This window comes from Novosphingobium sp., assembly GCF_965229225.1.
In the GTDB taxonomy this organism is placed as follows: Bacteria; Pseudomonadota; Alphaproteobacteria; order Sphingomonadales; family Sphingomonadaceae; genus Novosphingobium.
Map to the genome: position 1 here is coordinate 2,600,426 of NZ_OZ245867.1, position 54,754 is coordinate 2,655,179.

At 63.8% G+C, this 54,754-nt stretch carries 59 protein-coding genes (2 of these 59 cut by a window edge); 34 read left to right on the forward strand and 25 right to left on the reverse strand.

Features of this window, described 5'->3' with window-relative positions:
- The 10 genes from ACO06X_RS11925 to ACO06X_RS11970 all read left to right on the forward strand — a co-directional run.
- Positions 1-324 carry the final stretch of a pyruvate, water dikinase regulatory protein gene (locus ACO06X_RS11925; protein WP_421836486.1) on the forward strand. The gene continues 519 nt to the left of window position 1, outside the view, so 324 of the gene's 843 nt are visible here — the last part of the coding sequence; its start codon lies off the left edge, out of view; its stop codon occupies positions 322-324.
- 10 nt (positions 325-334) lie between these two features.
- On the forward strand, positions 335-919 hold the full coding sequence (locus ACO06X_RS11930) for a Maf family protein (RefSeq protein ID WP_421836487.1): 585 nt from the start codon (positions 335-337) through the stop codon (positions 917-919).
- Positions 916-1,770: a shikimate dehydrogenase gene (aroE, locus tag ACO06X_RS11935; protein WP_421836488.1), complete on the forward strand. Its 855-nt coding sequence runs from the start codon at positions 916-918 to the stop codon at positions 1,768-1,770. Before ACO06X_RS11930 ends, aroE begins: the two co-directional genes overlap by 4 nt.
- Complete coding sequence (coaE, locus tag ACO06X_RS11940) at positions 1,767-2,369, forward strand: dephospho-CoA kinase (RefSeq protein ID WP_421836489.1); 603 nt, start codon at positions 1,767-1,769, stop codon at positions 2,367-2,369. The genes aroE and coaE overlap by 4 nt, the downstream gene beginning before the upstream one ends.
- A 40-nt stretch (positions 2,370-2,409) precedes the next feature.
- Complete coding sequence (dnaQ, locus tag ACO06X_RS11945; RefSeq protein WP_298169853.1) at positions 2,410-3,099, forward strand: DNA polymerase III subunit epsilon; 690 nt, start codon at positions 2,410-2,412, stop codon at positions 3,097-3,099.
- A 55-nt stretch (positions 3,100-3,154) separates the two neighbouring features.
- Positions 3,155-3,721 (forward strand): ribosome hibernation-promoting factor, HPF/YfiA family, encoded by a 567-nt coding sequence (gene hpf / locus ACO06X_RS11950; protein WP_421836490.1) that lies wholly within the window; start codon positions 3,155-3,157, stop codon positions 3,719-3,721.
- Positions 3,722-3,872: 151 nt separating this feature from the next.
- A complete protein-coding gene (locus ACO06X_RS11955; RefSeq protein ID WP_298169857.1) occupies positions 3,873-4,334 on the forward strand; it encodes a PTS sugar transporter subunit IIA in 462 nt (153 codons plus the stop codon).
- A complete protein-coding gene (locus ACO06X_RS11960) occupies positions 4,309-4,836 on the forward strand; it encodes a PaaI family thioesterase (RefSeq protein WP_421836491.1) in 528 nt (175 codons plus the stop codon). The genes ACO06X_RS11955 and ACO06X_RS11960 overlap by 26 nt, the downstream gene beginning before the upstream one ends.
- Positions 4,833-5,210 carry a DUF1491 family protein gene (locus ACO06X_RS11965; protein ID WP_421836492.1) on the forward strand — a complete coding sequence of 126 codons (378 nt, stop codon included), beginning with the start codon at positions 4,833-4,835 and terminating at the stop codon, positions 5,208-5,210. Before ACO06X_RS11960 ends, ACO06X_RS11965 begins: the two co-directional genes overlap by 4 nt.
- A gap of 201 nt (positions 5,211-5,411) precedes the next feature.
- Positions 5,412-6,062 (forward strand): cell wall hydrolase, encoded by a 651-nt coding sequence (locus ACO06X_RS11970; protein WP_421836493.1) that lies wholly within the window; start codon positions 5,412-5,414, stop codon positions 6,060-6,062.
- Between the two features lie 37 nt (positions 6,063-6,099).
- Here ACO06X_RS11970 and ACO06X_RS11975 read toward each other — a convergent pair whose 3' ends face one another.
- From ACO06X_RS11975 to rpe, 4 genes are all read right to left on the reverse strand, one after another.
- Positions 6,100-6,702, reverse strand: coding sequence for an alpha/beta fold hydrolase (locus tag ACO06X_RS11975; protein ID WP_421839896.1), 603 nt, complete (start codon positions 6,700-6,702; stop codon positions 6,100-6,102).
- 163 nt (positions 6,703-6,865) lie between these two features.
- A complete protein-coding gene (purH, locus tag ACO06X_RS11980) occupies positions 6,866-8,458 on the reverse strand; it encodes a bifunctional phosphoribosylaminoimidazolecarboxamide formyltransferase/IMP cyclohydrolase (RefSeq protein ID WP_421836494.1) in 1,593 nt (530 codons plus the stop codon).
- A 15-nt stretch (positions 8,459-8,473) separates the two neighbouring features.
- Positions 8,474-10,348 (reverse strand): heparinase II/III family protein, encoded by a 1,875-nt coding sequence (locus ACO06X_RS11985; protein WP_421836495.1) that lies wholly within the window; start codon positions 10,346-10,348, stop codon positions 8,474-8,476.
- Between the two features lie 4 nt (positions 10,349-10,352).
- Positions 10,353-11,015, reverse strand: coding sequence for a ribulose-phosphate 3-epimerase (rpe, locus tag ACO06X_RS11990; protein WP_421836496.1), 663 nt, complete (start codon positions 11,013-11,015; stop codon positions 10,353-10,355).
- Between the two features lie 294 nt (positions 11,016-11,309).
- Here rpe and ACO06X_RS11995 point away from each other — a divergent pair, with 294 nt between their 5' ends.
- A complete protein-coding gene (locus tag ACO06X_RS11995; protein ID WP_421836497.1) occupies positions 11,310-11,801 on the forward strand; it encodes a DUF2141 domain-containing protein in 492 nt (163 codons plus the stop codon).
- Positions 11,802-11,810: 9 nt separating this feature from the next.
- On the opposite strand, the gene ACO06X_RS12000 is transcribed toward ACO06X_RS11995, so the two are convergent.
- The 3 genes from ACO06X_RS12000 to ACO06X_RS12010 all read right to left on the reverse strand — a co-directional run bounded on the left by ACO06X_RS12000 (position 11,811) and on the right by ACO06X_RS12010 (position 14,990).
- Positions 11,811-12,551 (reverse strand): NTP transferase domain-containing protein, encoded by a 741-nt coding sequence (locus tag ACO06X_RS12000; protein WP_421836498.1) that lies wholly within the window; start codon positions 12,549-12,551, stop codon positions 11,811-11,813.
- A 93-nt stretch (positions 12,552-12,644) separates the two neighbouring features.
- Positions 12,645-13,745 carry an inositol-3-phosphate synthase gene (locus ACO06X_RS12005; protein ID WP_421836499.1) on the reverse strand — a complete coding sequence of 367 codons (1,101 nt, stop codon included), beginning with the start codon at positions 13,743-13,745 and terminating at the stop codon, positions 12,645-12,647.
- Positions 13,746-14,093: 348 nt separating this feature from the next.
- Entirely contained in the window at positions 14,094-14,990 is an 897-nt protein-coding gene (locus tag ACO06X_RS12010) for a DMT family transporter (RefSeq protein WP_421836500.1), read from the reverse strand.
- 255 nt (positions 14,991-15,245) lie between these two features.
- Between ACO06X_RS12010 and ACO06X_RS12015 the strand changes: the two genes are divergently transcribed.
- Both ACO06X_RS12015 and ACO06X_RS12020 read left to right on the forward strand, forming a co-directional pair.
- Positions 15,246-16,355 carry an alkene reductase gene (locus ACO06X_RS12015; protein ID WP_421836501.1) on the forward strand — a complete coding sequence of 370 codons (1,110 nt, stop codon included), beginning with the start codon at positions 15,246-15,248 and terminating at the stop codon, positions 16,353-16,355.
- A gap of 51 nt (positions 16,356-16,406) precedes the next feature.
- Positions 16,407-17,291, forward strand: a complete 885-nt coding sequence (locus tag ACO06X_RS12020) for an HpcH/HpaI aldolase/citrate lyase family protein (RefSeq protein ID WP_421836502.1) — start codon at positions 16,407-16,409, stop codon at positions 17,289-17,291.
- A 13-nt stretch (positions 17,292-17,304) separates the two neighbouring features.
- Here the strand turns inward: ACO06X_RS12020 and ACO06X_RS12025 are convergent, their stop codons facing one another.
- Both ACO06X_RS12025 and lipB read right to left on the reverse strand, forming a co-directional pair.
- Positions 17,305-17,646 carry a hypothetical protein gene (locus ACO06X_RS12025; RefSeq protein WP_421836503.1) on the reverse strand — a complete coding sequence of 114 codons (342 nt, stop codon included), beginning with the start codon at positions 17,644-17,646 and terminating at the stop codon, positions 17,305-17,307.
- Positions 17,643-18,326, reverse strand: a complete 684-nt coding sequence (gene lipB / locus ACO06X_RS12030; RefSeq protein ID WP_421836504.1) for a lipoyl(octanoyl) transferase LipB — start codon at positions 18,324-18,326, stop codon at positions 17,643-17,645. The genes ACO06X_RS12025 and lipB overlap by 4 nt, the downstream gene beginning before the upstream one ends.
- A 125-nt stretch (positions 18,327-18,451) precedes the next feature.
- On the opposite strand from lipB, the gene ACO06X_RS12035 reads away from it, so the two are divergent.
- Positions 18,452-19,252, forward strand: coding sequence for a hypothetical protein (locus ACO06X_RS12035; protein ID WP_421836505.1), 801 nt, complete (start codon positions 18,452-18,454; stop codon positions 19,250-19,252).
- A gap of 5 nt (positions 19,253-19,257) precedes the next feature.
- Complete coding sequence (locus ACO06X_RS12040; protein ID WP_421836506.1) at positions 19,258-20,595, forward strand: MFS transporter; 1,338 nt, start codon at positions 19,258-19,260, stop codon at positions 20,593-20,595.
- 5 nt (positions 20,596-20,600) lie between these two features.
- Here ACO06X_RS12040 and ACO06X_RS12045 read toward each other — a convergent pair whose 3' ends face one another.
- The 7 genes from ACO06X_RS12045 to ACO06X_RS12075 all read right to left on the reverse strand — a co-directional run bounded on the left by ACO06X_RS12045 (position 20,601) and on the right by ACO06X_RS12075 (position 25,897).
- Positions 20,601-21,521, reverse strand: coding sequence for a CDP-alcohol phosphatidyltransferase family protein (locus ACO06X_RS12045; protein WP_421836507.1), 921 nt, complete (start codon positions 21,519-21,521; stop codon positions 20,601-20,603).
- Between the two features lie 15 nt (positions 21,522-21,536).
- Positions 21,537-22,526: a quinolinate synthase NadA gene (gene nadA, locus ACO06X_RS12050; protein WP_421836508.1), complete on the reverse strand. Its 990-nt coding sequence runs from the start codon at positions 22,524-22,526 to the stop codon at positions 21,537-21,539.
- Positions 22,527-22,582: 56 nt separating this feature from the next.
- Positions 22,583-23,323 carry an adenylate cyclase gene (locus ACO06X_RS12055; protein WP_421836509.1) on the reverse strand — a complete coding sequence of 247 codons (741 nt, stop codon included), beginning with the start codon at positions 23,321-23,323 and terminating at the stop codon, positions 22,583-22,585.
- A 64-nt stretch (positions 23,324-23,387) separates the two neighbouring features.
- Positions 23,388-24,059: a DUF4230 domain-containing protein gene (locus tag ACO06X_RS12060; protein WP_421836510.1), complete on the reverse strand. Its 672-nt coding sequence runs from the start codon at positions 24,057-24,059 to the stop codon at positions 23,388-23,390.
- On the reverse strand, positions 24,041-25,000 hold the full coding sequence (locus ACO06X_RS12065; RefSeq protein WP_421836511.1) for an MBL fold metallo-hydrolase: 960 nt from the start codon (positions 24,998-25,000) through the stop codon (positions 24,041-24,043). The genes ACO06X_RS12060 and ACO06X_RS12065 overlap by 19 nt, the downstream gene beginning before the upstream one ends.
- Positions 25,001-25,066: 66 nt before the next feature.
- Positions 25,067-25,561 (reverse strand): DUF1465 family protein, encoded by a 495-nt coding sequence (locus tag ACO06X_RS12070; RefSeq protein WP_421836512.1) that lies wholly within the window; start codon positions 25,559-25,561, stop codon positions 25,067-25,069.
- A gap of 138 nt (positions 25,562-25,699) precedes the next feature.
- Entirely contained in the window at positions 25,700-25,897 is a 198-nt protein-coding gene (locus tag ACO06X_RS12075; RefSeq protein WP_054122704.1) for a YdcH family protein, read from the reverse strand.
- 298 nt (positions 25,898-26,195) lie between these two features.
- Between ACO06X_RS12075 and ACO06X_RS12080 the strand changes: the two genes are divergently transcribed.
- The 7 genes from ACO06X_RS12080 to ACO06X_RS12110 all read left to right on the forward strand — a co-directional run bounded on the left by ACO06X_RS12080 (position 26,196) and on the right by ACO06X_RS12110 (position 34,991).
- Complete coding sequence (locus ACO06X_RS12080; protein WP_421836513.1) at positions 26,196-26,363, forward strand: YdcH family protein; 168 nt, start codon at positions 26,196-26,198, stop codon at positions 26,361-26,363.
- A gap of 189 nt (positions 26,364-26,552) precedes the next feature.
- Positions 26,553-28,826 (forward strand): phosphoenolpyruvate--protein phosphotransferase, encoded by a 2,274-nt coding sequence (gene ptsP, locus ACO06X_RS12085; protein ID WP_421836514.1) that lies wholly within the window; start codon positions 26,553-26,555, stop codon positions 28,824-28,826.
- A gap of 119 nt (positions 28,827-28,945) precedes the next feature.
- The gene (locus tag ACO06X_RS12090) at positions 28,946-29,872 is read left to right on the forward strand and encodes a helix-turn-helix domain-containing protein (RefSeq protein WP_421836515.1); all 927 of its coding nucleotides are present in this window, start codon (positions 28,946-28,948) and stop codon (positions 29,870-29,872) included.
- Between the two features lie 123 nt (positions 29,873-29,995).
- Positions 29,996-30,988, forward strand: a complete 993-nt coding sequence (locus tag ACO06X_RS12095; protein ID WP_421836516.1) for a tetratricopeptide repeat protein — start codon at positions 29,996-29,998, stop codon at positions 30,986-30,988.
- Between the two features lie 4 nt (positions 30,989-30,992).
- The gene (gene tilS, locus ACO06X_RS12100) at positions 30,993-32,021 is read left to right on the forward strand and encodes a tRNA lysidine(34) synthetase TilS (protein ID WP_421836517.1); all 1,029 of its coding nucleotides are present in this window, start codon (positions 30,993-30,995) and stop codon (positions 32,019-32,021) included.
- Between the two features lie 29 nt (positions 32,022-32,050).
- Complete coding sequence (gene ftsH, locus ACO06X_RS12105) at positions 32,051-33,991, forward strand: ATP-dependent zinc metalloprotease FtsH (protein WP_421836518.1); 1,941 nt, start codon at positions 32,051-32,053, stop codon at positions 33,989-33,991.
- A gap of 19 nt (positions 33,992-34,010) precedes the next feature.
- Complete coding sequence (locus ACO06X_RS12110) at positions 34,011-34,991, forward strand: quinone oxidoreductase family protein (protein WP_421836519.1); 981 nt, start codon at positions 34,011-34,013, stop codon at positions 34,989-34,991.
- A gap of 14 nt (positions 34,992-35,005) precedes the next feature.
- On the opposite strand, the gene ACO06X_RS12115 is transcribed toward ACO06X_RS12110, so the two are convergent.
- Positions 35,006-36,037, reverse strand: coding sequence for a DUF3667 domain-containing protein (locus ACO06X_RS12115; RefSeq protein ID WP_421836520.1), 1,032 nt, complete (start codon positions 36,035-36,037; stop codon positions 35,006-35,008).
- 458 nt (positions 36,038-36,495) lie between these two features.
- On the opposite strand from ACO06X_RS12115, the gene ACO06X_RS12120 reads away from it, so the two are divergent.
- From ACO06X_RS12120 to ACO06X_RS12140, 5 genes are read left to right on the forward strand one after another with little or no spacing between them, the layout of a single operon-like run.
- Positions 36,496-37,860 (forward strand): M23 family metallopeptidase, encoded by a 1,365-nt coding sequence (locus tag ACO06X_RS12120; protein WP_421836521.1) that lies wholly within the window; start codon positions 36,496-36,498, stop codon positions 37,858-37,860.
- A gap of 53 nt (positions 37,861-37,913) precedes the next feature.
- A complete protein-coding gene (gene hemB, locus ACO06X_RS12125) occupies positions 37,914-38,909 on the forward strand; it encodes a porphobilinogen synthase (protein WP_421836522.1) in 996 nt (331 codons plus the stop codon).
- Positions 38,910-38,916: 7 nt separating this feature from the next.
- Complete coding sequence (locus tag ACO06X_RS12130; protein WP_421836523.1) at positions 38,917-39,450, forward strand: GNAT family N-acetyltransferase; 534 nt, start codon at positions 38,917-38,919, stop codon at positions 39,448-39,450.
- A gap of 10 nt (positions 39,451-39,460) precedes the next feature.
- Complete coding sequence (locus ACO06X_RS12135; RefSeq protein ID WP_421836524.1) at positions 39,461-40,030, forward strand: gamma carbonic anhydrase family protein; 570 nt, start codon at positions 39,461-39,463, stop codon at positions 40,028-40,030.
- A complete protein-coding gene (locus ACO06X_RS12140) occupies positions 40,011-40,298 on the forward strand; it encodes a DUF167 domain-containing protein (protein WP_421836525.1) in 288 nt (95 codons plus the stop codon). Before ACO06X_RS12135 ends, ACO06X_RS12140 begins: the two co-directional genes overlap by 20 nt.
- Here the strand turns inward: ACO06X_RS12140 and ACO06X_RS12145 are convergent.
- The 6 genes from ACO06X_RS12145 to ACO06X_RS12170 form a co-directional block, all read right to left on the reverse strand.
- Positions 40,276-40,914, reverse strand: a complete 639-nt coding sequence (locus ACO06X_RS12145) for a YoaK family protein (RefSeq protein WP_421836526.1) — start codon at positions 40,912-40,914, stop codon at positions 40,276-40,278. The genes ACO06X_RS12140 and ACO06X_RS12145 overlap by 23 nt on opposite strands.
- A 35-nt stretch (positions 40,915-40,949) precedes the next feature.
- Positions 40,950-41,351 carry a group II truncated hemoglobin gene (locus ACO06X_RS12150; RefSeq protein ID WP_421836527.1) on the reverse strand — a complete coding sequence of 134 codons (402 nt, stop codon included), beginning with the start codon at positions 41,349-41,351 and terminating at the stop codon, positions 40,950-40,952.
- Positions 41,352-41,425: 74 nt separating this feature from the next.
- Positions 41,426-43,021 carry a cisplatin damage response ATP-dependent DNA ligase gene (locus tag ACO06X_RS12155; protein WP_421836528.1) on the reverse strand — a complete coding sequence of 532 codons (1,596 nt, stop codon included), beginning with the start codon at positions 43,019-43,021 and terminating at the stop codon, positions 41,426-41,428.
- Positions 43,022-43,051: 30 nt separating this feature from the next.
- The gene (locus tag ACO06X_RS12160) at positions 43,052-44,056 is read right to left on the reverse strand and encodes a ligase-associated DNA damage response exonuclease (RefSeq protein ID WP_421836529.1); all 1,005 of its coding nucleotides are present in this window, start codon (positions 44,054-44,056) and stop codon (positions 43,052-43,054) included.
- A gap of 94 nt (positions 44,057-44,150) precedes the next feature.
- Positions 44,151-46,526: an ATP-dependent Clp protease ATP-binding subunit ClpA gene (gene clpA, locus ACO06X_RS12165; RefSeq protein ID WP_421836530.1), complete on the reverse strand. Its 2,376-nt coding sequence runs from the start codon at positions 46,524-46,526 to the stop codon at positions 44,151-44,153.
- A 183-nt stretch (positions 46,527-46,709) separates the two neighbouring features.
- Positions 46,710-46,928 carry a DUF1192 family protein gene (locus ACO06X_RS12170; RefSeq protein WP_421836531.1) on the reverse strand — a complete coding sequence of 73 codons (219 nt, stop codon included), beginning with the start codon at positions 46,926-46,928 and terminating at the stop codon, positions 46,710-46,712.
- 129 nt (positions 46,929-47,057) lie between these two features.
- Here ACO06X_RS12170 and ACO06X_RS12175 point away from each other — a divergent pair, with 129 nt between their 5' ends.
- On the forward strand, positions 47,058-48,062 hold the full coding sequence (locus ACO06X_RS12175) for an NAD(P)H-quinone oxidoreductase (protein ID WP_421839897.1): 1,005 nt from the start codon (positions 47,058-47,060) through the stop codon (positions 48,060-48,062).
- A gap of 162 nt (positions 48,063-48,224) precedes the next feature.
- A complete protein-coding gene (locus ACO06X_RS12180; protein WP_421839898.1) occupies positions 48,225-48,905 on the forward strand; it encodes a DUF1013 domain-containing protein in 681 nt (226 codons plus the stop codon).
- 77 nt (positions 48,906-48,982) lie between these two features.
- Here the strand turns inward: ACO06X_RS12180 and ACO06X_RS12185 are convergent, their stop codons facing one another.
- Positions 48,983-49,339 (reverse strand): bactofilin family protein, encoded by a 357-nt coding sequence (locus ACO06X_RS12185; protein ID WP_421836532.1) that lies wholly within the window; start codon positions 49,337-49,339, stop codon positions 48,983-48,985.
- Between the two features lie 4 nt (positions 49,340-49,343).
- Positions 49,344-50,375, reverse strand: coding sequence for a M23 family metallopeptidase (locus tag ACO06X_RS12190; protein ID WP_421836533.1), 1,032 nt, complete (start codon positions 50,373-50,375; stop codon positions 49,344-49,346).
- A 465-nt stretch (positions 50,376-50,840) separates the two neighbouring features.
- On the opposite strand from ACO06X_RS12190, the gene ACO06X_RS12195 reads away from it, so the two are divergent.
- From ACO06X_RS12195 to ACO06X_RS12215, 5 genes are all read left to right on the forward strand, one after another.
- Positions 50,841-52,151 (forward strand): glutamate-5-semialdehyde dehydrogenase, encoded by a 1,311-nt coding sequence (locus ACO06X_RS12195; protein WP_421836534.1) that lies wholly within the window; start codon positions 50,841-50,843, stop codon positions 52,149-52,151.
- A gap of 5 nt (positions 52,152-52,156) precedes the next feature.
- Positions 52,157-52,807, forward strand: coding sequence for a nicotinate-nucleotide adenylyltransferase (locus ACO06X_RS12200; protein ID WP_421836535.1), 651 nt, complete (start codon positions 52,157-52,159; stop codon positions 52,805-52,807).
- A 103-nt stretch (positions 52,808-52,910) separates the two neighbouring features.
- The gene (gene rsfS / locus ACO06X_RS12205; protein ID WP_421836536.1) at positions 52,911-53,318 is read left to right on the forward strand and encodes a ribosome silencing factor; all 408 of its coding nucleotides are present in this window, start codon (positions 52,911-52,913) and stop codon (positions 53,316-53,318) included.
- A 74-nt stretch (positions 53,319-53,392) separates the two neighbouring features.
- On the forward strand, positions 53,393-53,818 hold the full coding sequence (locus tag ACO06X_RS12210; protein ID WP_421836537.1) for a 23S rRNA (pseudouridine(1915)-N(3))-methyltransferase RlmH: 426 nt from the start codon (positions 53,393-53,395) through the stop codon (positions 53,816-53,818).
- 4 nt (positions 53,819-53,822) lie between these two features.
- Positions 53,823-54,754 carry the 5' portion of a murein hydrolase activator EnvC family protein gene (locus tag ACO06X_RS12215; RefSeq protein WP_421836538.1) on the forward strand. The gene runs 277 nt beyond the window's last position, so the window shows 932 of its 1,209 coding nt (coding positions 1-932); it begins with the start codon at positions 53,823-53,825; its stop codon lies off the right edge, out of view.

The following is a 54,754-nucleotide window of genomic DNA, read 5'->3' on the forward strand; positions in this document are numbered from 1 at the left end:
ATCGTGGTCGAAAGCCCGCCGCCGTCCGCGCTGTTCAGCCTGCGGCGCCCGCTTGTGGTGGGGCTGACGACCAGCCCCGAACGTCTGATTCAGGTGCGGCGCAACCGGCTGCTCTCCCTCAATCAGGCACCAGAGACGGCCTATGTCGACAGCGATCATGTGGCGCGCGAGGTGCAGTATGCGCGGCGCATGTTCGCGGATAATGGCTGGCCGGTGATTGACGTATCGCGTCGTTCCATCGAGGAAACCGCCGCCGCGATCATCAATCTCTATAACGAGCGCCGCCCTGATGGCGGAGTGGGCGGCGGCGGGCACGCGTTTTGAGGGTAAGGACATGCTGATACTGGCGTCGCAGAGCGCAAGCCGCAAAGCCATGCTGACTGCTGCCGGCGTCCCGTTCGAGGCGCGCGGTTCGGATGTTGATGAAGCCGAGATCAAGCGCGAGCTGATCGGCGTGCCGGGCAGCGAGATCGCGATGATTCTGGCCGAGGCGAAGGCGCTGTCCGTCTCGGTCGGCGTACCCGGCCGGCTTGTGCTTGGTGGCGATTCGCTGGTCGAGGTCTGCGGCCGCCTGTTCGACAAGCCAGCGAGCCGTGAGGATGCGGCGCGGCACCTGGCGTTCTTCTCCGGCCAGACCATGCACCTCCATTCTGCAGCGATCCTCGTGCGCGATGGTGCGCCCGCGTGGCGCCACTGCGAAACCGCCAAGCTGCGCGTGCGCACGCTTTCGAGCGACTTCATCGAAGGCTATCTTGCGCAGGAATGGCCGGCGGTTGGTGCCTGCGTCGGGGTATTCCGGATCGAGGCGCTTGGTGTGCAGCTCTTTGATCATATCGAAGGCAGCCACTTCACAGTCCTCGGTATGCCGCTTCTCGCGCTCCTTGGCGCGCTGCGTGCGCAGGGCGAGCTCCCCGTATGAGCCGGGCCTATGCCGAAGTGATCGGCGATCCCATCATCCAGTCAAAGTCGCCCAAGATCCATGGTTTCTGGCTGGAAGAGCTCGGAATCGATGCCGATTACCGGGCAAGTCACGTCCGGACCGATCAGCTCGCTGATTTTCTGGGTGCGCGCCGCGCCGATCCAGCCTGGCGCGGGTGCAACGTCACCATGCCGCACAAGCAAGCGGTGATGCCCTTTCTGGACCGGCTCGATCCGCTGGCGGCTGCGGTCGGGGCGGTCAACACCATCATTCCCGAGCACGGCCAGCTCGTCGGATACAATACCGATGTTCCGGGCTTCCTCGAACCCTTGCTGCCCATGCTTGGCCGCACGCACTACTTCCGCATGGCCCGCGTGATCGGCACGGGTGGGGCCGCGCGGGCGATTGTGAAAGGGCTGGCGGACGAAAAGCTGGTGATCGTGCTTGCCGGTCGCAGTCCGGAAAAGGCCCGCGCGCTTCTCGATGAACTCGATCCTGCCGGTGAGCACCATGCCATCGATCTTGCACACTTCGCGGATGCGACGGATTTCGCTTTCGATGATCGGGAGAACTGCCTCGATCTCGTCGTCAACGCCTCGTCGCTTGGAATGACCGGCCAACCGCCGCTCGTGTTTGACATGAGCCACGCCCCGCCTGGGTCTATCTTCTACGACATTGTGACAAGCCCGCTTGAAACCCCGTTCCTGAAGGCGGCGCGAGCTGCGGGATTTCGGACGATCGACGGTCTTTCAATGCTGATAGGGCAGGCCGATCATGCCTTCCGGCGCTTTTTTGGGGCCATACCCTCGCGTGCAAGGGATGCCGAACTGCGGAAGGCGCTGGGGGCATGACCCGTCCCTTCATCCTCGGCCTCACCGGATCGATCGGCATGGGCAAGTCTGCGGTTGCGCTCATGCTGCGCGAGCTGGGCGTGCCCGTGTTCGATGCCGACGCGACAGTGCACCGCCTGCAGGGACCTGGCGGCGCCTTGCTTCCGGCGATCGAGGCTGCCTTTCCCGGCACCACCGGCCCACACGGCGTCGATCGTCCCACACTTGGCGCGCAAGTCTTCGGCAATCCCGAGGCGCTCGCGCGGCTTGAAGCCATCGTTCATCCGGCCGTGGCGGAACAACGCGCACTCTTCATGCTGGAGCACGCCGGCGAGGCGATCGTCGTGTTCGATATCCCGCTGCTTTACGAAAAGGGCCATGGTGCCGGTCTCGATGCCGTCGCCGTCGTCTCCGCACCTGCCGAAATGCAGCGCAATCGCGTTCTCGCCCGGCCCGGCATGACGCCCGAAAAGTTTGCGCAGATCCTCGCACTGCAAGTGCCGGATGCCGAAAAGCGGGCGCTTGCCGACCTTGTCATCGATACAGGGGTGACACTGGCGGAAACGCGTGAACAGGTCGCCGTGCTCGTTGCAGCACTACGGCAAAAAAACCCGCGCTGAAGCCTTGCAAGCACCCTTGGTCGGGTCCAGACTGCAGCAAATGCGTGAGATCGTTTTCGATACAGAGACGACCGGCCTCGACCCGCAGAGCGGTGATCGGCTGGTAGAGATTGGCTGCATCGAGATGGTGAACCGGGTCGCCACCGGCGCGGTTTTCCATGTTTATTTCAACCCGGAACGCTCGATGCCGGCTGAGGCCGAGGCGGTGCACGGCCTTTCCAGCGCGTTCCTGGCAGACAAGCCGCGCTTTGCCGAACGAGCTGAGGAACTGCTCGCCTTTCTGGGTGATGCGCCGCTCGTTGCGCACAATGCCGGGTTCGATTTCGGCTTCCTCAATGCCGAACTTGCGATGTGCCAGCTGCCCGCCGTTGATCGGGCGCGCATGGTCGATACGGTGGCTATCGCGCGGCGCAAGCACCCCGGGGCCAAGCTCAGTCTTGATGCGCTTTGCTCGCGCTACGGGATCGATCGCAGCCACCGCGTGCGCCACGGCGCGCTGCTCGACGCCGAACTGCTGGCACAGCTCTATGTGGAGCTGATGGGAGGGCGGCAGATCGGGCTCGAACTGGCTGCCGACGTCGAGATCAAGACGGCAACCGTGGTCGCTCCGATGCTCACCGCATCCCCCCGTACGCATCGCCCCGCACGCCCCCATGCGCCAAGTGCGCAAGAAATCGCCCGGCATGCTGCGTTTGTCGAGGGGATCAAGGGAGCCATCTGGCTGCAATGAATCTGCCTTGCCCGGGCCATCCCGGACAGGTGCTTGAGCGAAGGAGAGTGGACTTATGGATATTCGCGTTTCTGGCCATCAGGTCGATACCGGCGCCGCTTTCGAAGCTCATGCTGAAGAACGCCTTACCGCGATTGTCGACAAGTACTTCTCGCGGGCGCTGACCACGCACGTGACGCTAGGCAAGGCGCCGCATGGCGGGTTTCGCTGCGATATCGTCACGCATGTCGCACAGGGCCTGATCCTGAAGGGAAGCGCGGTGGCGCAGGATGCCCACATCGCGCTCGATCAGTCGGCAGAGAAGATCGACAAGCAGCTGCGCCGCTACAAGCGCCGGATCAACGCCCGGCAGGACCAGGCCGATCATGCCCGCCGCGAGGAAGAGGCGGCCTATACCGTCTTCATGGTCGAGGAGACCGAGACCGAAGAACCTGCCGACGCGCCGCTGGTCATCGCGGAAACGCGCGTGGACGTGCCTACAGCCAGCGTTTCCGATGCGGTAATGATGCTGGATCTTCGCAACACCAACGCATTGCTGTTCAAGAACGCCGGCACGGGTGTGCATAACATGGTCTATCGCCGCGGCGATGGGTCGATCGGCTGGGTTGAACCGAGCAAGTAACCGGAACGGCAAAACCGCGCGGTGATCTGATGTCCTCTCCGGGTATCAGTGAGATGGCGGACGCGATTCGGTGCTTGCACCGCGTCGCGTTCGGGCGCATGTGCCGCTCCATATCAGGCGCGCGAGCGCATTTTCCGGCATCACTGTTTCCATGACCGCTCTCTTCTCGATCGATCTCCAGGCGGTGCGCATCGTTCGTGCCGAAACCAAAACGCAGATCCTCGGTGCGCTCGCGGATTGCTTCGGCGAGGTCTACGGGCTCGACCGCTCGGTCGTGCTCGAACGGATCGAAGAGCGCGAAACGCTTGGCAGCACCGGTTTCGGGCGCGGCGTTGCCATTCCCCACGCACGGCTGGAAGCGCTGGCCCGTCCGGTCGCCGCATTTTTCCGGTTGGAGAACCCGGTCGATTTCGCATCGTCGGATGGCATGCCGGTTGATTGCGTGTTCGGCCTTCTCTCGCCCGAGCAGGCCGGCGCCACGCACCTGCAAGCCCTTGCGGCCATCTCGCGATTGATGCGCGACGAACGCATGCACGAACGACTGATTGCCGCCCCTGATGCCGATGCGATCTACGCATTGCTCGTCAATGTCATCGACCGCGACGCGGCCTGACCTTGCGGCAAAACCTGCCGATGCTTCAGAATTGACCGAAGCCCGGCGGCACTGGCGCGCGCTGGAGGGCCTGTATGCCGCAGCGCCGATCAACCGCCAGTTCGTCTCCCGCCTCGAGATTGCGGAGGAGGGCTGCGCCCGGATTCATTTCGACGTCGGTTCCGAGCACTTTCATGCCGCAGGCGCCGCACACGGCACGCTCTATTTCAAGATGCTCGACGATGCAGCGTTCTATGCGGCCAACACATTGGTGACAGACTGCTTCTTGCTGACCACGGCGTTCAATCTGTTGTTCACCAAGCCGCTGCATGGCGGCAAGGCCATTGCGGAAGGACGCTGGGTTTCCGGTCGGCGACGCGTCATTCTGGCCGAATCGCGGATCCTTGATGCAGAGGGCAATGAGGTGGGGCGGGGCACCGGGACGTTTCAACGCTCGCGTATTCCGCTCTCTTCACTCGCCGGTTATACGGACACCGCGATGCCGGATGTGCAGATAGCATGAGCGCGGCGCGTCTTCCGGCTGCCCTGGAAGCGACAGCACTGATTCGGTTGGCCGAGGCGAACGGCGGCTTTGGCATGGTGCTCCACCGCGGCGAACCCGATAGTGGCACGATTGTGATTGTTATCCTAAATAATCAAGGATTTGGGCAGACGCTGGCACGCGCCTTCGAGCGCCTGCCGAGGGCGGACGGAACGCGCGGATGGGCGCAATCCAAGGCGCAAGATCCTGAAAATAAAGCAGAGTTTGAGGAGTACCTGAAGCGCCGCGTGGCGCAGGACCGCGACTTGTGGATTGTCGAACTGACCATCGCTGAAGGTGAACAGCTCATCCTGAATCTGGACACCAAGGAGAACAAACCCGGATTCATGGGTTGACTTGCCCGGCTCAGTTCATAATGGGCGCCACTCTACCACGCGTAGGCAGCGATGAGATGGCACCGAAGCCATCCCCGCCAGCACGCAGACGGGGGGCAGACGCCTGGGCCTTCGATAGGTTTCCGGTCTTGCAGGAACACCCTGCGATACCAGAGCCGATCGCGCCTTGTGCCGACGTCCACCGCCCAATGACGAAATTGCATGAGCCGCCAGTTCCGTGTCGCCAGTGCCGTGTGCATTGCCGCAAGTCTTGCTACTATCCTGCTGAGCACCGGGGGATCCGGCGCCAAGGCTCAGGATATCCAGATCCCGGTCGCTGAAGCACCTGGATCTTCGGCCATTACCGTCGAACCCCGCCAGAGCGTGTTCCGGCCGGCCGAACCGACCCTTCCCCAACCGGAGCGGAATGACTCCGACGATGGGGACGTCCTTCCCAGCGCCGCATCGCTTGCCGATCTGGTTGAGCGTACCCCGCTTCCCGCCTCGCTCTCCCACGAAATGGAATGCCTGGCCGGAGCCGTCTATTTCGAAGCCCGCAGCGAAACGCTGGCAGGCCAGCTTGCCGTTGGTCGGGTCATCGTGACCCGTGCTGCGTCCGGTCGCTTCCCCAGCTCATACTGCGGCGTGGTCTACCAGCCCTCGCAATTCTCGTTCGTGCACGCAAATGCGATGCCCGCTGTGAAGCATGACAGCGCCAAATGGCAGCAGGCCGTGAAGATTGCGCTGATCGCGGACAGTGGTACGTGGAAAAGCCCGGTGGAAGGCGCGATGTTTTTCCACGCAGCGCATGTCGCGCCGTCATGGGGCAAGATCCGCATGGCGCGGGTCGACAATCACGTCTTCTATCGCTGAGCGCCTGCTTTAGGGCGATTCCTGCGGACCCATGGCATCAGGCCAGCGCGGCAAGCGCTGTTCGCAGCGCCGAAAAGTGCGATTGGCCCTCGAGCATGTGAAACGCCTGCACGTTTGGCAGGAGCTGCGCCAAGGTTTCTGCCATTTCCGGCGGAGTCCAGTTGTCGCAGCTCCCCTGCCAGATGGTAACGGGGTGTTTGACTGCCGGAAGCAGCCCAGCCCAAGGCAGGACATAGGACTCGATCTCGGCCTTGTAGCTTGCGCGTCCGGCACCAAGGCAGGCCTGCAGAACATCGCGATAGGAACGGCTGAACTGCTCGTCGGCTTTCAGCAGGCTGTCTTCGCCCTGCGCCGCTGCGAACAGGAACCGCGTGAGGAGCCCGGGAAACCACTGCGCGCAGAACGACTGTGCCCATACCAATGCGGCAAACCGGTGCGGGTGCTGCATCGCCGCACCGAACACCGGACCGCCTGCCATCGCACCGAGATAGTCCCCGGTTTCCAGCGGCCCGGCGGGGGAAACGAGATGCAAGGTCAGCGGTTTTTCCGGCATTCGTGCGGCAACCTGCAGCGCGACGTATGCTCCGGCCGAGAATCCGATCAGGCGGATCGGCTCGTCGCCGCACACCTCGGCGATCATTGCGGTCAAGCGATTGATCCGCGCTTCCGGTTCGAGAGGCAGTGCGGCCCGATCTGGCGCAAACCACGATCGGACCGCATTACCTCCAAGCAGCGCCAGTTCGGCCGGCGCGCCTGGGTTGCCGTGCAAGTAAACGCTCTTCAAAGCGTCGTTCCCACTGAACTCAATGCCGGAAGTGGCGCATTCCCGTGAACACCATTGCAAGCCCGGCGGCATCTGCGGCGGCAATGACTTCATCGTCGCGGATGGAGCCTCCCGGCTGGATGACGGCGGTCGCGCCAGCCTCCACGGCGGCGAGCAGCCCATCCGCGAACGGGAAGAAGGCGTCAGAAGCCACGGCGGAGCCAACTGTGCGCGGCGCGCTCCAGCCGTGCGTTTCGGCAGCTTCCTGCGCCTTCATCGCCGCAATCCGCGCGCTGTCACGCCGGTTCATCTGACCTGCCCCGATCCCCGCCGTCACACCTTCGCGAGCGTAGACGATGGCGTTGGACTTCACATGCTTGGCCACGGTCCAGGCGAAGCGGCAATCGGCAAGCTCCTGCGCCGTCGGCTGGCGCTTGGTGACCACGTGAAGCATTTCGTCGGTCAGCGCGCCGTTGTCGCGATCCTGAACCAGCAGGCCCCCCGCGATCGGCACGGTGATCAGGCCGCTGCGATCGGCGGACGGCATTTCTTCAAGGACCAGCAGGCGCAGGTTCTTCTTGCGCGCGAAGGTTGCAAGCGCGGCATCATCGGCGCCGGGCGCGACCACGACTTCGGTGAAGATCTCGCAGATAGCTTCGGCTGTCGGGCCATCAAGCGGGGTGTTGAGCGCGACGATGCCGCCGAACGCTGAAACCGAATCGCAGGCAAGCGCCGCGCGCCATGCCTCGAGCGGCGTTGCAGCGACAGCCACGCCGCACGGGTTCGCGTGCTTGACGATGACCACAGCAGGCTGATCCGAGCTGAATTCGGCGATCAGTTCGAGTGCCGCATTGGCGTCATTGTAATTATTGTAGGACAGTTCCTTGCCTTGCAACTGCCGCGCCTGCGGAAGACCGCGCACCACGCTGCCCTGCGCCGGCACATATAGCGCGGCGCTCTGGTGCGGGTTCTCGCCATAGCGCAGGGTGGAGACCAGCTTGTGGGCGGAAAGCAAGGTCCGCGGGAAATGCTGCTGCTGGTCGGTCACGGCGAACCACTGCGCGATCGCGGCATCGTAAGCGGCGGTTGCTGCAAAGGCCTTGGCCGCCATGGCCTTGCGAAAATCAAGGCTGGTTGTGCCGCCGGTCTGGTCCAGCGCGGCGATCAGCAGTGCGTAGTCCGCTGGATCTGTCACGATGGTCACGTAGTGGTGATTCTTTGCAGCCGAACGAACCATCGAGGGGCCGCCGATGTCGATGTTCTCGATCACTTCCTCGCGGCCCGCGCCCTTCGCGACGGTCGCCGCAAAGGGGTAGAGGTTGACCACGACGAGGTCGATCGCGCCAATGGCATGTTCTGCCATCGAAGCGGCATGCGCCGGGTCGTCGCGAACCGCGAGCAGACCGCCGTGAACCTTGGGATGCAATGTCTTGACGCGGCCATCCATCATTTCGGGAAAGCCGGTAAGGTCTGAAATGTCGCGCACGGCAAGACCCGCATCGCGCAGTGCCGCAGCCGTCCCGCCGGTCGAAACCAGTTCGACACCGTGCGCGGCGAGGGCGCGGCCGAGGTCAGCAAGGCCGGTCTTGTCGGACACTGAAAGCAGCGCCCGTTTGATCGTCACGTCAGTCACAATGGAAAATCCTGTCTAGCGCATCTTCTTGAGCAGCCACGAGAAGGACTCGCCGCTGCGCGGAATCTTGGCCGAGATGACCAGTTGCCGCGTGGCAAGCGGCCGTCCCATGCCGTCGGACCACAGGCTCTCCTCCAGGGTGACCGGGTCGCGGCCGGAGCGGAACTGCCAGAGGCTGCCATCGGGCAAGGCAAGCGTGACGCCAAGACCGTCCCGCCCTTGCGCAAGCTCGATATGAGGGCCGAGGTGGAAGCGCAAGGCAACGCCGATCATGCCCCGCTTGCCGCGGCGCCCGCTAGGCACCAGCAGGTCTTCTCCGCGAAGCTCGCTGCCGTCGTCACGGATGATCAGAATGCGGCGGTGGGTGAGGCCGTAGCGGCTAACGTAGCCGTTGTGGCTCGCTTCGATCCGGGTGGCACCGGCGCCTTCGCCGCTCAGAATCCGGCGATCGACTTCGACCTCGGATACGCCGGGGCCAAGCTTGCCGTTGATGAGGACGGCGGTCGAATTGAAGTCATCGATCGCGAGTGTCGAATGCGCGGCAGTGGCGCGCAAGCCCTGTGCAAGCCGCAGCGGAATAAGCCCGCCAGCAAAAGCTGCACCGCCGCAATTGACGATCAAACGCTCCCCGCCGTGGCTGAATTCGAAAGCCAAAGTCGAGGCGCAGCCATCGCGGGCATGTCGCGCAAGTGGCGGCGGCGCGGCATCGAATTGCAGCACCGCCTTGCCTGCGTTGACCCGCTGGTAGCCCCAGTGGCGCGCGTCGCGCAGAGGGCGCGTGCGCACACCGCTCGCCTTCATGAGCGCGGCGATGCGTTCCGGAGACACGGCACCGGCACCCTGCCATGAGCCAAGTCCGCCATCGCTATGCAACAATGTAAGCAACGGGGGAACCAGCAGCTCAAGGATTGCATCGAGCTGCGGCGGCGGGGTGCTGCGCACGGCTGCATAGCACGCGCGAAGCTCGATCAGCAGTTCGACTGCCTCGATCTGACCGAGCGGGCTGCGCGAAAGCACACCGCCATCATCGCTGACAAGATTGCCCAGCGCCTTGATCAATCCACCTTCGCCAAAAAGCCTGCGGGCGCGGCCTTCGGCCAGCAAGAGGCCCGCCGCGGTAATCGCAGTCCAGCCCGCGACTTCGGCGAGGGTATCTTCTGCACGCCCAACATGGCGGTCGAGCCAGCGCGCCGTATCCTCGAATGTCGTCAGAACCCGGGCGCGCAGCTTGCGATCCTGGCTCGACAACAGGAGCGGCGCGTGGATCAGCCATGCCAGCAGACGATGTCCGGCATTGCCGACCGCCCAGGCCGGGCCTGCACCGGGCTGCGGATTGGCGGCAAGCCAGGCGGCGAAGATGCGTTCGGCAACCGGCGCGCATTGCGGCCGCGCCGCACAACCTGCGAGATCGCGGAGCCAGCCGAAGCCATGCACCATGCGCTCGAACGGTGGAGAGAGCCGGGGACCGCTGAACTCGGTGTCCGCGATCGGCAGCTTGACGCCATGGAGCAGGAAGTGCCCAGCCCTGATCGCGGTTCCGGATGCGGGGTCGCCCGCGAGCGTGCTTTCCACCGTGGCCGTCAGGCGTGGGCGGGCGCGCTTGCGGAACGGATTGAGGGTCGAGGGCGGAATGCCCAATCCGTAGGCGAGCCGGATCAACCTTTCGCCGGCGCTGACCTGCGGAGGGGAGAAGTCGGCAATGGCCAAAGCCCTGCCGGGTTCGAGCGGCGCAACATCGGCTTCAGCTTGAGCAAGCGCGAGTGGTTCGGGTGCAGGGCCAAGCGGCAATGCCAGCCGCCCCTCCCCGCCATCAACCACGGGGCCTTTCGCCGGCCCGAGGACTGCGCCCTCTTCCTGGGCCTCACGGGTTCCGGGGAACAGGCGCGCCACGGCGTCAGTCAGCGCCCTTCAGCGCGGCGATATTGGCGGCATAGCAAGTGGGGCCGCCCTTGAACGAGGCCGTGCCGGCAACCAGTACGTCTGCCCCGGCATCAGTGCACTGGCGTGCTGTTGCGGTATCGATACCGCCATCCACTTCCAGATGAATCGAGTGGCCGGCCTTGTCGATCATCTTGCGCACCGCTTCGATCTTGCGGAGCTGACTGGCGATGAAGCTCTGGCCGCCGAAGCCGGGATTGACGCTCATGATCAGGACCAGATCGATCTCGTCGATGAGGTAATCGAGCATCTTGGCGGGCGTGGCGGGATTGAGCGCGATACCGGCCTTCTTGCCCAGCGCTCGGATGGCCTGAACCGTGCGGTGGATATGGGGGCCCGCTTCGGGATGCACGGTGATGATATCCGCGCCAGCGGCGGCGAACGCCTCAAGATAGGGATCGACCGGCGCGATCATCAGGTGGACGTCGAAGGGCTTGGCGCTGTGCGGGCGCAAGGCCTTCACCACTCCGGGCCCGATCGTGATATTCGGCACGAAGTGGCCGTCCATCACGTCGACATGGATCCAGTCTGCGCCTGCAGCGTCGATCGCCCGCACCTCTTCACCTAGCCGGGCAAAATCGGCTGACAGAATCGAAGGGGAAATCAGCGGCGCGGCCATCACGAAAAACTCGCAAACAGGGTTCGGCGGCGGTTGGCGCATTCGCGCACGGCAGCGACCTTATCTCCTCTGCGATTACCGGTGGCGAATCAGCGGAACAAGCGCGAATGCCTCGCTTTTCCACACGCATTATCCCTATTCTCAGCCGATTCGGCGCAAACACCGCTGTCGGCGGCCAGCTTTGGGTAAACTTGGCCTCAAGGTTGCCCTTGCCGAACAGGGCAAAGCCCGCCTATTCCCCCGCCCTGTCCGCGCGGCCTCTTCCAGAGACCGGCGTTATCGGGAAAGAATGCCATGATCCTGCCGAAGTGGCGCACCGCCCTGGCCCTGCTGCTGGGACTGATGATCGCGCCGCAGGGAGCGCTAGTGCCACTGGCCCACGCTGCGCCGGCGTGCGTCGGGCCCGCGAGTGAAACATGGATCAACATCACTGTTGATCGGGTACGCAATAGTCGGGGCCTGATCACGGCGACCCTTTATCCGAACGATCCCAAGCGCTTCCTCGTCAAGAACGGCTCGCTCTACGTGGCGAGCACGCCCGCTGCGGCCGGGCAGACGAGGTTCTGCCTGTTCGTGCCGCACCCTGGAACGTATGCGATCGCGATCTACCACGACGAGGATTCGTCTGGCACGATCAACCGCGGTGGGCTCTTTGGCATTCCCAGTGAAGCTGTCGGCTTCTCCAACAATCCGACGATCTTCCTGGGACCTCCCTCGCTACGTTCGGTTCTCGTCAAGGTCGAGCACGCCAACCAGTCGATCGCCATCAACGTGCGGAAATTCTGATCCTATCGATCAGATTGCCGCAAATGCTGCCGTGAGGTGACGCGGGGCCAGTTGCTCCGCGAGATCATGGGCGCGCGGGTCATCGACATCCATCCACCAGGCACCGCCGATGTCGTACGTGGCGGCGCGGCCGCGGTCCGCCAGCCATTGCATGCCATCGGAAAGGCTGCCGGACTTGCCGGCGGCGATGGCTGAGGCAATCGCTTCGGCAAGGCGCTGTGTGGCGAGAAACGCCCCGCAATCAACCGCATCCCATGCGGGTATGGTCTTGCCGATGGCACTGATGAAGCCGTTCGCGTCGAGCTTGACCCATGTTGCGTCGTCGGGATCGACAAGCGGGCTTTCGGTTTGCCGGTCGATCGCCAATGTCACGTCGCGGGTCTCGCTGCCAACGCTGCGCAAGGCAGCAAGAATAGCGCTGTCGAACATGTGGTCCGCCATCATCAGCAGGTAGTCGCCCTCGCAGCGCGAAGCGCCGGCCATGACGGAAAAGCCGTTCGGCTTGCTCCAGTCGTCCACCCGTACGGTTTCGATTTCCACGGCGACGTTCTGGGATAGCCCGGCAAGGAAACCTTCGACAGCATCCGCGCGGTGGCCCGTGACCACGACCACCCGCGTCACGCCTGCAGCTGCGGCCTGGCGGATCCCGATCTCGATCAAGGGAACGCCGCAGACCGGGGTGAGCGGCTTTGATGGCGACAGCGATGCCAGCCGGCTGCCATAGCCGGCGGCGATGATCACGGCATCCATGGGGTCAGTTTCTCTCCGGGCCGGGTCTTTTAACACAGACGGCGCCGATCCTGCATCAGGACCGGCGCCGCCAGTGTTGCCTGCGTTGAAAGCTTACTCGGCAGCCAGTGCGGTTTCCGAGATGTATTCGTCAACCAGCTGGGCGGCGACATCATCATTGAACTGCTGCGGGGGGTGCTTGCAGAAATAGGCCGAGGGACCGATCAGGGCCCCGCCTTCGCCGCGCTCCAGCGCGACCTTGCAGCAGCGGATCGCGTCCATCACGCAAGCGGCAGAGTTCGGGCTGTCTTCGACCGAGAGGCGAAGCTCGAGGTTCATCGGCACGTTGCCCCACTGCGTACCTTCGAGGCGAAGGAAGCACAGCTTGTTGTCCTTCTGCCAAGGCACATAGTCCGAAGGGCCGACGTGGATGTTCTCGTCGGCGAGGCGCTGGGCCAGCATGGCCTGCACCGCCTCGGTCTTCGATTCCTTCTTGGAACCAAGACGCTGGCGATCGAGCATGTTCATGAAGTCGGTGTTGCCGCCGGTGTTGAGCTGGTAGGTCTTCTCGACCGTCACGCCGCGCGCGCCGAACAGGCTGGAAAGCACGCGGTGAACGATCGTCGCGCCGACCTGAGCCTTGATGTCGTCACCCACGATCGGAAGGCGCTTGGCGCGGAACTTGGCTTCCCATTCAGGACGGCTGGCGATGAACACCGGCATGCAGTTCACGACACCGACGCCCGCTTCGAGCGCGCATTCCATATAGAATTCGGTCGCCGTTTCCGAACCGACGGGAAGGAAGTTGATCAGCACTTCTGCACCCGATTCGCGCAGCGCCGCCACGATCGATTCGCGGGTGGCTTCGGGCGCATCGGCCAGGATGAAGCCGCGCTCGCCCATGCCGGTCATGTGATCGGCGACGCCATCGAGGATCTTGCCCATGATGACCTTGGCACCGCTTGCGGGCACGGTCGGCTGGAACACGGCGGTGCAGTTCGGCGCAGCGAAAATCGCTTCCGAGATGTCCTTGCCGACCTTGCGGGCATCGACGTCCACACCCATCACGAACTCGACGTCGCCAGCGCCATAGCCGCCAATGCGCTCATGGATCAGGCCCGCGGAAGAGTTGGTGTTGCGGTAGAACTCTACACCCTGCACCAGCGAGCTTGCGCAGTTGCCCACGCCGATCACTGCGACCTTGATTGGCTTCATTGTAACCCGATCCCCTTGGACAAACGGAATACCGTTGTAACTAAACTGCCTCACTCCACACAAAAGCTACAGATTGCAAGGATATTTCCGCGACGTCACGCAAGCGGGAACAATGTGGTAGCGGGTGGGCTACCCTCCGGCATTGTTGCATCTGCGAAGAAAACGTCTGCGCGCGCGAGCGATGGCCATAAAAACCCCCTGTTTTCCCAGAAAACAAAGTGTCATTGCGATTAAGTACGAGTACGCTGATCCATTGTGCAACGCAGCATAAAACGTCCCGTGGACCCTCTCTGACACGGCATTGCCCCTAGTGGCAGCGCCTCCGGAAGGCTGTGCGCTGGTCACGAATCAACGGGATTCACTCTCGCTGAGCCTGCCCAGCAGGAGGGCGGCGGCGATGAGCCCCATGCCCAATGCATCCAGCGCGCCCATGGTCTCTCCAAAGGCCAGCCATCCGACGAGGATCGAGACGGCGGGCTGGGTGAGCAGCACGACGCCGATGATCAGGGCGGAGAAATGACGCAGCGCGAAGACGATGAGGCCTTGCCCCACGACCTGGCTGCAGAAGGCCAGCGCCACCAATGGCCACCAAACGTGCGGCCAGATCGGCTCGCCCAGCCAGATCGCGATTCCCAGCATCACCGGGGCACTGGCGATGGTGGAGGCGCAAAGCAGTTCCCAGCTTTCGAACCGGCCGCGCGCACCTTGTAGCAGGAGGATATAGAAGAAGTAGAACACCCCGGCGAGGATGCAGAACAGATCGCCTATCAGGGTGGCATGGTCGATCTCCAGCGATCGCCCGAGCAGAATGGCTGCGCCGCAGACGGCCGCGACGATTGCTGCAATTTCCACCCGCCGGGGCAGGCGGCGCGCCGCGATGAGACCCCAGGCCATCAGGATGAGGCTGCCGGAGTTCCCGAACAGCGAAGCATTGCCCAGACGCGTATAGGCGATCCCGATATGCCAGCTCGCCAGATCGAGAGCAAAGAACACCCCCGCCGTGGCAACCACCAGCCAGCCTGTGAGCGGGATGGCCGGCCTGCCTGGCACACGTTGGCGCAGGGCGAGGAAGGCAAGGAGCGGCAACGGCAGGAAAAGCCGCCAGAAGCCGGCGGAAACCGGACCCGAATCGGCAAGGCGCACGAACCATGGCCCCAGCGCGAGGGCAAAGTTGCCACCGAGCAGCGCGACGAAGTGCCAGGGGTTTGGGCGCGTTTCCTCCCGCCCGTCATCGATGCTCGTCATGATCCGCTGGTCAACTCGCGCTTGTCATGCGGACACCGGCATCCTAGCTGGGTTGCAAATGGAAACCCTGTCGGGCGCGACGGGGTCAGGCTATCAGGTTTGGGGGGCTGACGCCGACAAGGCGATGTCCCACTGTCCATCATGGCCATAGAGCGCCCGCTCAGGTTTCCCAAGCCCCTCTTCCGCAAGTCTTGTGTGCGCAGCACGCTCCGTTGATCTGTTTCAGCACCCCTATTCCGAGAAGGACCCCAGTCGATGCACGAATCGCTTTTCCGGCCGATCCAGCTTGGCGCGATTGCAGCGCCGAACCGTATCCTGATGGCACCGCTGACGCGTGGCCGCGCCGGACCCGATGCCGTTCCGACCGAGATCATGCAGACCTACTATCGCCAGCGTGCGGACGCGGGCCTCATCATCAGCGAGGCAACCGGGATCAGCCGCGAAGGTTCCGGCTGGCCGAGCGCGCCGGGCATCTGGTCCGATGCGCAAGTGGAGGCGTGGAAGCCGGTAACCGAGGCCGTGCACGAGGCGGGCGGCCGGATCATCCTGCAACTGTGGCACATGGGGCGGGTCGTTCACCCTTACTTCCTGGACGGTGAGCCGCCGGTCTCCGCCTCGGCAACGCAGGCTCCGGGGCATGCCCACACGCCTGAAGGCCGCAAGGAGAACGCCGTAGCGCGCCCGCTCCGGCTCGATGAGATGCCGCGCATCGTCGATGACTATGGCCATGCAGCCGAGAACGCGAAGCGGGCCGGGTTCGATGGCATTCAGCTCCACGGCGCAAACGGCTATTTGATCGACCAGTTCCTGCGCAATTCCTCGAACCTCCGCGATGACGATTACGGCGGCAGCCCGGAAAACCGCGTGCGGCTCATGCGCGAGGTGATGGAGCGCCTCGTTGCGATCTGGGGTGCCGATCGCGTGTCGATCCGGCTTTCACCCAATGGCGAAAGCCAGGGCGTTGACGATAGCGATCCCGCCACCCTTTTCGCCGAGGCCGCCCGGGTGCTAGAAGCGCTCAAGGTCTCGTTTATCGAACTGCGCCAGCCTGGGCCGGACGGTACCTTCGGCGCGACGACAGTGCCGCCGCAGGATCATGTTTTCCGTGCGCATTATTCGGGGCCGCTGGTGCTTAACAGCGACTATACGCCGGAAGGCGCAGCGGCCGATGTCGCCTCCGGGCGGGCAGACGCCGTCAGCTTTGGCCGGCCCTACATCTCGAATCCCGATCTGGTGGAGCGCATTCGTCTGGGCGCGGAGCTCGCGCCGAATGTCGGCGTGCCGCAGACATGGTATTTCCCCGGTGAGGCTGGATACATCGACTATCCGACGCTCGCAGAGGAAAAGGCAAGCGCCACCGCGTAGGCGTGTGGTGCGGCACGATAGACACGACCGGTAAGGCCATAGGAGCAAGACATGCGCACGATTCCGCGATCCTGGCTGTTTGTGCCCGGCGATAGCGAGAAGAAGCTGCTCAAGACCCCGGAGACGGGTGCGCATGCGCTCATCGTTGATCTGGAAGATGCGGTGGCGGTCTCCGCCAAGCCGGCTGCGCGGCGCTTGACGCGCGACTGGCTGGAGGCGCACCGGCGGCAGATCACGATGCGCAAGCAGGCGCGGTGGGTGCGGATCAACGCCGTCGAAACCGGCCTGTGGCGCGAGGATCTGGCGGCCGTCATGCCTGGCGCGCCGGAGGGGATCATGCTGCCCAAGGCGGAAGGGCCGGAGCAGATCCGGCAGGTGGCAGCAGAGATCTACGAGCTCGAACAGCGGCATGGCATCCCCAATGGCCAGACCCGCCTTCTGCCGCTGGTGAGCGAAACGCCGCGCGCCGCTCTGACCATCACCGCCTACATGGATGCATCCATGCCGCGCCTGGCCGGTCTGACCTGGGGGGCCGAAGACCTCTCTGCCGAGCTTGGCGCTGCGCGCAAGCGCGATGCCGATGGCCAATGGACCGATGCGTTCCGCTTCGTGCGCGCACAGACCTTGCTTGTTGCCCACGCCCGCGGCGTCTGGGCGATCGATACGCTCTATGCCGATTTCCGGGACGTCGAAGGTACGAAGCGGGCTGCGGAAGCGGCCCGCGCGGATGGCTTTGCCGGCATGCTGGCGATCCATCCCTCACAAGTGCCGCTGATCAACGCTGCCTTCACGCCCAGCGAGGAAGAACTCGCCCATGCGCGGGCCATTGTCGATGCCTTTGCGGCGAATCCCGGAGTGGGTGCGCTTCAGCTGCACGGACGGATGCTGGATCAGCCGCACCTGCGTCAGGCCAGAGCGCTGCTCGGCCTCGATTAGGAGGGGCGTTGGCTCAGGGGTTGGGCGCCTTGGGGGCTGCCGCAGTCTTGGGTGCGGCGGGAGCCGGGTCTGCAGGGGCAGTATCGGTGGTGGCTGCTGGATCGGCGGCCGCGTCCGAAGCGTCGGCAGAGGCACCGGCATCCACTTTGGCGGCGGCGCTGCGTGCTGCGGGTGCCAGAGGTGCCTGCGCTTGCGACTGGTCGGTATCGAGCATCGCGTCACTGACCGAGCCCGGCAGGATCTCACCACTCGCGGTCGAACTTGCCTGCGGAGTGGATGATGAGTTGCAGGCGCCGAGCACCAGCAGCGGCACAAGCACAACAGCGACGGAACGGGAGGGCAAGAGACGGATCATGGCAGGTCCTTGGCGGCGGCACCCCCCGCATCACGCGGTTCCAGATTGGCCAGAAAGGCTTCGCACCGCGCCAGCAATGCCCGATCCCACGCATCCGGTGCAACCGAAATGCCAAGCGCTGCCAAACTGGTGACGCCGTAGTCCTCGATGCCGCACGGCACGATACCGCCAAAATGCGTGAGGTCGGGAGCCAGATTGACCGAGAAGCCGTGCATCGTCACCCAGCGGCGGATGCGGATGCCGATCGCGCCGATCTTGGCTTCCCTGCCGTCCGCCCCGCGTGTCCAGATTCCCACGCGGCCTTCAGCCCGCCACGCTGGCACGCCGAAATCGCCCAGCGTATCGATGACCCAACCCTCGACCGCATGGACGAACCCGCGCACATCGCGCGCACGCTTGCCTAGATCGAGGACCAGATAGCCGACGCGCTGGCCCGGCCCATGATAGGTGTAGCGCCCGCCGCGTCCGGCCTCGACCACATCAAAGCGGGCATCGAGCAGTTCATCCGCAGCCGCGCTGGTCCCTGCGGTATAGACCGGCGGATGCTCCAGCAGCCAGATCAACTCGCGCGCCTTGCCTTCGTGCACGGCGGCGTTGCGGGCCATCATGTCCTCGAGGGCCTCGCGATAGGGCACCAGGTCCTGAGCCTGCCTGATCTCGATCTGATCCGGAACTTGCATAGCTCATGCGCATGAACGCCTGCCCGCCCGCTGGCAAGGGCGAGTAGGGGTTGATTGCACCGCAGCGGGGGGTGCGTATCCCGTCCGGTCCTGCTAGGGCTGCCGCCGAAAGGGACATGACTGCCGTGACGACTTTGGACAGCAGTGCGGCTTGGGCCAGCGCCACGCGGATGGTCGCCGCCAACCGCGACCTTCTCATGGCGATTGCCGGGGTCTTCTTCGTGCTTCCCGGTCTTGCCGGGGCCGTCTTTGTGCCTTCTCCGGCGATGACACCCGAGATGAGCGAGACCCAGATCCTGGCGGTAATGCAGTATTACTACGCCAGCTCCTTGCCGGTGCTGCTGCTTCTTTCGCTGTTTCCCATGGCCGGGATGCTGACAATGCTCGTTGCCATGCTCGATACGGCAAGGCCCACCGTGGCGCAGGCCATTCGCCGTAGCGTGCGCGCCCTGCCGTCGTACTTCGCAGCGCAGCTGCTGATTGCGCTTGCCATCGTTCCGCTTTCGATGGCGCTTGCGAGTGTGCTGGCCCTGATCTTGCCCGACAGGCTTGCGGTATCCGTGGCCCTCGGACTGCTGCTTTATCCCATCATGCGCACCATGCTGGTGGGGCCGGTGGTTGCCGGCGAAAACGTCCGCAATCCGGTGACCGCGATCCGGGAGAGCATCGGGCTGACCCGGCGCAACGCGGGGCGGATCCTGCTGTTCATCGGCATGGCCGGCTTCGTGTTCCTTGTCGTCTACGGGCTCATCATGATGTTTGTCGGTGTCGTGCTCGTGCTCATGTTCAAGGGGGAACCGCAGCGCTTGCTTGGTGAGGCAGTCTCGGGCGTGCTACTGGCGATAGGCTACACCTACTTTGTCGCCATGCTTGCGGCCGTCTATCGGCAACTCGCCGGCGATCCGGCTGGCACGGGCGTGCGGTGAAGCAGATGGAAGAGGCTGATGTCCAGCTGCCGCGGAGCCGCATGGCGCTGCTGTTCATGGTCATGCTCGTCACGGCTGCCGGCAATACCGCAATGCAGTCGGTCATGCCGTCGATCGGCACGCATCTCGGCATCGCCGATGTCTGGGTAAGCCTCGCCTACAGCTGGTCTGCGCTGCTCTGGATGCTGCTTGCGCCGTTCTGGGCGCGCCGCTCGGACCGCCGCGGGCGCAAGGCGATGATGGCCTTGGGCCTTGTCGGCTTCGCGATCTCGTTCGCCTTGTGCGGTGCGGCGCTCCATGCCGGATTGAGCGGTGCGATCAGCGGCCTGACCGCCATTCTGCTCTTCGCGGCGGCACGCTCGCTCTATGGTGGTTTCGGCTCGGCGGCACCGCCAGCCGTGCAGGCCTACGTCGCCAGCCGGACGAGCCGTGCGGAACGGACGCAAGCCTTGTCGATGGTCTCCTCCAGCTTTGGGCTGGGCACTGTCCTTGGTCCGGCACTTGCTCCGTTGCTGATCCTGCCGGGCGTGGGGCTGATAGGTCCGTTTGCGGCCTTCACGCTGGCGGCCGTCGTTGTGCTGGTGCTGCTGCGATTGCGGCTGCCGGACGATGATCCGCGCTTTGCCGGTCGGGGCGAGATTCTGGGCGAGCCCATGAGTGCGTCCTCAAGCCCGCGGATGGGGAAGGAAGGCGATGACTCGCATGACCAGCTCCATGGCGAGGTCGATCCGGGCCTTCATTCGATCGATTCGAAAGAAGGAAGGCTGCGCTGGGGCGATCCACGCTTGCGGGCCTGGCTCGCGGCGGGAACGCTGGGTGGGCAGGCCCAGTCGATCCTGCTTGGGGTCGTCGGCTTCCTGCTCCTTGACCGGCTCGGCCTGCGCCATCAGCCGGATGCCGCTGCGGGGCCGATCGGGCTGGTCCTGATGTGCGGCGCGGTCGCCACGCTGCTGGCGCAGTGGGGTCTGATCCCGATGATGAAGCTTGGGCCGCGCACATCGACGCTCTGGGGAATGGGCCTCGTCGCGGTTGGAACGCTCGGCATGGCCGTCGGCCGCGATCTCCACGCCATTGCGACCGGCTTTGCCATTTGCTCGCTGGGTTTTGGTCTGTTTCGTCCCGGCTTCACGTCCGGTGCGAGCCTTGCGGTAACTCCGGCGGAGCAGGGGCAGTCAGCCGGGATTGTCGCTGCGGTGAATGGCTCGGCCTACATCATATCGCCCGCGATCGGCGTCTGGCTCTACAACCATTCGAACTGGCTGGCCTGGGGTGTGGTCGAGCTGCTTGCCCTGACCGTCATCCTGATCTGCGCTTTTGGGATGCGCCGCGATCCCGCAGTCTGACGCAATCAGGGCAGATCAAGCCGGGAGACAACGCGGGCTGCGGCAGCATCATGAAGCCGCACCGACAGCATGAGCAGCAGATTGAGGCCCACGGACAGGTAGATGAAGTACCACAGCGGACTGCCTGCAATCATCGACAAGCCGAGCAGGATCGCCCGCGGGTTTGGCCCGAGGTAGCGCAGCATCACGAGCAACGGCCGCTGTTCGCGCTGAACTTCAGCACGAATGCGCGCCAGCAGGGCAGGGTCGTTTGCCATGGCCCGCGTTACGGCGGCATCGATCCGCAGGGCGTTCGGGCTCATGCCGGCCGCAAGCCGCAGGTAGCCGGCTACGACAACCCGCAGCAGCCAGCCGATACCCCCTCGGTCGCTGAACAGCGCGCGATCACTGCCGCTTGAGTTGTGCAGCCATGGCGTGCCGTAGGTCCAGTGCTGATAGAACCGCCGCTGAACCTCGACATGGTTGGCCTGCACGATATGCCCGGCACCCGCCGCCAGCGTCCAGAACCACGCCCAGCCTGAACCAAGCGTGCGCGTCAGGACAAGCGCGAGAAGCACGTAAAGGACAATGTGGCTGACATAGTCGCAGATGCCATCCACAAGCTCGCCCAACGGGCTCGTGCGTCCCGTGATGCGCGCCAGATCTCCGTCTGCACCGTCGACCACGTGCCACGACATGTGGAGCAGCATGCCCAGCATCGCCCAGAGCGGTCCGGATGTGCTCCAGTAGACCGCGCCTGCGGCGACGACCATCAGGCCACCGAAAACCGAAACCATGTTGGGCGTAATCGGCGTGGGGGCGAGCAGGCGCGCCAGCTGCCAGGCCAACGGGTGATACAGGTAATGATTGAGCGCGTCCTGCATCTCCCGCGCCCGCGCCGGCCGTTTTACGGGCGCAGGCTGTGATGCCGATGGGGAAGTGCTCATGCCGCCTGTGCTGCCTTACTTGCGCGCGCCGAGATCGCCCAGACCGACTGTCCCGCTGGCCATGGCCAGCATGGCATCAAGGCTCTTCTTCGCATCAAGCCGCAGGGTCTCCTCGATCTCGATCCGCGGAGCCAGATCACGCAGTGCGATGTAGAGCTTTTCGAGCGTGTTCAGCGCCATGTACGGGCAGATGTTGCAGTTGCAGTTTCCATCCGCTCCCGGCGCTCCGATGAATGTCTTGTCCGGAAGCGCCAGCTGCATCTGGTGGATGATGTGCGGCTCGGTCGCGACGATCAGCGTATCACCCGGGAATGTGCGCGCAAACTGAAGGATGCCGCTGGTCGATCCGACATAATCGGCGTGGTCGACGATCGTCGGCGGGCATTCCGGATGCGCTGCAACGGGCGCACCGGGATGCTGCGCCATCAGCTTGAGCAATTCGGTCTCCGAAAATGCCTCGTGCACGATGCAAACGCCGGGCCAGAGCAGCATCTCACGCCCGAACTTGCGATTGAGATAGCCGCCCAGATGACGGTCCGGACCGAAGATGATCTTCTGCTCCGGCGAGATCTGCGCGAGGATCGTTTCGGCGCTTGATGACGTCACAATGACGTCGCTGAGCGCTTTCACTTCGGTCGAGCAATTGATGTAGGTGAGCGCGATATGATCGGGATGGGCCTCGCGGAACGCACGGAACTTCTCCGGCGGGCAGGAATCCTCAAGGCTGCAACCGGCATCCATATCGGGCAGGATCACGATCTTTTCAGGGCTCAGGATCTTGGCTGTCTCGGCCATGAATTTCACGCCGCAGAAGGCGATCACTTCGGCATCGGTCGCAGCAGCCTTGCGCGAGAGTTCAAGGGAGTCGCCGACGAAATCGGCGAGGTCCTGGATCTCGGGCTTCTGGTAGTAATGCGCCAGGATCACCGCCTTGCGGTCCTTGCGCAGCCGGTCGATCTCGGCGCGCAGATCGAGACCGGAAAGATTGGCGGGCTGGGCTGTCATGGCTCGAAATCCCCTGGTCGAGAGAAGGCTGATGCCCCCACTGCTTGACGCGGCACTTAGGCACCCCCGGCGCTACGGGCAATAGCCTCTGCGTACGCCGCCACCATCGGCATTCCGGCGAGCAACTGGATCAGCGCATGCACCGCGACCACCAGGCCCATGCCGAGGAGCGTGGCCGGATGAACGCGGCCCAGCATCTTGCCGTCGTGGCGAGCCATGATCCCGAGGAAGCCGACCTGCAGGGCGGCTTCCAGCCATCCTCCACCAACCTGACCCAGCAGCGGCATGGGCAGCAGCCGTCCGAGCGCTGGTTCCATGAGGATGACGGTTGCCGCGATCATCAGCCGCCGGTGCCACTGCGTCTGCCGGCGCATGGCAATGGCGACCCCCACCGTAAGCGCGAAGACGGCCACTTCGACATGTGTAAGCGCCAGAAAGTAGGAATCCGTGAAGAACGGAGGAACCCGGTGCGCGGCCAAGGCCATGCGGCCAGCAAAGGAGCCGAGGCCCACGATGGCGAGAACGAGCGCGAGACTGGCCCAGCCCAGCCGGCGATGCAGAGCCAGGTTCCCGCTCCCGGCAAGGCGGTTTTGCGTAACGATGGTGCCGAGCCAGCCGAGCATGGCAAGGCCGTGGGTGTGGATATAGAGCGGGGTCCGGACCGGATTGACGAACCCACGCAAAGCCCATTGCAGAAAGCCGAACACGATCAGGCCGGCGAGCACTTGCGCCAGGCGCGTGAAAAACCGTTGGTCCGTAAGATACGAATCGTTCGATTGCACCGCTGCGAAGTCCATCGTCCCGCTCCCCTATTCCGCCTGCGTCTTTTGCGCCTGGGCGAACCAGTTCCTGATTGGCAGGCTATGGCTTTGCCGGCTCTCCATCAATCAAAACCGACAGTTTGACGTCGCCAAATCCGGCTACCTGCAGCGGGATGGCAAGGTTCTGCCGGATTGCGTCCTTCGCCGCAGAGCGCGCCAGCCCCAGCAGCACCGGGTTGGCTGCCTGCTCCACCGCGAGATGTTCAGCCAGCTTCGTGTTGTCACGCGTCAGCTTGTCCTGCGCGGCGCGGGTGATCCACACGCCTTCGCGCAGATATTGCGCGCGTGCTTCGTCAAGGTTTGGACGGGTGACCTCGAGCGCGGGCAGGCGCACGGTCAATGTCTGGCTCACCGCGTCCCAACGCATGCGGTCCCGGCCCACTTTCCCCAGATCGATGGCATAGTCGACCCGCGCCGGGATGACCGCGACCTGCCGCGAGGTGACAAGGCCAAACAAACGGCTGTCATCGCTGGCCACGACCGGTGCCAACTCGGCGCTGAACACCGTGAGGCGATCCTGTTTGTCGAATGCGACCAGACTGGTCGCAAGCGGATCCCCGATCGGCACCGGTTTCCACGTCTGCCACGCCAGCCAGATGGCGATGGCCGCAGCGCCAAGGAACAGCAACCAAGGCAGAACCGCCAGGCGGCCACGCACCTGAACCAAGGGGGCTGATGGCCCAGGCTGCGGGTTCAGGCGATCAAGGTCCATTGCAACTCCGGAGCGTCCGGCCCGCGGGCAATGCGGCCCTGTGCCTCGAGATCGATGAGATGCGCCAGCACCGAACGGCCTGCTGCGCCATTGAGGCGCGGATCGAGGCCCTTGTACATCTGGGCGACCATGTCCGGGATCGTGAACGGCGCCTCGCCGAGCAGTCGCAGGATCTGCGCTTCGCGCTGACGTCGATGCCCGATCATGCCGCGCACAAGCTGCTGTGGCTTCGTGACGGCCGGACCATGCGCGGGATAATAGACCGTATCCTCGCGGCTCTGGAGCTTTTGCAGCGAGAGCATGTAGGCCTTCATGTCGCCGTCCGGCGGCGAAACGACTGTTGTCGACCAGCCCATGACGTGGTCACCCGTGAACAGCGCGCCCGTTTCCCGCAAGGCAAAGCACACGTGATTGCTGGTGTGGCCGGGGGTCGTCACTGCCTCCAGTGTCCAGCCATCGCCTGAAACTTGCTCACCGTCGATTAGAACCCGGTCGGGCTTGTACAGTGGATCAAATTCGGCATCGGCCCGCACGCCGACGCCAGCGCCACTGTCGTCAATCGCCAAAGCGGCGCAGCCGATGATCGGCGCTCCGGTCGCCGCCTGCAGAGGCAGCGCGGCGGGGCTGTGATCGCGGTGGGTGTGCGTGCACATGATCGCCACCAGCCGCTGCCCCGCAATCGCCTTTATAATGGCGTCGACATGGCCATCGCCATTCGTATCGGCATGGCCGGCCACACCGGTGCCGGTCGGGCCTGGATCGATGACGGCGACATCGCGGCCGCTGCCGACCAGGTAGGTCTGCGTGCCGTTGAAGGTAAAGGGCGAAGGGTTCGGAGCGAGGACCCGGCGCACTTGCGGTTCCAGAACAACCGCAAGGCCGGTGTTCCATTCAGACCGATCAGGGATGGAGATGCCCGGTGCAGGGTTCGTGGTAGCCATATGTGGGATATGGGGATTTTCAGGCAGCGGCGCAACGCTGCGCCGCTCGATCAGCAGTGCGGCAAATCAAAGCGAAGCCGGGATTGTTGCTGCCAGCCTTTGGCGCAGGCGCTCGACGGCGCTGCCTGAGGTGTCAGGGTCCCCCCGCCACGCACGTTCAAGGCGCTGAATCCGCGCATAAAGTCGCTCGCTGTCCTGCACGCAGCGCTGGGCATCAGCAGGCAGCGCGAGAACCTGAACAGGATCGTTGAGCGGAAAGTTGGCTATCAGGCGGCCATGCCGGCGAAGCTGCAACTCGCTGAGTTCACCTGCGAAATAGGCGCGGTGATTGAGCAACCACGCCAGACAGTGCATGATCCGCGTGGTCGTCCGCAGCGCCTCGCAGCTCACCTGCACATGCGCCAGATCGGCATCGGGGTCATCATTGGCACCTACCAGCGCCCGCTTGTCATGGCCCTGTCGCAACCGGTCAAACACCGCACGCACTTCTTCTGCAAGGACCAGTGCATCGGCATACAGCGCTTCTATGATGCGCGGATTGAGATTGGGCATGAGCGCCATGATCTGCGCATAAGCCCATCCTGACGCCGCACTCAACACATCCCCGGCGACGCGTTCACCAGGTTTTGAAACTGTGCCGGAACGATACGCCCAGCGAGTTTTGGGCCCACTCGTTCATCGCAGGTCAAGAATCTGAAATCAGGCGATTATGTCGGGAATCAGGTAGTCCTCGAGCAAGGCGATCTGGTCCTTCAGCCGCAACTTCCGCTTCTTGAGACGCGCGACTTGCAATTGATCATGCGCGCCGGTGCCGGACAGGGCGTCGATTGCCGCATCAAGGTCGCGATGCTCGATCCGCAGCATCTCAAGCCGCTTGCGCATTTCGTCTTCAGTCAACCGCGCCACTCCTAATCCTGCCCGCGCCGACAATGCCGTATTGCGGCCCGCAGCGTCCTTGCGGGCCTTCACGCGTTAACGCTTTGCTGCAACCGGAATACGCACAAACACGCGCTTTGGACATCCCGGCGCAGATGGGCTTGCAAGATACGGCGATTGTGGGAGCATGACAACGCGCCTGCTCGGACGAGTCGAGGCCGACACGTCCATGCCGGCGCAAGAACTTCGGTCCAAATGCTACGGTAGTGATCCTGCCGCCGGAGCGGGCCGAGGCTGGTGTCCCTGAGGAGGTTACCGCATGGAACTGTCGCATATCAGCGCCCTTGAATCCAAACATGCTGGTCTTGAACGGCGCATCGCCGAGGAGCAGTGTCGCCCGTCGCCCAACGACGTGCTGATCAAGGAGCTGAAGCGCCGAAAGTTGCGAATCAAGGAAGAGCTTGCGCAAGTTCAGCAGGTTCACTGACAACGCCGTTCCGTTAAGCTGCGGAAGGTTGACCGGATCTGCCGGTCAGCCTTCCGTATCCTGAAACTCCCCGTCAAGGGTCTGCCGAACGATCTTCCGGCAGACCCTTGTCTCCCGATGGATACGAATTCATGAGCGGCAACGGCGCCGCAGTTTGCAAACGGCCCTCTCTGCGCTAGGCCTACTATCATGATCACTGCCGCCGCCGCTGCCCGCGCGATCCTGACGTCCCTTCACGAGGTCATGGCATCCCGCGCCGGTGCGCAGGCAAAGCTGAACCAGATTGTCGATATCATCGGTGACAAGCTCAACAGCGAGGTCTGCTCGATTTACCTGTTGCGTGAAGGCATGCTGGAATTGTTTGCCACGCGCGGCCTCAATCAGGCGGCGGTCCACGTAACGCGGATGGCGGTGGGCGAAGGGCTTGTCGGCACGATCGCCGCGAACATCGAAACCCTGAACCTCGCCGAAGCCGCCGCCCATCCAGACTTCGCCTTTTTCCCCGAAACCGGTGAAGAGCGCTTCCACTCTTTTGCTGGCGTACCGATCGTTCGTCGCGCGCGGGCTGTCGGCGTGCTGGGCGTCCAACATGTCGAGCCGCGGCGCTATGAGGAAGTAGAGATCGAGGCGCTCCAGACAGTGGCCATGGTGCTTTCCGAGCTCATCGCCAACGCCGATCTGATCGACGATGAAGACGTTCTCGGTGCTGATGCCCACCTGACCGGGCACGAACGGATTGCGGGCCTGACGCTCGTCAAGGGTCTGGCCAGCGGCGTTGCGGTGTTCCACCAGCCGCGCGTGACGATCGAGCATGTCGTTGCGGAAGACACCGAAGCCGAGCGTCAGCGGGTCTATCTCGCGTTTGACAAGATGCGCGAGCAGATCGACCGGATGGCGAGCCAGGCCGAGTTCGGCATGGGCGGAGAACATGAGGAGGTCCTCGAGACCTATCGCATGTTTGCCTATGACGAAGGGTGGAGCCGGCGGATCAACGAGGCGATCGATTCGGGCCTTACCGCCGAAGCGGCCATCGAACGGGTCCAGCAGCGGACCCGCATGCGCATGCGCCAGATCGATGATCCGCTGCTGGCGGATCGCATGCACGATCTGGAGGATCTTTCGAACCGCCTCCTGCGTATCGTGTCAGGTCAATTGGGGACGGCAGCCAGCCTTGGGCTGAAGGGCGATGCGATCCTGATAGCGCGCAATCTCGGTCCGGCTGAACTGCTGGAGTATGACCGGCGGCGCCTCAAGGGTGTTATCCTCGAAGAAGGATCGTTGACCGCGCATGTGGTCATTGTGGCGCGCGCCATGGGTATCCCCGTGGTGGGGCGCATCCGCGCACTTCGGGCCAAGGTCCGTGAAGGCGACCAACTGCTGCTTGATGGCGATCAGGGTGTCGTCGATGTGCGGCCGGCGCCGACGCTCGTCGAGGCCTTCGAAGCGCGGTTTGCGCGCAATCGCGAACGGCAGGCGCTCTATGCGGCCATGCGCGATGTCGAACCTGTCTCAGCCGATGGCCAGCGCGTCCGGGTCATGATCAATGCGGGCCTGCGCGATGACATGCCGATGCTCAATCTGACCGGTGCGGACGGAATTGGCCTGTTCCGCACCGAGTTTCAGTTCCTCGTTTCGGCAACGCTTCCGGCACGCGAACGCCAGACGCGGCTCTATCGCGATGTGCTCGACGCAGCGGGTGATCGGCCAGTCGTATTCCGCACTGTCGATATCGGTGGTGACAAGGTTCTCCCCTATCTTCGCCACAACGATGGCGAGACCGAGGAGAACCCGGCCATGGGGTGGCGCGCGCTGCGCGTGGCGCTTGAGCGCGACGGGCTGCTGAAGGTTCAGGCGCGTGCGCTGCTCGAGGCAGCTGGCGGAAGAACGCTCAACGTGATGTTCCCGATGGTGACCGAACCGTGGGAATTCGATGCCGCCCGCGCCGTGTTTGAAAGTCAGCTCGCGTTTCTGAAGCAGCAGAAGAAGCTGCTGCCTGACGCGATTCGCTATGGTGCGATGCTCGAAGTGCCGGCGCTCGCGGAATGGCTCGATGTGCTTGCCCCGCGGTTGTCGTTCCTCTCGATCGGGACGAATGACCTCACCCAGTTCCTGTTTGCCGCCGATCGCGCCAATCCGAAGCTTGCCGAACGATATGACTGGCTTTCGCCTGCGATCCTGCGGTTCCTCCGCCGCGTCGTGCTCGCGGTTGCGCCGTCGGGCACCGATGTGACGGTGTGCGGCGAGATGGGCGGCCGGCGGTTGGAGGCGCTGGCCTTGCTGGGCATCGGCATTACCCGGCTTTCGATCACGCCGGCGGCAGTCGGTCCGATCAAGGAACTTGTCCGCAAGGTCGAGCTCCCCGCCATTCAGGCCGCGATGGAAGGGTGGCTTGCCCGCCCCCCTGTGAATCTGCGCGCGGAAATTGCCGCCTGGGCCACCGCGCGCGGCATTGATTACGATTGAACTCGTCGCACCAAGACGTCAGATCATGCCGATACTGATTCATAATCATTGACTTTTCCGGTCAGGACATGCTGCCTCCGCGCGGGCTCGCAACCATCCAGAGAATACCCGGAACAACAATGAACGACGGGAGCTACGCCGTGGCCAAGGACGGCGAACGCAACATGGTCCCTGAAGACCAATCGCCTGATCCGGTTCTCGCCGGTGCGGGAGCGACTCCGCCGACGGGAGACGATGCGCAGGCAAGCGTAGCGGCTCGCCTGGTCGCAGCCCGTCTCGCGCTTGGACTGACCACCGCCGAGGTTGCCCGCCGTACAAGGGTCACGCTCCGCCATATCGAAGCGCTTGAGGCTGGCGACTATAGCGTGATGCCTGGCCGTCCCTATGCGATCGGATTTGCCAAAGCCTACGCCCGCGCCGTTGGACTCGACGATGCCAGAATTGCCGATGCTGTCCGCTCCGAACTGCAAGGAAGTACGCCGCGCCCCGAGCCGCGTGTGCTCAACCAGTTTGAAGTCGGCGATCCGGCGAAGACCCCATCCCGGCTTGTCGGCTGGCTTGCGCTGCTGCTGGTAGGCGCCATTCTTGCCATGGGCGGCATTTTCTGGCGCAGCTACTACGCGCCAGCTGTCTCGCTCCCATCGCTTGTTCAGGCTCCCGAGCAGCCTGGAGCGGATGCTCCGCAGACGGTGACTCCCACTCCTCGGCCTGCCAGTGCGCAGCCTCCGGCAAACGGGCCGGTGGTGTTCACCGCGCTTGAGGAGGGCATCTGGGTCAAGTTCTATGATGGACAGGGCAAGCAGCTAATGCAGAAGCAGCTTGCCAAGGGTGAAAGCTACACCGTGCCTGGCGATGCCGTTGGCCCCAGGCTCTGGACCGGGCGGCCCGATGCTTTGGCGATCACGATTGCAGGCAAGTCCATTCCTCGCCTCGCCGAGGCGGAGAAGATCATGAAAGACGTGCCGATTGATGCTGCCAGCCTGCGCGCCCGGCTGGCTGCCCCCACCTCAGCACCCGCCTCTGGCACTACAGCGACGGTTCACTAAGCCGCCTTTAATAGCGGCGATCTGTGTGAAACCCAGCGGTCGATCACGCAAATCTTGCCCAAATGCTTGCGCACCCCCCTAAAGGCAGCGCATGGAAGGAGCAATGATCCGACGGGAGTGACAATGAAGATCATGTTTGGCTCTGGCCGCATTGGTTCGGCGATGGCCCTCACCGTGGCTGTCCTCGCTGCTAGCTTCACGCCGACCGCTTTTGGCTCGGCTGCTAGTGCCCAGGCCGCACCTGAAAGCACTGATGTTCGGCTGCGGCGAATTGAGTCCGAGTTGCGGGCTGTTCAACGCAAGGTCTTCCCCGATGGGGCTGGCAAGACGTTCGGTCCCGAGATTACCCCGCCCGCTGCAGGCTCGGCCCCTGCAACGCCCGCGCCGACCGCGGTGACCGACCTCCTCACCCGGATGGACGCGGTCGAGGCGCAGTTGCAACGGTTGACCGCTGCCAGCGAAGAAAACCAGAATCACGTGGCCAAGCTTGAAGCTCGTCTGGCGACGCTTGAAGCGGCTGGTCCCCCTCCGGCGGGTGCTTCGTCGCCAGTCGCCGAGCCCGCTTCTGCAGCTCCAGCGGCCGCTGCATCGACGCCTGCAGCGGAGCCGACAACCCCCGTCAAGACCTCGGCAAAACCCGCGCCCGCAAAGGCTGACGCTGCAAAGCCGGAGGCATCTCCGGATCGCGTCGCTGCGGTCATGGCCATCGAAAAGCCGTCGACCGATGACAAGGGCGAGGATGAGTACACGTATGGCTATCGTTTGTGGGAAGCCAAGTTCTTCCCCGAGGCACAGCAGCAGTTGCTGCGCGTAGTCCAGCAGTATCCTCGCCATGCCCGGATCAGCTATGCCCGCAATCTCCTCGGACGCGCCTATCTCGACGATGGCAAGCCCGGGACAGCGGCCCAGTATTTTCTCCAGAACTATCAGGCCGATCGCAAAGGCGACCGCGCGGCGGACAGCCTGCTCTATCTCGGCGTCGCAATGAGCCGGCTGAAGGAGGAAAAGCGGGCCTGTGTTGCATTTGCGGAGTTCCGCCAGACCTATCCGACGGAGCTGATCGGACGCTTGAAGTCCCAGTACGAGGCTGCCACCAAGCCGGTGGTCTGCAATTGATAGCGTGCTGGAAGCCCGCTTCGCTGCCGATTGGCTAGCGATCTGGCCTGAGAAGGCGGCTGCAGGCCTCGCCGTCTCGGGAGGGCCAGACAGTCTTGCGCTATTGCTTTTGGCACATGCAGCAATTCCCGGTGCCTTCAAGGTTGCGACGGTAGACCACGGACTGCGGCCAGAGAGCGCGGCCGAGGCGCGCTACGTTGCCAAGCTGTGCGCCGATTTCAGCATTCCGCACGAGATCCTGACCATTGCACTGCCGCCAGGGCCAGCTGTGCAGGAGCGGGCGAGGGTTGCCCGCTATGCTGCGCTGGGCGAATGGGTTGCCCGCAGTGGACTGGCAGCCATCGCCACCGCGCACCACGCCGATGACCAGGCGGAGACTCTGTTGATGCGACTGTCGCGCGGTGCGGGTGTTCGTGGCCTTGCGGCCATGCGCGGGATTTCTCCGCTTCCGGGAAGGCCTGATTGCCAGCTGCTTCGTCCTCTGCTCGGCTGGCGTCGAAGCGATCTGGCAATGATTGTTGCTGCCGCAGGGATCGAGCCCGTGCTTGATCCATCGAATCGCGATCATCGCTTCGAGCGGGTCAGGATGCGGACGATGCTGAGCGGCTGGGAAGACATTGACCCGCTGTCCATTGCCGCCAGCGCGCGCCATCTTGCCGAGGCCGATGCGGCCCTCGATTGGACGGCCGAACAGTGCTTTGCGGCTGTGAGAACGTCGGGCGGCGTTTCCTGCTGGGATCCTCGCGGCGTTCCCCGCGCCGTGGCGCAGCGCGTGCTCGAGCGCATCCTGATCGAACTCGGCAGATCGAAGCCGCGTGGAAATGCCCTTGCGCGTTGGCACGACCGTCTGGCCGCGGGCGAGATTGCTACACTCGCGGGGGTGCGCGGCGACGGCCGAAAGGCAGAATGGCGCTTCGTTGTGGCGCCCAGGCCGCGCTCAGTTGCCGCTTCGCCGAGTGGCAGTCCCTTGGGGCAAGAAATTCGCACCTCGGCTTATATTGCCATTCCCCATGGGCGTCCTACATTGGAGTAGCAATATCATCCCGGATCGAAAGCCGCGCCATGAATGACGACCAGCCGCAGGGTAACCCCTGGATCAAGAGCCTCCTGATCTGGGGTGGCATCTTTCTCGCGCTGCTCCTTGTCGTCTCCATGTTCAATACGCGCACCGATCCTGCGGGGCCGATGATCCCGTACTCGGATTTTCGCGCCAGTGTCGTGCAGGACAACGTGCGCGAAGTTCAGGTCGGACCGGACCGGATCACCGGCACGCTCAAGAACGACCAGCAGTTCAGCACCGTTCCTGTCCCCGGCGACGTCGAACTGACCAAGCTCCTTCAGGAACATGGAGTGCGCTATGCCGGCAAGGCGCAAGAGGAGCCTAACCTGCTGCTCTACATCCTCGCCCAGTCGCTGCCGTTTCTGCTCATTCTGGGCGTGGCGTTCTTTGCGCTGCGGCAGGTCCAGAAGGGTGGCGGCTCCGGCGCAATGGGCTTTGGCAAGTCCAAGGCAAAATTGCTGACGGAGCGCTCCGGCAAAGTGACCTTCGACGATGTCGCGGGCATTGATGAAGCGCGCGAGGAATTGCAGGAGATCGTGGAATTCCTGCGTGACCCCAGCCGCTTTTCCAAGCTTGGCGGGCAAATCCCCAAGGGCGCGTTGCTCGTCGGTTCGCCTGGCACCGGCAAGACCCTGCTGGCCCGCGCCATTGCCGGCGAGGCGGGCGTGCCGTTCTTCACCATCTCCGGTTCCGATTTCGTCGAAATGTTTGTCGGCGTCGGCGCGAGCCGCGTGCGCGACATGTTCGATCAGGCGAAGAAGAACGCGCCTTGCATCGTCTTCATTGACGAAATCGATGCTGTCGGTCGGCACCGCGGCCATGGTCTCGGCAATTCGAACGACGAACGCGAGCAGACCCTGAATCAGCTCCTCGTCGAGATGGACGGCTTCGAGGCGAATGAGGGCATCATCATTATCGCCGCGACCAACCGGCCGGACGTGCTCGACCCCGCCCTCCTCCGCCCGGGCCGTTTCGACCGTCAGGTCGTCGTTCCGATCCCCGATATCGATGGGCGCGAGAAAATTCTCAGCGTGCACATGAAGAAGGTGCCGCTTGCACCTGACGTGCTCCCGCGTGTCATCGCGCGCGGCACGCCCGGCTTCTCGGGCGCGGACCTTGCCAACCTCGTCAATGAGGCTGCGCTTCTGGCCGCCCGCCGCAACAAACGGCTAGTTGCGATGCAGGAGTTCGAGGACGCGAAGGACAAGGTGATGATGGGCGCTGAACGCCGCTCGATGGTCATGACCGACGAAGAGAAGAAGATGACCGCCTATCACGAGGCCGGGCACGCGATCGTCTCGATCAACGAGGCCGCCTCCGATCCGATCCACAAGGCGACCATCATCCCGCGTGGCCGCGCACTCGGCATGGTCATGCGCCTGCCCGAGCGCGACAGCTATTCCTATCACCGCGACAAGATGCACGCCAATCTCTCGGTGAGCATGGGTGGCCGTGTCGCTGAAGAGATCATCTTCGGGTACGACAAGGTTTCGTCCGGCGCATCGTCGGACATCCAGTACGCCACCAGCCTGGCGCGCAGCATGGTGACCAAATGGGGCATGTCGGACAAGCTGGGGCCACTTCAATACGAAGAAGCGCAGGAAGGCTATCTCGGCATGGGCGGTGCGCAGCGCACCATGATGTCCGATGAGACGAACAAGCTTATCGACAGCGAGATCCGCACACTGGTTGACGGCGCGCATGCGCGTGCGACCGATATCCTCAAGTCCCACGAGGACAAGCTTCATCTGCTGGCACAGGCGCTGCTGGAGTACGAGACCCTGAGCGGCGAGGAAATCCGTGCGCTGATGGAGAACGGCAAGCTTGATCGTCCGGAGGCACCGAGCGGTCCCGCGCGGCCGGTGACGTCGGCAGGTGCAACTGTGCCTCGCGCCGGACGGCGCTTCTCGGGATCGGGTGATCCCCATCCCGCCGGGGCATAAGCGGAGAATCGCAGACACGATGGGTACCGCCAGCGAGGCAATCGTTATCCGCGCTTACGGCGGACCGGAAGTCATGAAGCTCGAAGGGGTCGACGTCCCTGCGCCCTCGGCTGGCGAACTCCTTGTTCGCCAGCATGCGGCGTCGGTGAACTTCCACGATATCTACGTTCGCTCGGGTTCCTATCGCACGCTTGACCTGCCCGGTATTCCGGGGCTTGAAGCCGTGGGCACGGTTGAAGCAGTCGGTGAGGGCGTTACGGACTTCGCCGTTGGCGATCGCATCGCGTACATTGCCCGGAACTACGGCGGATACGCCCGCGCCCGCATCATCAGCGCCGCGCTTGCCGTGCCGGTTCCTGCTGGCATCGATGATGGCGTAGCGGCGGCATGGTTCCTCAAGGGTCTCACCGCGCAGGCGCTGGTTGAGGAAGTCGAACCTGTTCGTCCGGACATGGCTGTGCTGGTTCAGGCGGCTGGAGGCGGCGTCGGCCAACTTGTTGCGCGGATGGCCCGGCTCAAGGGCGGCCGGGTGATCGGTACGGCGGGTTCAGCGGACAAGGCTGCAATCGCGATGGCTGCCGGATGCGATGAAGTCATTCTCTACCGCGAGGAAGACGTTGCTGCGCGTGTTATGGCGTTCACGGGAGGTGAAGGTGTCGGCGCGGCCTACGATGCAGTCGGCGGGGATACGTTCGAGGGCTCTCTGGCCTCGCTCGCCGTGAAGGGGCATCTTGTTCATTACGGACAGGCGTCAGGTCCCATACCGCCGTTCGACCTGTCGCGGCTCGGCGCAAAGTCGGCGAAAGTCTCGCGTCCGTTCCTTTGGCCCTACATTTCCACGCGCGGAACGCTGCTGTCCGCGTCCGAAAGGCTCTTTGCAGCAATGGTGGCAGGAGCCCTGCCGGTCAAACTTGGCGGTCGTTATGAATTACAGGACGCGGCAAAAGTGCATGCTGCGCTGGAGTCGCGGGCTGCCGGCCCGTTCGTTCTCGATTGCTGAGATAAACCGCGGGTTTAGCCACTGCCGGCTTCAGCCGCGATCAATACGAGATAGATGGCCAGCGCCGACAAGGCGAAAACCAGCAATGCCGCTGTGCGAACCAATCCGCCCAACCGGGAAGTGCCGTATGTCCCGCGCAGTTGCTTGTACATGTGGATGGGTGGGACCAGAGCAAGCAGGGCTGCTACCAGGTCGGCGCCGAAAGCCCCGGCTATCATTCCAGCCGCGAAGAGCAGCGTCATGAAGCTCAGCGAGTAGGTCACGAATACGGTGTGATCGTATAAGTGAAAGCGGCGGCTGAAGGGAAACAGCAGCCACAGGAGCGGGACCGATATCGGCACCAGCGCCCAGCTGTATTTATAGGCGTGGCTTTGCATCTTGTAGAGCACCAGCTTGGGGTTGCTCTGGGTTTCGTCGATTACCTCATCGAGAATCGAAAACCCGGTGGAGGAAAGCTTTTCCCCGCCCATGCGGCGCATGGCAGCACGCGCGCGCTCCTGCTGCTCTATGTCGGTGTCGAGATCGTCGGTATCGCCGCCTTTGGCTTCCACTTCAGCCCGCTTTGTCCGCACGGCCTTGAGTGACTTCTCGATTTCGGCCGAGCCCTTCGACACCCCCACATTGATGGCAATCTTGCCATCCTTGCCGAGGCTGAGGTCACCGGCGGTCTGCTGGATGACTGCGAACATGATGAAGACGCTGAACAGGAACAGCGCGAGCGGCGAAACATAGCGAGCGCGGCGTCCGTCGATGTACTCGCGGGTGAGCTTGCCCGGCCGCGCGATCAACATCGGCAGAGTGTGCCAGATCTTGCCCTCGAAGTGGAACACGCCGTGGAGCAGATCGTGAAAGAATGCACCGAGCGTCCGATGCACGTGCGCTGTCTGTCCGCAATTGTGGCAATGGCTCCCGACCAAGGGCGTGCCGCAGTTCAGACATGCGCTCTCGTGCGTATGTCCACTGTCCACCTCACCCCCATTGGGTTCAAGTGTACGCGCCGCAAGGCCTGCTCCGATGGCATCGCCCAGTACTTGTGCCTCGTTCATGCCGCCGCAGTCCCGCCCCGTTCTTTCCAGATTGCAATGCATGTTAGCCAATCCGAAGCGCGGTGACCATGCCCGGAGGCTGGTCTGGCCGGAATGGACCGGAAATCCCTGTGGCGGGTGTGAGGGACGTGCGTGAGTTTACGCTGAATTAACCTTGCGGGTGCAGGGCTTCTTCCGTGTCGGCAATGCGCGGCACCCGGACCGGACGAGCGGTTTCGGCGGCGGAAAGGGAAGCAACCGGAGTGTTGGGCCCACGTGACGAATTGGGGCTGGCCAGCACCGTGACCTTCGGTCGCGCGCGTCCCGGCTTGGTACCCGCACGCCGCACGCCTATCCTGCCGCCTCCAGAACCGCCGCCGCCACCTGCTCCCACGTTTCGGGACAGCAACCACCCACTCGCAGAGCGATGGACGCAGGTCTGCCATCGCATTGAATTTTGGGCGGGTCGGTATGCACTTGTGCCCGATCTTGCCGAGAGCATCGGCAGCGCTGGATGGTTTCGCGGCCTTGGCCTGCTTGTTGGTCTCACTGTGCTGGCACTGATGTTCTGGCCCCGCTTCGCGCCGCTTGAGGCTGCGCCGCTGACGGCACTGGACGAAGCATCACTGGTCGAATTTCGTGCACAATCGCTGCGGTCATTTGCGGAGGGTTCGACCCAGGGGCGCCACTTTGCCGCAACCGAGGTGGTCACACGGCTGGCAGCCGCTCCCGAGCGCCCTGAAATCCAGCTTTCCGCAACGATCGGTGAGAACGACAGTCTGCCGCGCATGCTGCAGCGCGCTGGTGTTGGATCAGGCGATGCTGGACAAGTCGCGGCCATGGTCGCCAGCGCTGTCCCACTTGCGGAGATTGCGCCGGGCACTCGTTTCTCCATCACGCTCGGCGCGCGGGGCAATGCTTCGGATCCCCGGCCACTCACGGCAATTGGTTTTCGCCCACGTTTCGATCTCGCCGTTTCGATCAGTCGGCAAGGCGGAGGCCTGGCGCTTTCACGCAAGCCGATCGCCGTTGATGTGACGCCGCTGCGGGTTCAGGGACTGGTTGGCACAAGCCTTTACCGGTCTGCTCGCGCTGCGGGGGCGCCGCCAAGCGCAGTACAGGATTATCTGCGGGCGATCGATCAGGCGCTTCCGTTCGAAGCGATCGCGCCTACCGACACATTCGACCTCGTCGTTTCGTACAAACACACGGCGGATGGCGAGGGCGAGGCCGGCAATCTGCTCTATGCCGGCGTTGTCCGGTCCGGCCAGCCGCGTGCGCAGTTGCTGCGCTGGGGTGCTGACGGCAGCTTCACCTCGCTGGCCGACCTTGCCGGAGGCGGACAGACCGACAGCGGGTTGTTCGGCGCTCCGGTCAGCGGGCATGTGTCTTCGGGCTACGGCATGCGCCGTCATCCCATCCTTGGTTATGTTCGCATGCATGCCGGCGTTGATTTCGCGGCCTCCTGGGGTTCGCCGATCTATGCCGTTACCGACGGCCGTGTGGAGTACGCTGGCTGGCACGGGGGCCATGGCAACTACGTGCGGCTCGACCACGGTGGCGGCATTGCCACGGGCTACGGCCATATGAGCCGGATTGCCGTCGCGCCGGGAATGACGGTCCGGCGCGGGCAGATCATCGGCTATGTCGGCTCCACCGGCCTCTCCACCGGTGCCCACCTCCATTACGAGGTTTATCGGGGGGGGCAGACAGTGGATCCCTTCTCGGTCCGGATGGTGCAGCGAACTCAAGCAGTCGATCCCAAGCAGGTGGCTGCCTTCAAGGCGCGGTTGCAGGCCCTCCTTTCGGTCCGGCCGGGCGCCATCGTGGGCACGCAGCACTAAGCAGGCGATCTCGCCCGGTTGCCCAAAGGTGCCGTAGCGCCTAGAACGGGGGCATGTCCGCTGGCTATCCCAACATTCGCCTCCGCCGCACCCGCGCTACCGCGTGGAGCCGCGCCCTGCACCGCGAAGTGCTTGTCACCCCTGCCGATCTGATCTGGCCCCTGTTTGTAACCGAAGGCCGGGGCATTGAGGATCCGATCAGTTCCCTGCCCGGCGTGTCGCGTTGGTCAGTCGATCTGGTGGCCGAGCGTGCCCGTGAAGCAGCGGCAGCTGGCATTCCCTGCATTGCCCTGTTTCCGAACACCCAGCCTGAGCGTCGCAGCGAGGATGGCGCCGAAGCGCTCAACCCGGACAACCTGATGTGCCGGGCGATCAAGGCGATCAAGGATGCCTGCGGAGATTCGCTCGGCGTTCTGACCGATGTTGCGCTCGACCCCTACACCAGCCACGGGCAGGACGGCCTGATCGATGACGAGGGCTATGTCCTCAACGACGCGACCGTGGATGTGCTGGTGGGACAGAGCCTCAATCAGGCGGCTGCCGGTGCGGACATCATCGCGCCGTCCGACATGATGGACGGCCGCATCGGCGCGATTCGCGAGGCACTCGAAGAGGGCAGCCATATCAACGTCCAGATCATGGCGTATGCGGCAAAGTACGCGTCCGCCTTCTATGGCCCGTTCCGCGATGCTGTCGGATCGCGCGGGCTGCTGAAGGGCAACAAGAAAACCTATCAGATGGATCCCGGCAACGCAGAGGAAGCACTGCGCGAAGTCGAACTCGACCTTGCCGAGGGCGCAGACAGCGTCATGGTCAAGCCTGGCCTGCCCTATCTTGATATTGCCCTGCGCGTGAAAGAGGCCTTTCAGGTGCCGGTCTTTGCCTATCAGGTAAGCGGTGAGTACGCGATGATCGAAGCGGCTGCGGCTGCCGGTGCTGGCGATCGCGACGCGCTGGTTCTGGAAACCCTGCTCGCGTTCAAGCGTGCGGGTTGTTCTGGCGTCCTGACCTACCATGCGCTCCACGCTGCGCGTCTGATGGGTGCCTGAAACCGGAATGATCGAGACCGAGCGGCTTGTTCTGCGCCCTTGGCGCGATGCGGACCGTGAGCCATTCTGGGCAATGGCCTGCGATCCGCGCGTGATGGAGTATCTACCTCCGTTGACCCGTGCCGAAAGTGACGCTGCTGTAGACCGGATGATCGCCACTGAGCGCGAACACGGACACGTTTTCTGGGCATTGGAACGCAAGGTCGAGGGCGATTTTATCGGCTTTTGCGGAATACTCCCGCCTCGCTCACCCATCTTCGAACACGAGATCGGCTGGCGTCTCGCTCATCATGCCTGGGGCCAAGGTCTGGCGCGTGAAGCGGCTGAGGCATCACTGGCCTGGGCTTGGGCCAACTTGCCGGTTCCCGCGGTCATGGCGATCACCAACCTTGCCAACACGCGTAGCTGGGGCTTGATGGAGCGCCTCGGGATGATTCGCTATCCTGATGAGGACTTTGAACATCCCGAGCTTGCCGAGGGTGATCCGCTTCGTCCGCATATTCTCTACCGCATCCACCGGCCGCTGCCCGAGGCCGATTGAAGGGAGCGCCATGCATCACGACGTCACCATTGCGGCCATTCACGGCAAGGCACCACGCATTCACCCAAGCGCCTTCATCGCACCGGGCTGCCGGATCATCGGTGATGTCGAGATCGGGCCGGAGGCCTCGGTCTGGTACAACTGCGTGATCCGCGGCGATGTGAACCGGATCGTGATCGGCGCGCGCAGCAACATTCAAGACGGGACCGTGATCCATTGCGACAGCCCTGATCCGCGTCATCCGCTAGGTTTCCCCACGCTTATCGGAGACGATGTTCTCGTCGGCCACATGGTCATGTTGCATGGCTGCACCTTGGAAGACCGGGCGTTTGTCGGACTTGGTTCGGTGGTGATGAACGGTGCTGTGATTGAGGGCGATGGTATGCTGGCGGCAGGCGCGCTGCTCACGCCGGGCAAGCGGATCGCCTCACGCCAGTTGTGGGGCGGCCGTCCCGCCGCTTACATGCGCGATCTCACCGATGCTGCGCTCCATGAGATGCAGCTGGGCGTCGCGCACTACGTTGGCAATGCGCGTGCCCATGGCGCCGCGCTGGCCAGCCATGGCGCGACCGAAGGCTGATTTTCCTTCCGCCGAGGCGTTGCGATCATTCGCTGACGCTGATGGGCGGCTTGCGGTCAGGGTTACGCCCGGTGCGCGAAGCGAAGGCATAGAGATTGTGTCTGGCCGCGTTCTCGTCAAAGTGAGAGCCAAGCCGGAGGATGGCAAGGCAACCGCCGCAGTCGTCGATCTGCTTGGGCAGGCGCTGGCTGTTCCATCCTCGCAGATTGCCTTGTTGCGCGGCGCAACTTCGCGGGAAAAACTCTTCAGGATTCCACTGGTAGCCTGATCGCAACCAAGGCCATCATTCCCGCCCAGGCTGCCGCGATCCACAGACAGCCAGAGGGCCATTGGCTTTGGAAGAAAGCACCCAGCACGGCACCGATCAGCAGCCCTGCCCATAGCAGACCCCACTGAATCCATCCCGGCTCTGCCCTGCCCGCGATCCACAGCGCCAATCCTTGCCCGAGGCGGACAAGCGCACCCGTCATATAGGTCAGCCCTACTGTCACTTCGCCGCCGCGCTGGAAGGTGTTGTTGGTCGCACCCATGGCCAGCACAAGGGCGGCCAGCATGAAGGATTCATGGCCCAGGCCGCGCGCTGTTGCACCGATCAGCAAAAGCATTGCGACCATTCCCAGGACGACCGGCTTCCGGCGGCCTCCGGCTCGCAGCGCGACCAGCGCCCCCAGCGTCACGCCGCAGACAAAGCCGGCAATCAGCACTGCGGGGATCATTGCCGCGCTCGATCCCGTGCTGAGCGCCACGCCCAGCCGTGTCGAATTGCCAGACATGAACGACACGAAATAGCCATTCGCCGAAAGGAAGCCCACCGCATCGACGAACCCCGCGAGGCCGGAAAGGGCGATGGCCAGCCTGCGTCGATCCGGATCATACCTCAGCATCGCAGCAGCTTAGCCGTTTGCTTGATCCTCGCCAATCAAGCCTTGGCCATACCCCGCGCCATCCGGTCCAGCACGTCCGCCAGAGCATCGGCGATGGCGGTGTCGCCGGGTGAGATATCGGCAATCGCACGGCGCATCGCATCGGCCCATTGTCCGGCGAGCTCCCGGTTGATCCCGAACGGCGCGTGCATGCTCACCATGCATTTGCCGGGATTGGCATCCCACCAGGTCCGCGGGCCTCCGCTCCAGCCGGCAAGGAAGAGCGGCAGCGATTCGCGCATGGGTGTCAGATCCGGCGCATGCATGGCTCTCAGCGCGGCAAATGCCGGATCGGTCTCCATCAGATCGTAGAAGCGGTCGGTGATCCGGCGCAGAGCCGCCAAGCCTCCGATGCGATCATAGGGGCTGGCAGCGGGGGTTTCGGTTGTCGTGGCCAAGAATGCTCACTCCAAAGCGACAGTGCGGCAAGCCAGTGCCTGCCACCCGGCCGAGCAAGCCGCCTTGATCGAGATCAAGTGACCAGTGCGTGCAATGTCTCCAGGCGATCGGCTTCGTGTGCGGGTTTGTCCTGTCGGATGCGGTGGATGCGGGGGAATCGCATCGCCAGCCCGGACTTGTGCCGCTTGCTGAGATGGACCGAATCGAACGCCACTTCGAACACCAGGCTGCGATCGGTTTCCCGGACAGGTCCATACTTTGCGATCGTGTGCTGCCGGACGTGGCGATCGAGGAACCGGAGTTCCTCGTCGGTGAAGCCGAAGTAGGCCTTGCCCACCGGCAGCAATTCCGCCCCCGCATCCGGATCGCCATTCCAGCAGCCAAAGGTGAAATCGGAATAGAACGAGGATCGTTTCCCCGAACCGCGCTGCGCATACATCAGGACGCAATCGATCAGCAGCGGCTCACGCTTCCACTTGTACCACAGCCCGGCCCGTCGCCCTGCCACATAGGGCGATTGGCGGTGCTTGAGCATGACGCCTTCGATGGCCGCATCGCGAGCACCCGCGCGGATCTCGGCGAGCGCTTCCATGTCCGTTGCGTCAATGGTCTGGGACAAGTCGAACCGTACCGGATCAAGCTCCGGTATGAGGGCTTCCAACCGGGCGCGGCGCTGCGACCAGGGTTGCTCGCGCAGGTCTTCGCCATTCAGGATCAGAAGGTCATAGAGCCGGACAAAGGCTGGCGCCTCCGCCAGCATTGCCTTCGAGACGGACTTGCGGCCGAGCCGCTGCTGCAGCGCATTGAAGCTTGCCGCGCCACCTGCTTCTCCCCCTTGCGCCGTGCCGCGAACGAGCAGTTCGCCATCGAGCACGGCCGGGATGGGCAAGGCGCCTGCGATCTCGGGAAAGCTCGCCGAAATCTCGTCCCCGCCGCGCGAATAGACCCTTGTCTCACCGCCCACATGGACCAGTTGGACCCGGATACCGTCCCATTTCCATTCAGCCACGTATTCCGCAAGGCTGATCGTCTCGTCTTCCAGCGGATGGGCAAGCATGAACGGACGGAAAAGCGGCAGCAAATCCGTACGCGGCGGCGGCGCCGTTCCAGCGGCCCATGCGAAGAGGTGTGAGTAGGGCGGCTCCTGACCGTGCCAGTACTCTTCGACTGCATCGACCGGTACGGCGAAAGCCTGCGCGAATGCGACCTTGGCCAGGCGGGCGGAGATGCCGATGCGCAGCGCACCGGTGGCAAACTTGATCAGGGCGTAGCGCCCGGGTGTATCAAGCCGGTCCAGCAGGCTCGCCAGAACAAGCGGCGCACTCGCGCGCGTTGCTTGGGAAAGAGCGGCAACCACCTCGCCAAGTGTTGGTGGTGGTTCGAGCGGGACAGGTTCGGGTTCCGGCCACAGCAGGCTTGCGGTTTCGGCAGTATCGCCAACGAAATCACGTGAAAGCGTCCATAAGACTGGATCGATGCGGCTGGCCATCAGACCCCGCACCGTTCCGGCCTTGATCGCGGAAAAATCGACCGCGCCGGTCAGGGCGGCGAGCGCCCAGCCGCGATCCGGATCGGGCGTCTCACGAAGATACTCGGCAATAAGCTCGAGTTTCCCGTTGCGCGAGGGTGTGAGCAACAGGCTGTCGAGGAGGGTTGCAAACCGCTGCATCAGCGCCAGCTGCTTCCGGAGTCGGGGGACTCAATCATCTTCGTCCTCGTAACCCGTCAAGGCGAGCGCACGGGCCTTTCGCTGGTGCAGTTCGCACCAGCGCAGGAGCGCATCTTCGCGGCCATGCGTGATCCATGTCTCGCCCGGACTCACGTCTGAAATGGTCGAGGTGAGTTCACTCCAATCGGCGTGATCCGAGATCACGAGTGGCAGTTCCACTCCGCGTTGGCGTACGCGCTGACGCACACGCATCCATCCGCTCGCCATGGCGGTTAGCGGATCGGGTAACCGCCGGCTCCAGCGGTCGCTAAGCGCCGAAGGAGGACAAATAACGATGGCGCCAGTCAGAGCGGCCTTGGGCACGCCTGCAACCGATCGCAGGTCGCCGAGCGGCACTCCCAGAGACTCATACAGGCGGCACATCGCCTCCATGGCGCCGTGGAGATAGATCGGTTCCTGCCAACCGGCTGCTCGCAGTTCCGCAATGATCCGCTGCGCCTTCCCGAGCGCATAGGCACCCACCAGCATGCAGCGATCCGGGTTTGCCGCGCGCGCGCCGAGCAGCTTGGCAATTTCGCCGCCGATCGGCGGGTGGCGAAAGACCGGCAAGCCGAAGGTGGCCTCGGTGATGAAGAGGTCGCAGGAAGTGACCGCAAACGGCGGACAGGTCGGATCCGGGCTACGCTTGTAGTCCCCCGTTACGATCACTCGTTCGCCCGCATGCTCTAGCAGGATCTGCGCCGAGCCCAGCACATGGCCGGCTGGCAGAAAGGTTGCGGTTACGCCTCCGCCGATCGCAATCGGCTCGTGATAGCGGGCAACCACAGCCCCATCCGTTACGCCATAGCGAACGGCCATGATGGCGAGGGTCTCGGATGTCGCCACGGTTTGGCCATGACCGCCCCGCGCATGGTCTGCGTGGCCATGCGTCACGAGCGCACGCGGGGCGGGGCGTGCCGGATCGATCCAGGCGTCTGCCGGAACGATGCGGATGCCACACGGCTCCGCTTTGATCCACGTGAAACAACTGGCCATGGCATCACGAATGCCGTTATTGCGTCAGGGTTGCCAGAGACAAAAAGGGCGGAGACCCGAAGGCTCCGCCCCTTTGTGTCAACGCGTGCCTGCGTCAGGCTTCGTCGGTATTCGGCTCCTCGGCCGTGGCTGAACCGCCCTTGCCTTTGCGCGCCTTCTTCTTGACGAGCTTCGGCGCGGCGGGGGTCAGTTCGAACGAGAGCACCGTCGGCTTGCCTTCCTCTTCCTTGAGGCTGACATGGACTTCGCCGCCATTGGCCAGCTTACCGAACAGCAGCTCTTCCGCGAGCGGCTTCTTGACCTTCTCCTGGATGACGCGGCCCATTGGACGCGCACCATAGAGCCGGTCATAGCCCTGCTTGGCGAGCCAGGCGCGCGCGTCGCTGTCGAACTGGATGTGCACATTCTGCTCCGCCAGCTGCAGTTCAAGCTGGAGGATGAACTTGTCGACCACGCGGCTGACGACTTCCGGCGGCAGATAGGCAAAGGGCACGATCGCATCGAGACGGTTGCGGAATTCGGGGGTGAACATCTTCTTCACCGCCTCATCGCCCGCATCCGCCTTGGACACGTCGCCGAAGCCGATCCCTTGCCGTGCCATGTCGCTGGCACCTGCGTTGGTTGTCATGATCAGCACGACATTGCGGAAATCGACCGTCTTGCCGTGGTGATCGGTAAGCCTGCCGTTATCCATAACCTGCAGCAGGATGTTGAACAGGTCCGGATGCGCCTTCTCGATTTCGTCGAGCAACAGGACGCAGTGCGGCTGCTGGTCGATCGCATCGGTGAGCAGGCCGCCCTGATCGAAGCCGACGTAGCCCGGAGGCGCGCCGATCAGGCGGCTGACCGAATGGCGCTCCATGTATTCGGACATGTCGAAGCGTTGCAGCGGGATACCCATGATCTGGGCAAGGCTGCGCGCCACTTCGGTCTTGCCGACACCGGTAGGGCCCGAGAACAGGAACGAACCGATCGGCTTGTCCGGATCGCGCAGACCCGCGCGGCTGAGCTTCATCGCCGACGACAGTACCTCGATCGCCTTGTCTTGGCCGAACACCAGCCGCTTGAGATCGCGGTCGAGATGCTCAAGCACCTTCTTGTCATCGCTCGAGACCGACTTGGGCGGGATGCGCGCCATCGTCGCGATGACCTGTTCGATCTCGCGCGCGGTGATCACCTTCTTGCGCTTCGAAGGCGGCACCAGCATCTGCATCGCGCCGACTTCGTCGATCACGTCGATCGCCTTGTCCGGCAGCTTGCGGTCGTTGATGTAGCGCGCCGAGAGCTCGACAGCGGTCTTGATCGCATCGGGCGTATAGCGAACCTTGTGGTGTTCCTCGAACGCACTGCGCAGGCCCTTGAGGATCTTGATCGTGTCCTCGATGGTCGGTTCGTTTACATCGATCTTCTGGAACCGGCGCAGCAACGCGCGGTCCTTCTCGAAGTGATTGCGGAATTCCTTGTAGGTGGTCGAGCCGATGCAGCGGATCGTGCCGCCTGAAAGCGCGGGCTTCAGGAGGTTGGAGGCATCCATCGCACCGCCGCTGGTCGCGCCGGCACCGATCACCGTGTGGATTTCGTCGATGAACAGGATCGCATGCGGCATCTTTTCGAGCTCGGAAACGACCTGCTTCAGCCGCTCTTCGAAATCGCCGCGATAGCGCGTGCCGGCGAGAAGGGCGCCCATGTCGAGCGAATAGATCACGGCCTCGCTGAGGACTTCCGGCACATCGCCTTCGACGATCTTGCGCGCGAGGCCTTCCGCGATCGCGGTCTTGCCCACGCCGGGATCGCCCACGTAGAGCGGGTTGTTCTTCGAACGGCGGCACAGGATCTGGATCGTACGATCGACCTCGGGACCGCGGCCGATCAACGGATCAACCTTGCCATTCAGCGCCTTCTCATTGAGATTGACGGTGAATTGGTCGAGCGCTGAATCCTTCTTTGCGCCGCTCTTGGCGTCGGCCTTTTCTTCCTGCTGAGGCTGGGCTTCCTCGCTGCCCTTGGGGCTGCGGCTTTCGACCTGGCGACCGCCCTTGCCGATGCCGTGGCTAATGAAGCTCACTGCATCGAGCCGGCTCATGTCCTGCTGCTGCAGGAAGTAGACCGCGTAGGAATCGCGTTCGGAGAACAGCGCCACCAGCACATTGGCCCCGGTGACCGTATCCTTGCCCGACGATTGGACATGCAGGATGGCGCGCTGGATCACGCGCTGGAACCCCGCGGTCGGCTGCGGATCAGCCTTGTCCTGCGTCTTGAGCGATTGATACTCCTGATCGAGATACTGGCGAACCACTTCACCAAGATCTCCCAGATCGACACCGCAGGCCTGCATGACCTGAGCGGCATCGGGGTCGTCGATCAGTGCGAGCAGGAGATGCTCCAGAGTCGCATACTCATGGCTGCGCTCCGATGCATTGCTGAGCGCAGAATGCAGCGTCTTCTCAAGGCTTTGCGCGAAACTGGGCATGGCACTTCTTTCTCGTCGGCCGTGGGGTGGCCGATTTCTGCTGATTCCCTTGCGGGAGATGAACATGCTTGCGCTTAACCGGGGCTAAACCGAAGCTGCGCAAAAGGGACATCCGGTCGGGCACGAAGCCCGCCTTGGTGACAATATGGGTATGCCGCCCGCTTACGTGAAGGGCGGCACAAGTCATGATCCACTGCCTTGCGATGAAGGCGTGCCAAACAGTGCTTCGGCAGCACGTCGATGCGCTGCTGCCTTGTCACGATGCGCGGCGACACGGGCGATCTCCGCCTCAAGCAGGGCAATCCGTTGGTCGAGCTCGTGATGCGAAAAACTGTCGAGCGACTCCAGCGCCAGCTGGCTGGCCAGATCGCCTTTGGGGCGCGGGCGCTCATCAAGTTCCATCGCCGCGCACTTTGTGGCTGCTAGAGCCTTGCTGTCAACCGGCTCCGTAGGTACTTGGCGCAGCGAACTGTTTACCAATTGGCGGCGCAATCCAATACCAGGCAGCCGCATCGGATCAGGGGGCATGGCATGAAGCCGGTACCAGCGACTATGACAGCCGTGGGCTTTGCCTCTCCGGGCGCGCCAGATGTGTTGCGGCCGGAAACTTTACCGGTCCCGGTTCCAGGTGCAGGGCAGGTCCTCCTTCGGGTAGCTTATGCCGGGGTCAATCGACCCGACGTGATCCAGCGTCAGGGCTTTTATCCCCCGCCGCCCGGCGCTTCGCCGATTCCCGGCCTTGAAGTTTCCGGGCAGATTGTCGCCGCAGGCGCTGGCGTCACGACGCCGTTTGTCGGCCAGATGGTCTGCGCCCTGGTCGCGGGCGGTGGATATGCCGAGTATTGCCTGGCTGAAGCGGCCTTGTGCCTGCCCGTGCCGGAGGGACTGCCGCTTGATCAGGCAGCCGCATTGCCCGAAACGCTGTTTACCGTCTGGCACAACGTTTTCGAACGCGGTTGGGCGACCGAAGGCGAGCGCGTGCTCGTGCATGGCGGCACCAGCGGGATCGGCACCATGGCGATCCTGCTCGGCAAGCTGTTCGGTCTCGAAGTCATCGTGACCTGCGGCGGCCCGGACAAGTGTGCTGCGGCGCTCGCACTCGGTGCGGCCCATGCCATCGACTACAAAGCCAGTGATTTCGTCGAGGAAGTCTCGCGAATCACCAATGGTGCCGGCGTTCATCTCGTGCTCGACATGGTGGCGGGGGACTATGTTGCCCGCAATCTGAAGTGCCTCGCCGAAGATGGTCGGCATGTGACCATTGCGGTGCAGGGCGGCGTGCGTGCAGAGCTCAACATGGCCGAGGTGATGCGTCGAAGAATCACGCTGACGGGTTCGACCCTTCGGCCTCGATCAAATGAATTCAAAGGCTTGTTGGCGGACGAGATCCACACGACGGTTTGGCCTCTGGTCGCGGATGGTTTGCTCAGGCCGGTGATGGACATGGCGTTTCCGCTGCGCGATGCATCGGCGGCGCACACGCGGATGGAAGCTGGCGCACATATCGGCAAGATTGTGCTCGCGGCGGATCAATAGGGCGCAAGGCTATCTTCGCAGCCGAATCGATGGGAATAGGCTTGCCGTAAGCAGCCCCGTCGCCTACATCGCGGGCACGATGGCCGCTCCGCAAGGGGCGGCCCTTATTGTTTCCGCTGTCCGGAGGGGCTCCCCTTGAGCAACCAGTCAACCTTTCCGCTGATGCCCCATGCCACGGCATCGTGGCTTGTCGACAACACCGCGCTGACCTTCGAGCAGATTGCCGAGTTCTGCGGCCTGCACATCCTCGAAGTGCAGGCGATGGCCGACGATCTGGCCGGTGCCAAGTATACCGGCCGCGATCCTGTCCACTCGGGCGAATTGACCCAGAGCGAGATCGAGCGCGGGCAGTCCAATTCCGAGTACCGGCTGCGCATGCAGAAGGCGCCGATTTCGGTCAGCCGCACCAAGGGGCCGCGCTATACGCCTGTCTCGAAGCGGCAGGACAAGCCCGATGGCATCGCCTGGATCTTGCGCCACCATCCGGAAATCTCGGATGCGCAGATCGGCAAGCTGATCGGTACGACGCGCAATACCATTGCCGCGATCCGCGACCGCAGCCACTGGAACATTTCGAACATCAACCCGAAGGACCCCGTAACATTGGGTCTGTGCTCGCAGCGTGAGCTTGATGCGCTGGTTGCCAAGGCTGCCAAGCGCGCCGGGATCGAGGAAGACGACACGGCCAACAACCTGCGCCTCGGCAATGATCGCGAGGCCTTGATCGAGGAACTGCGCGCCGAGCGCGAGGCTCAGGCCAAGGCGGCATCGCAGGCCGCCCAGGAAGCCGAAGCGGCTGCCTGGCTCGAAGCGCGCCGCGCCGAGGGGCTCTCGGACAGCTGACTTCCGGTCCTGAATCGACGTTGCGTTGAAGGTGCGTCAGCACCCAAACCCCTCCCCCTCCGGGAGGGGTTTTTCGTTCAGTTGGCCAGATCCAACGGCGTGTCGCTCGCCTTGGTCTCAAGTCCATGGCTGAGCATGCCATCAATGTGGGCGCCCTGTTCGATCGTCAGGACATCATATTTCACATCGCCGTGAATGCGGGCGGTCTTGAGCACCACAAGCTGGCCCACCTCGATTCCCCCTCGAACCGTCCCAGCAAGTCGCGCAGTCTGCGCACGAATCGCGCCGTGGATCGAGCTCGCTTCGCCCTGAACGAGGCCGGAGCACGTGATGTCCCCTTCGACGTGCCCTTCGATATGCAGCTCAGCGCTGGCCGTGATGTCGCCCTTCACGGCAAGATCGGCCCCAAGCACCGAAAAAGTGGTCGCAGGCACGGCGTTACCTTGCCCGGCTGTCCGGGAGATGTCCGGCCCTGGTGTTGGCTTCTTGGAAAACATGCGGCATCGCCTCCAGAAAGGGTCGCGGGTCCACCGGACGATCGGCTATCCGCACTTCAAAATGCAAATGGGGTCCGGTCGAGCGGCCGCTGCTGCCGATTGCACCGATAACGCGGCCCGGGCCGACCACTTCACCAACGCGGGCGGTGATGCGCGACATATGGGCGTAACGCGTCAACAAGCCGTTGCCGTGGCTGATTTCCACGCAATTGCCATAGCCTTGCTTTGCGCCGGTGAAGCTGACCGTGCCAGCAGCTGCCGCCAGAATGGGCGCGCCGATGGGGCCGCGGAAATCAAGGCCGGCATGAAAGGCGCCGCCTCCGGTAAAGGGATCGATGCGGTAGCCGAATCCGCTCGAGATATAGTCGAGGCTGGCGGGAAGCGTGTTGGGAATGCGAACCAGAGCCTGCTCCATCGCGCTCATGCGGGAGAGGCTTGCGCCAAATCGGGCAAACCGCGGATCGAGCTTGTTTCCAGGGCCGGTGGCCATTGGAATCAGCGGACCACCCATCGCGCTGCGATCGGAAGCCGCCACAACCTTGGGGTTCAGGCCAAGACGGCGCATCGCGGTCTCTGCGCGGGCGGAACGGATGTCGGCGTAACGCGTCAGCGCTTCGATGAACGCGAGCTGGCGCGCTTCGACCTGGGCCAACCCGGTCGCCTCAGGCAGGATCATCGAGATCTTGCGTACGGTCTTGCTGGCTTCCTCGCTGCTGTCCGAAACCGTGCCAGACGGCAGCGTTTGCGGCAGCGGACCGATCGCGCCCTGCACGCTCTTCTCGATGAAGTCCTGACGCTTGGCGAGATCGCTGGCGACGGAGCCGAGCCCTGAACGATACTTCGCGACGCGGCTTTCTGCTGTCGCGACCGCAGCTTCCCGCTCCAGCAGCGAGGCTTGATTGTAGACCGCGAGGGCTTGGCTGATGACCATCCAGCCCATCATCAGAGCCCACAACAGCACGGCGCCGGCCACGGCCCCTGCGACGCGCATCTGCAACTGCGCCGAAACCCTGATGAAGCGAACATGTCCGTTCGAGCGCATGAAGAATTCGCGGTCGGGGAACCAGCTGCGCACCCGCTCAACGAGTGCCCGCCAGTGGGTTGGCGGACGACCGCCATCCTCTGGCGGTCCCACCTTGGACCGAGTTGTAACTGGTAAGATAGCGACCCCCGTCCCTACGTTCTGCATGACCGTCTTTTGGGCGCGAGCCGCTTAGTCGCCCTCGACCACTCGGTCGAATCCACATCGCACCGAGCAGGATGAGCCGTGCGACTCCGTCGACGAGCCGAGCTGCGGGTGTACGATGGGCCGCCATGCTGCCGACTGACCGGGTATCGAGCCGCGAAGGTAAACTGCAAGAGTTTGCGAATCGGCAAGCTCCTGGCCGGTTCAGCCATTCCGGCTGACAGCACTCCCCCGGGATGTTAAGGGCGGCCAATGAACGCGCTCGTTTCCCCCCAAGCCACCGTGGATCACGCTGCCAGCAGCGGAGACGTGGTCGATGCCTCGGCTCTTGTCGAAAGGCTAGCCCGTGCGGGTCGTGCGGCGCAGCGCGTGCTGGCCACCATGCCGTCGGCGCAGCGTGCGCAGGCGCTTCGTCTTGGCGCTGCGGCGCTGCGGCAGGCGGAGCAGGCCATTCTGGATGCCAACGCTCTCGATGTTGCCGATGGGGTTGCGGCGGGGCTATCGTCCGCGATGGTGGATCGATTGCGGCTTGATCCTGCGCGGATCGAAGCGATTGCGGCTGCCGTCGAACAGGTCGCCGCGCTCGATGATCCGGTTGGTCAGATCATTGATGAAAGTCGCCGGCCCAATGGCATTGTCCTGCGCCGGGTGCGCGTGCCCATTGGCCTCATCGGGATCATCTACGAAAGCCGTCCGAACGTGACAGCCGATGCCGCAGCACTTTGCGTGCGGTCTGGCAATGCCGCATTGCTGCGGGGCGGGAGTGAGGCGGCGCGGTCGAATCGTGCGATTCACACCGCGCTGGTTAAGGGCCTCGTTGAAGGCGGTGTTCCTGCAGAGGTTGTGCAACTGATGCCGACCCAGGATCGCGCAGCTGTCGGCGCGATGCTTGCTGCAGGTGGCTTGATCGACATGATCGTTCCGCGTGGCGGCAAGAGCCTTGTGGCCAGAGTCCAGGCAGATGCGCGCGTCCCGGTTCTCGCGCATCTCGATGGGATCAATCACACCTTTATCGATCGCGCGGCGAATCCTGCCATGGCGAAGGACATTGCGCTGAACGCCAAGATGCGCCGCACCGGCATCTGCGGGGCGATGGAAACGCTGCTGGTCGATGCCCAATTCTCCGATCCGCACGGTCTTGTCGCGCCGCTGCTCGAAGCCGGCTGCGAGCTGCGCGGCGATGCGCGGGCTTGCGCGATCGATCCCCGGATCAAGCCTGCGGATGCCGCGGACTGGGACACCGAGTACCTCGATGCCGTGCTCTCGGTCGCGGTGGTCGACGGGCTGGATGGCGCGCTCGCACATATCGCCCGCCATGCTTCCGGGCATACGGACGCCATCGTGACTGACGACGAGGATGTCGCAGCCAGGTTCCTGTCGGAGGTCGACAGCGCCATCGTGATCCACAATGCGTCGAGCCAGTTCGCTGACGGCGGCGAGTTCGGATTGGGTGCCGAGATCGGTATTGCCACCGGGCGCCTGCATGCGCGTGGACCAGTCGCTCTCGAAGGATTGACCACCTACAAGTGGCTGGTGCTCGGCTCCGGGCAGATCCGCCCCTGAAACCCGTGCTTACTGGCCTGCTCGGCGGCAGTTTCAATCCTGCGCACGGAGGGCATCGGCGGATCAGCCTCTTCGCACGCGAAGCCTTGGGGCTGGACGAAGTGTGGTGGCTTGTTTCACCCGGGAACGTCCTCAAGCCCGCTGCGGGTATGGCTCCGCTTCCGGCCCGGTTCGCGTCGGCCCGGGCGGCGGCTCGCGGGGCGCCGATCAGGGTAACGGCGATCGAGGCTGAACTCGGAACGCGCTACACCATCGATTCGCTTCGTTTGCTCAAGCGCCGTTATCCCAAACGGCAGTTTGTGTGGCTGATGGGAACCGACAATCTCGCGCAGTTTCATCGTTGGCGGGGCTGGCGCGGGATCGCCCGTGAGATGCCGATTGCTGTTATTGCCCGTCCGGGGTATGATGGCGCCGCTATGACGAGCCTCGCCATGGCATGGCTGCGCCGCTGGCGCCGGCGGCACAGCCAGGATTTCAGCGGCGCGAAGCGGAGCGCCCCGGCGCTGGTCATTTTGCACTTTGACCCCGATGCCCGATCTGCGACGGCTCTCCGTGCAGCAGATCCTGACTGGTATCGTCGCATCCCGTTCGTGCATCAACGCGACATGCTCACCCACAGGCCGATTGTGACAGCCGCCCGGGCGAGGGCGCGTTGAGCGCCGATCTGCTTTCGAATGCTCTGTTGGCCAATCTGCCTTGGCCAACCCACTTCAACTTAGGAACATTGAACCGTAAGCCATGGAGACCATCTACACACTCATGACAAGCCCACAGCCCTTGCCGGTCGATGCCGGCATCGCCTCCAGTTCTGCCTCGGGATCCCTGGTCGCTGCGCCGGGCACGATCCTTGAACTGGTCTTGCGTTCGCTGGATGACGACCAGGCGCAGGAAATCGTCACGATCCCGCTCGAAGGCAAAAGCTCGGTCGCTGATTACATGGTGATCGCCTCGGGCCGCTCGACTCGTCAAGTCGCTGCCATGGCGCAGAAGCTGGCAGAGCGGATCAAGCAGGGCGGCTTCGGCCATGTCCGGATCGAAGGCCTTCCAGCCGCTGACTGGGTCTTGATCGACGCCGGCGATATCGTCGTCCACTTGTTCCGGCCTGAAGTGCGCAGCTTCTACAACCTTGAGCGCATGTGGGCCTTCGGAGATCAGGGCGCGGCCTGACGTCTGGGGCTGCACTCCACAGGTGCGGAAGCGCGGGGATTCATTGCGCCGTCAATCTGCGCTAGGGCAAGATCATGCTGCTCCATGTGATTGCCCGCGGAAAGATTGGTCGCTCGCCCGAGGCCGAACTGGTTGACCGCTACGCGCGCCGGATACCCTGGGGTTTCAAGGTTACCGAGCTGCCAGATCGCGGTGGTGCGCTGCCCGTTCCTGCCGCCACGCCGATCCGAACCGTGGCTCTCGACGAGCGAGGCCAGCAGCTCGCTTCCACGGCGTTTGCCACGATACTGGGCCGATGGCGCGATGATGGTGTGCGGGAAGCGCGCTTTCTGATTGGCGCAGCGGATGGGCACGATGCAGCGCTCAGGGGCGAAGCGGACCTGCTGCTCGCGTTTGGAGCCGCCACATGGCCGCACATGCTTGCTCGGGCCATGCTGGCCGAGCAGCTATGGCGGGCCACGAGCATTCTCTCCGGCCATCCCTACCATCGCGATGGCTGAGGCCATGACGTCACGCGCGGCCTTCATTGCCATGACTCTGGCGCTCGCCAGCCTCGCGGCATGGCAAAGTGCCGCGCAGGACGCGCCGTATGAAAGCGCCGATCAGGCCGGTGACGCGCTGCGTGCCGCCAGCCGCGCCTTGGCCGAGGCCCGTCAGCGCGGCGATGCGCTCGAGGAAGCCGCCCGGCGCGCAATTGCTGCTGCCGATCGCACGGCCAGCGAGGCTGCGGCGGTTGCGGCTCGAATCCAACAATCCGAAGCAGAGATCGCGCTTGCGCAGGCCAGTGTCCGCGAGATCGACCGGCAGCGCGCGGCTTTGCGGCTGCGCATTGCTGCGCGGCAGGAACCGGTCGTGCGCCTGACCGCTGCCTTGCAACTCATGTCGCGCAGGCCGCTCGTGTTCAGTCTGATGCGCGCAGATACCTTGCGCGAGACGGTCTATCTCCGCGCAGTCCTTGAAACGATGCTACCGGAGGTCCAGCGCCGAACTGCGGGACTTCGTTCGGAGATCGTGCGCGGCCGTCAGTTGCAGGACCGTGCGCGCCGGGCTGCCGCGAACCTCACGGCAAGCGAGGAGGTGCTGACCGCAAGACGCCAGCAACTCGTCGCGGTCGAGAGCCGACAGCGCATCGCCTCGCGCAGCGCCCAAGGCATCGCCAGCCGCGAGGCAGATCGCGCGTTGGCACTTGCCGAAGACACGCGCGATATCGCGGCGCTGATGGATCGCCTGCGCGCCGACGGCACCTTGCGCAATGAACTTGCCGCCCTGCCAGGCCCGGTTCCCCGGCCCGACCGCCCCGGCTCGATGCTCGTTGTCGATGAGCGCGCGCCTGCCCGCACGGTGGCGGGTGGCCTTGCCTGGATCATGCCCGTGAGTGGCCGGATCGTCAGCGGCTTTGGCGATGCGGCTGGCGCGACGCGTTCGATCGGCGTGAC

What these genes read in the sequence shown, in the direction of transcription:
- dnaQ (WP_298169853.1), top strand. Translation starts at nt 2,410, where the DNA reads ATGCGTGAGATCGTTTTCGATACAGAGACGACCGGCCTCGACCCGCAG.
- ptsP (WP_421836514.1), top strand. Translation starts at nt 26,553, where the DNA reads ATGATCACTGCCGCCGCCGCTGCCCGCGCGATCCTGACGTCCCTTCAC.
- ACO06X_RS12180 (WP_421839898.1), top strand. Translation starts at nt 48,225, where the DNA reads ATGCCCCATGCCACGGCATCGTGGCTTGTCGACAACACCGCGCTGACC.
- ACO06X_RS12065 (WP_421836511.1), bottom strand. Translation starts at nt 25,000, where the DNA reads ATGGCTACCACGAACCCTGCACCGGGCATCTCCATCCCTGATCGGTCT.
- ACO06X_RS12025 (WP_421836503.1), bottom strand. Translation starts at nt 17,646, where the DNA reads ATGATCCGTCTCTTGCCCTCCCGTTCCGTCGCTGTTGTGCTTGTGCCG.
- aroE (WP_421836488.1), top strand. Translation starts at nt 916, where the DNA reads ATGAGCCGGGCCTATGCCGAAGTGATCGGCGATCCCATCATCCAGTCA.
- ACO06X_RS12195 (WP_421836534.1), top strand. Translation starts at nt 50,841, where the DNA reads ATGAACGCGCTCGTTTCCCCCCAAGCCACCGTGGATCACGCTGCCAGC.
- clpA (WP_421836530.1), bottom strand. Translation starts at nt 46,526, where the DNA reads ATGCCCAGTTTCGCGCAAAGCCTTGAGAAGACGCTGCATTCTGCGCTC.
- ACO06X_RS12155 (WP_421836528.1), bottom strand. Translation starts at nt 43,021, where the DNA reads ATGCAGCGGTTTGCAACCCTCCTCGACAGCCTGTTGCTCACACCCTCG.
- rsfS (WP_421836536.1), top strand. Translation starts at nt 52,911, where the DNA reads ATGACAAGCCCACAGCCCTTGCCGGTCGATGCCGGCATCGCCTCCAGT.
- ACO06X_RS12160 (WP_421836529.1), bottom strand. Translation starts at nt 44,056, where the DNA reads ATGGCCAGTTGTTTCACGTGGATCAAAGCGGAGCCGTGTGGCATCCGC.
- ACO06X_RS12020 (WP_421836502.1), top strand. Translation starts at nt 16,407, where the DNA reads ATGCGCACGATTCCGCGATCCTGGCTGTTTGTGCCCGGCGATAGCGAG.
- hpf (WP_421836490.1), top strand. Translation starts at nt 3,155, where the DNA reads ATGGATATTCGCGTTTCTGGCCATCAGGTCGATACCGGCGCCGCTTTC.
- ACO06X_RS12140 (WP_421836525.1), top strand. Translation starts at nt 40,011, where the DNA reads ATGGCGCGACCGAAGGCTGATTTTCCTTCCGCCGAGGCGTTGCGATCA.
- ACO06X_RS11960 (WP_421836491.1), top strand. Translation starts at nt 4,309, where the DNA reads ATGTCATCGACCGCGACGCGGCCTGACCTTGCGGCAAAACCTGCCGAT.
- ACO06X_RS12015 (WP_421836501.1), top strand. Translation starts at nt 15,246, where the DNA reads ATGCACGAATCGCTTTTCCGGCCGATCCAGCTTGGCGCGATTGCAGCG.
- ACO06X_RS12145 (WP_421836526.1), bottom strand. Translation starts at nt 40,914, where the DNA reads ATGCTGAGGTATGATCCGGATCGACGCAGGCTGGCCATCGCCCTTTCC.
- lipB (WP_421836504.1), bottom strand. Translation starts at nt 18,326, where the DNA reads ATGCAAGTTCCGGATCAGATCGAGATCAGGCAGGCTCAGGACCTGGTG.
- ACO06X_RS12090 (WP_421836515.1), top strand. Translation starts at nt 28,946, where the DNA reads ATGAACGACGGGAGCTACGCCGTGGCCAAGGACGGCGAACGCAACATG.
- ACO06X_RS12005 (WP_421836499.1), bottom strand. Translation starts at nt 13,745, where the DNA reads ATGAAGCCAATCAAGGTCGCAGTGATCGGCGTGGGCAACTGCGCAAGC.
- ACO06X_RS12080 (WP_421836513.1), top strand. Translation starts at nt 26,196, where the DNA reads ATGGAACTGTCGCATATCAGCGCCCTTGAATCCAAACATGCTGGTCTT.
- ACO06X_RS12055 (WP_421836509.1), bottom strand. Translation starts at nt 23,323, where the DNA reads ATGGACTTCGCAGCGGTGCAATCGAACGATTCGTATCTTACGGACCAA.
- ACO06X_RS12115 (WP_421836520.1), bottom strand. Translation starts at nt 36,037, where the DNA reads ATGAACGAGGCACAAGTACTGGGCGATGCCATCGGAGCAGGCCTTGCG.
- ACO06X_RS11970 (WP_421836493.1), top strand. Translation starts at nt 5,412, where the DNA reads ATGAGCCGCCAGTTCCGTGTCGCCAGTGCCGTGTGCATTGCCGCAAGT.
- ACO06X_RS11955 (WP_298169857.1), top strand. Translation starts at nt 3,873, where the DNA reads ATGACCGCTCTCTTCTCGATCGATCTCCAGGCGGTGCGCATCGTTCGT.
- nadA (WP_421836508.1), bottom strand. Translation starts at nt 22,526, where the DNA reads ATGACAGCCCAGCCCGCCAATCTTTCCGGTCTCGATCTGCGCGCCGAG.
- ACO06X_RS12010 (WP_421836500.1), bottom strand. Translation starts at nt 14,990, where the DNA reads ATGACGAGCATCGATGACGGGCGGGAGGAAACGCGCCCAAACCCCTGG.
- ACO06X_RS12130 (WP_421836523.1), top strand. Translation starts at nt 38,917, where the DNA reads ATGATCGAGACCGAGCGGCTTGTTCTGCGCCCTTGGCGCGATGCGGAC.
- ACO06X_RS12170 (WP_421836531.1), bottom strand. Translation starts at nt 46,928, where the DNA reads ATGGAACTTGATGAGCGCCCGCGCCCCAAAGGCGATCTGGCCAGCCAG.
- ACO06X_RS12095 (WP_421836516.1), top strand. Translation starts at nt 29,996, where the DNA reads ATGAAGATCATGTTTGGCTCTGGCCGCATTGGTTCGGCGATGGCCCTC.
- coaE (WP_421836489.1), top strand. Translation starts at nt 1,767, where the DNA reads ATGACCCGTCCCTTCATCCTCGGCCTCACCGGATCGATCGGCATGGGC.
- hemB (WP_421836522.1), top strand. Translation starts at nt 37,914, where the DNA reads ATGTCCGCTGGCTATCCCAACATTCGCCTCCGCCGCACCCGCGCTACC.
- ACO06X_RS11965 (WP_421836492.1), top strand. Translation starts at nt 4,833, where the DNA reads ATGAGCGCGGCGCGTCTTCCGGCTGCCCTGGAAGCGACAGCACTGATT.
- ACO06X_RS12135 (WP_421836524.1), top strand. Translation starts at nt 39,461, where the DNA reads ATGCATCACGACGTCACCATTGCGGCCATTCACGGCAAGGCACCACGC.
- ACO06X_RS12040 (WP_421836506.1), top strand. Translation starts at nt 19,258, where the DNA reads ATGGAAGAGGCTGATGTCCAGCTGCCGCGGAGCCGCATGGCGCTGCTG.
- ACO06X_RS12000 (WP_421836498.1), bottom strand. Translation starts at nt 12,551, where the DNA reads ATGGATGCCGTGATCATCGCCGCCGGCTATGGCAGCCGGCTGGCATCG.
- ftsH (WP_421836518.1), top strand. Translation starts at nt 32,051, where the DNA reads ATGAATGACGACCAGCCGCAGGGTAACCCCTGGATCAAGAGCCTCCTG.
- ACO06X_RS12045 (WP_421836507.1), bottom strand. Translation starts at nt 21,521, where the DNA reads ATGAGCACTTCCCCATCGGCATCACAGCCTGCGCCCGTAAAACGGCCG.
- rpe (WP_421836496.1), bottom strand. Translation starts at nt 11,015, where the DNA reads ATGGCCGCGCCGCTGATTTCCCCTTCGATTCTGTCAGCCGATTTTGCC.
- ACO06X_RS12070 (WP_421836512.1), bottom strand. Translation starts at nt 25,561, where the DNA reads ATGGCGCTCATGCCCAATCTCAATCCGCGCATCATAGAAGCGCTGTAT.
- ACO06X_RS11975 (WP_421839896.1), bottom strand. Translation starts at nt 6,702, where the DNA reads ATGATCGCCGAGGTGTGCGGCGACGAGCCGATCCGCCTGATCGGATTC.
- ACO06X_RS12110 (WP_421836519.1), top strand. Translation starts at nt 34,011, where the DNA reads ATGGGTACCGCCAGCGAGGCAATCGTTATCCGCGCTTACGGCGGACCG.
- ACO06X_RS11930 (WP_421836487.1), top strand. Translation starts at nt 335, where the DNA reads ATGCTGATACTGGCGTCGCAGAGCGCAAGCCGCAAAGCCATGCTGACT.
- ACO06X_RS11995 (WP_421836497.1), top strand. Translation starts at nt 11,310, where the DNA reads ATGATCCTGCCGAAGTGGCGCACCGCCCTGGCCCTGCTGCTGGGACTG.
- ACO06X_RS12175 (WP_421839897.1), top strand. Translation starts at nt 47,058, where the DNA reads ATGAAGCCGGTACCAGCGACTATGACAGCCGTGGGCTTTGCCTCTCCG.
- ACO06X_RS12060 (WP_421836510.1), bottom strand. Translation starts at nt 24,059, where the DNA reads ATGGACCTTGATCGCCTGAACCCGCAGCCTGGGCCATCAGCCCCCTTG.
- ACO06X_RS12210 (WP_421836537.1), top strand. Translation starts at nt 53,393, where the DNA reads ATGCTGCTCCATGTGATTGCCCGCGGAAAGATTGGTCGCTCGCCCGAG.